The sequence below is a fragment of the Amycolatopsis rifamycinica genome (genome assembly GCF_000695625.1).
GTDB lineage: Bacteria > Actinomycetota > Actinomycetes > Mycobacteriales > Pseudonocardiaceae > Amycolatopsis > Amycolatopsis rifamycinica.
Genome location: NZ_JMQI01000019.1, coordinates 1 through 56,342, shown reverse-complemented (window position 1 = coordinate 56,342; position 56,342 = coordinate 1). Strand labels below are relative to the sequence as shown.

At 72.0% G+C, this 56,342-nt stretch carries 54 protein-coding genes and 1 tRNA gene (1 of these 55 running past the window's edge); 27 read left to right on the top strand and 28 right to left on the bottom strand.

Going from position 1 to position 56,342, the window contains the following annotated elements:
- The 6 genes in view from larE to DV20_RS09265 are tightly spaced (each overlapping or abutting the next) and all read right to left on the bottom strand, a layout consistent with a single transcriptional unit that may run on beyond the window.
- A protein-coding gene (gene larE / locus DV20_RS09290) for an ATP-dependent sacrificial sulfur transferase LarE (RefSeq protein WP_051735866.1) crosses the window boundary here: on the bottom strand, window positions 1-618 show its 5' portion. It extends 192 nt beyond the left edge of the window; the window shows 618 of its 810 coding nt (coding positions 1-618); the start codon lies at window positions 616-618; the stop codon falls past the left edge of the window.
- The gene (larC, locus tag DV20_RS09285) at window positions 618-1,751 is read right to left on the bottom strand and encodes a nickel pincer cofactor biosynthesis protein LarC (RefSeq protein WP_043778398.1); all 1,134 of its coding nucleotides are present in this window, start codon (window positions 1,749-1,751) and stop codon (window positions 618-620) included. The genes larE and larC overlap by 1 nt, the downstream gene beginning before the upstream one ends.
- Window positions 1,748-2,419, bottom strand: a complete 672-nt coding sequence (larB, locus tag DV20_RS09280; RefSeq protein WP_043778396.1) for a nickel pincer cofactor biosynthesis protein LarB — start codon at window positions 2,417-2,419, stop codon at window positions 1,748-1,750. Before larB ends, larC begins: the two co-directional genes overlap by 4 nt.
- Window positions 2,416-3,696 (bottom strand): nickel-dependent lactate racemase, encoded by a 1,281-nt coding sequence (gene larA, locus DV20_RS09275; RefSeq protein ID WP_043778394.1) that lies wholly within the window; start codon window positions 3,694-3,696, stop codon window positions 2,416-2,418. Before larA ends, larB begins: the two co-directional genes overlap by 4 nt.
- Window positions 3,693-4,535 carry an amidohydrolase family protein gene (locus DV20_RS09270; protein ID WP_043778392.1) on the bottom strand — a complete coding sequence of 281 codons (843 nt, stop codon included), beginning with the start codon at window positions 4,533-4,535 and terminating at the stop codon, window positions 3,693-3,695. Before DV20_RS09270 ends, larA begins: the two co-directional genes overlap by 4 nt.
- Complete coding sequence (locus DV20_RS09265; RefSeq protein ID WP_043778390.1) at window positions 4,532-5,383, bottom strand: fumarylacetoacetate hydrolase family protein; 852 nt, start codon at window positions 5,381-5,383, stop codon at window positions 4,532-4,534. Before DV20_RS09265 ends, DV20_RS09270 begins: the two co-directional genes overlap by 4 nt.
- A gap of 182 nt (window positions 5,384-5,565) precedes the next feature.
- On the opposite strand from DV20_RS09265, the gene DV20_RS09260 reads away from it, so the two are divergent.
- From DV20_RS09260 to DV20_RS09235, 6 genes are read left to right on the top strand one after another with little or no spacing between them, the layout of a single operon-like run.
- A complete protein-coding gene (locus tag DV20_RS09260) occupies window positions 5,566-6,888 on the top strand; it encodes an enolase C-terminal domain-like protein (protein WP_043778389.1) in 1,323 nt (440 codons plus the stop codon).
- Window positions 6,885-7,658, top strand: coding sequence for an SDR family NAD(P)-dependent oxidoreductase (locus DV20_RS09255; protein ID WP_043778388.1), 774 nt, complete (start codon window positions 6,885-6,887; stop codon window positions 7,656-7,658). The genes DV20_RS09260 and DV20_RS09255 overlap by 4 nt, the downstream gene beginning before the upstream one ends.
- Window positions 7,655-8,719: a sugar ABC transporter substrate-binding protein gene (locus tag DV20_RS09250; RefSeq protein WP_043778386.1), complete on the top strand. Its 1,065-nt coding sequence runs from the start codon at window positions 7,655-7,657 to the stop codon at window positions 8,717-8,719. Before DV20_RS09255 ends, DV20_RS09250 begins: the two co-directional genes overlap by 4 nt.
- A gap of 22 nt (window positions 8,720-8,741) precedes the next feature.
- A complete protein-coding gene (locus tag DV20_RS09245; RefSeq protein WP_043778385.1) occupies window positions 8,742-10,241 on the top strand; it encodes a sugar ABC transporter ATP-binding protein in 1,500 nt (499 codons plus the stop codon).
- A complete protein-coding gene (locus DV20_RS09240) occupies window positions 10,234-11,253 on the top strand; it encodes an ABC transporter permease (protein WP_043778383.1) in 1,020 nt (339 codons plus the stop codon). Before DV20_RS09245 ends, DV20_RS09240 begins: the two co-directional genes overlap by 8 nt.
- Window positions 11,253-12,116 (top strand): aldo/keto reductase, encoded by an 864-nt coding sequence (locus DV20_RS09235; protein WP_043778382.1) that lies wholly within the window; start codon window positions 11,253-11,255, stop codon window positions 12,114-12,116. The genes DV20_RS09240 and DV20_RS09235 overlap by 1 nt, the downstream gene beginning before the upstream one ends.
- 11 nt (window positions 12,117-12,127) lie before the next feature.
- On the opposite strand, the gene DV20_RS09230 is transcribed toward DV20_RS09235, so the two are convergent.
- The 4 genes from DV20_RS09230 to DV20_RS09215 form a co-directional block, all read right to left on the bottom strand.
- Complete coding sequence (locus tag DV20_RS09230; RefSeq protein ID WP_043778380.1) at window positions 12,128-12,841, bottom strand: FadR/GntR family transcriptional regulator; 714 nt, start codon at window positions 12,839-12,841, stop codon at window positions 12,128-12,130.
- 261 nt (window positions 12,842-13,102) lie between these two features.
- Entirely contained in the window at window positions 13,103-14,086 is a 984-nt protein-coding gene (locus DV20_RS09225) for a hypothetical protein (RefSeq protein ID WP_043778379.1), read from the bottom strand.
- A 90-nt stretch (window positions 14,087-14,176) separates the two neighbouring features.
- On the bottom strand, window positions 14,177-15,796 hold the full coding sequence (locus DV20_RS09220; protein ID WP_043778378.1) for a thiamine pyrophosphate-binding protein: 1,620 nt from the start codon (window positions 15,794-15,796) through the stop codon (window positions 14,177-14,179).
- The gene (locus DV20_RS09215) at window positions 15,793-16,566 is read right to left on the bottom strand and encodes a cyclase family protein (protein WP_043778376.1); all 774 of its coding nucleotides are present in this window, start codon (window positions 16,564-16,566) and stop codon (window positions 15,793-15,795) included. Before DV20_RS09215 ends, DV20_RS09220 begins: the two co-directional genes overlap by 4 nt.
- A 109-nt stretch (window positions 16,567-16,675) precedes the next feature.
- Between DV20_RS09215 and DV20_RS09210 the strand changes: the two genes are divergently transcribed.
- From DV20_RS09210 to DV20_RS09170, 9 genes are all read left to right on the top strand, one after another.
- Window positions 16,676-17,071 (top strand): GntR family transcriptional regulator, encoded by a 396-nt coding sequence (locus DV20_RS09210; RefSeq protein ID WP_043778375.1) that lies wholly within the window; start codon window positions 16,676-16,678, stop codon window positions 17,069-17,071.
- Window positions 17,072-17,081: 10 nt separating this feature from the next.
- Window positions 17,082-17,966 carry an ABC transporter ATP-binding protein gene (locus DV20_RS09205; protein ID WP_043778373.1) on the top strand — a complete coding sequence of 295 codons (885 nt, stop codon included), beginning with the start codon at window positions 17,082-17,084 and terminating at the stop codon, window positions 17,964-17,966.
- Window positions 17,963-18,934 (top strand): ABC transporter permease, encoded by a 972-nt coding sequence (locus DV20_RS09200; RefSeq protein WP_043778370.1) that lies wholly within the window; start codon window positions 17,963-17,965, stop codon window positions 18,932-18,934. The genes DV20_RS09205 and DV20_RS09200 overlap by 4 nt, the downstream gene beginning before the upstream one ends.
- Window positions 18,935-19,381: 447 nt before the next feature.
- Entirely contained in the window at window positions 19,382-20,935 is a 1,554-nt protein-coding gene (locus DV20_RS09195) for a trypsin-like peptidase domain-containing protein (RefSeq protein ID WP_235190756.1), read from the top strand.
- The gene (locus tag DV20_RS09190; RefSeq protein ID WP_043778368.1) at window positions 20,932-23,115 is read left to right on the top strand and encodes a serine/threonine-protein kinase; all 2,184 of its coding nucleotides are present in this window, start codon (window positions 20,932-20,934) and stop codon (window positions 23,113-23,115) included. Before DV20_RS09195 ends, DV20_RS09190 begins: the two co-directional genes overlap by 4 nt.
- 4 nt (window positions 23,116-23,119) lie before the next feature.
- Window positions 23,120-24,547: a VWA domain-containing protein gene (locus DV20_RS09185; RefSeq protein WP_043778365.1), complete on the top strand. Its 1,428-nt coding sequence runs from the start codon at window positions 23,120-23,122 to the stop codon at window positions 24,545-24,547.
- Window positions 24,544-25,659: a hypothetical protein gene (locus DV20_RS09180; protein ID WP_043778363.1), complete on the top strand. Its 1,116-nt coding sequence runs from the start codon at window positions 24,544-24,546 to the stop codon at window positions 25,657-25,659. The genes DV20_RS09185 and DV20_RS09180 overlap by 4 nt, the downstream gene beginning before the upstream one ends.
- A complete protein-coding gene (locus DV20_RS09175) occupies window positions 25,659-26,963 on the top strand; it encodes an ABC transporter substrate-binding protein (protein ID WP_043778360.1) in 1,305 nt (434 codons plus the stop codon). The genes DV20_RS09180 and DV20_RS09175 overlap by 1 nt, the downstream gene beginning before the upstream one ends.
- 18 nt (window positions 26,964-26,981) lie before the next feature.
- Complete coding sequence (locus tag DV20_RS09170; protein ID WP_043778359.1) at window positions 26,982-27,332, top strand: CU044_2847 family protein; 351 nt, start codon at window positions 26,982-26,984, stop codon at window positions 27,330-27,332.
- A 63-nt stretch (window positions 27,333-27,395) separates the two neighbouring features.
- On the opposite strand, the gene DV20_RS09165 is transcribed toward DV20_RS09170, so the two are convergent.
- The gene (locus tag DV20_RS09165; protein WP_043778357.1) at window positions 27,396-28,250 is read right to left on the bottom strand and encodes an SAM-dependent methyltransferase; all 855 of its coding nucleotides are present in this window, start codon (window positions 28,248-28,250) and stop codon (window positions 27,396-27,398) included.
- Window positions 28,251-28,334: 84 nt separating this feature from the next.
- On the bottom strand, window positions 28,335-28,526 hold the full coding sequence (locus tag DV20_RS09160) for a hypothetical protein (protein WP_043778354.1): 192 nt from the start codon (window positions 28,524-28,526) through the stop codon (window positions 28,335-28,337).
- A 209-nt stretch (window positions 28,527-28,735) separates the two neighbouring features.
- On the opposite strand from DV20_RS09160, the gene DV20_RS09155 reads away from it, so the two are divergent.
- A complete protein-coding gene (locus tag DV20_RS09155; protein WP_043778353.1) occupies window positions 28,736-29,470 on the top strand; it encodes a sugar phosphate isomerase/epimerase family protein in 735 nt (244 codons plus the stop codon).
- Window positions 29,467-30,576, top strand: coding sequence for a Gfo/Idh/MocA family protein (locus DV20_RS09150; RefSeq protein ID WP_043778352.1), 1,110 nt, complete (start codon window positions 29,467-29,469; stop codon window positions 30,574-30,576). Before DV20_RS09155 ends, DV20_RS09150 begins: the two co-directional genes overlap by 4 nt.
- A 29-nt stretch (window positions 30,577-30,605) precedes the next feature.
- Here the strand turns inward: DV20_RS09150 and DV20_RS09145 are convergent, their stop codons facing one another.
- On the bottom strand, window positions 30,606-31,376 hold the full coding sequence (locus DV20_RS09145; protein ID WP_051735865.1) for an aminoglycoside phosphotransferase family protein: 771 nt from the start codon (window positions 31,374-31,376) through the stop codon (window positions 30,606-30,608).
- 54 nt (window positions 31,377-31,430) lie between these two features.
- Window positions 31,431-32,018 carry a TetR/AcrR family transcriptional regulator gene (locus DV20_RS09140; protein WP_043778351.1) on the bottom strand — a complete coding sequence of 196 codons (588 nt, stop codon included), beginning with the start codon at window positions 32,016-32,018 and terminating at the stop codon, window positions 31,431-31,433.
- A 123-nt stretch (window positions 32,019-32,141) separates the two neighbouring features.
- Here DV20_RS09140 and DV20_RS09135 point away from each other — a divergent pair, with 123 nt between their 5' ends.
- Window positions 32,142-32,918, top strand: a complete 777-nt coding sequence (locus tag DV20_RS09135; RefSeq protein ID WP_043778349.1) for a DeoR/GlpR family DNA-binding transcription regulator — start codon at window positions 32,142-32,144, stop codon at window positions 32,916-32,918.
- Window positions 32,915-34,114, top strand: a complete 1,200-nt coding sequence (locus DV20_RS09130) for an MFS transporter (protein ID WP_043778348.1) — start codon at window positions 32,915-32,917, stop codon at window positions 34,112-34,114. Before DV20_RS09135 ends, DV20_RS09130 begins: the two co-directional genes overlap by 4 nt.
- A gap of 82 nt (window positions 34,115-34,196) precedes the next feature.
- Here DV20_RS09130 and DV20_RS09125 read toward each other — a convergent pair whose 3' ends face one another.
- Window positions 34,197-35,195 (bottom strand): cation diffusion facilitator family transporter, encoded by a 999-nt coding sequence (locus DV20_RS09125; protein ID WP_043778346.1) that lies wholly within the window; start codon window positions 35,193-35,195, stop codon window positions 34,197-34,199.
- A 55-nt stretch (window positions 35,196-35,250) separates the two neighbouring features.
- Here DV20_RS09125 and DV20_RS09120 point away from each other — a divergent pair, with 55 nt between their 5' ends.
- Window positions 35,251-35,613, top strand: a complete 363-nt coding sequence (locus tag DV20_RS09120; RefSeq protein WP_043778500.1) for an ArsR/SmtB family transcription factor — start codon at window positions 35,251-35,253, stop codon at window positions 35,611-35,613.
- A 334-nt stretch (window positions 35,614-35,947) separates the two neighbouring features.
- Complete coding sequence (locus DV20_RS09115) at window positions 35,948-36,394, top strand: nitroreductase family deazaflavin-dependent oxidoreductase (protein ID WP_235190755.1); 447 nt, start codon at window positions 35,948-35,950, stop codon at window positions 36,392-36,394.
- 104 nt (window positions 36,395-36,498) lie between these two features.
- Here the strand turns inward: DV20_RS09115 and DV20_RS09110 are convergent, their stop codons facing one another.
- On the bottom strand, window positions 36,499-36,930 hold the full coding sequence (locus DV20_RS09110; RefSeq protein WP_043778344.1) for an Hsp20/alpha crystallin family protein: 432 nt from the start codon (window positions 36,928-36,930) through the stop codon (window positions 36,499-36,501).
- A gap of 107 nt (window positions 36,931-37,037) precedes the next feature.
- On the opposite strand from DV20_RS09110, the gene DV20_RS09105 reads away from it, so the two are divergent.
- Entirely contained in the window at window positions 37,038-37,646 is a 609-nt protein-coding gene (locus tag DV20_RS09105; RefSeq protein WP_043778342.1) for a DUF3156 family protein, read from the top strand.
- Window positions 37,647-37,704: 58 nt separating this feature from the next.
- Window positions 37,705-37,878 carry a hypothetical protein gene (locus DV20_RS45770; protein WP_167344367.1) on the top strand — a complete coding sequence of 58 codons (174 nt, stop codon included), beginning with the start codon at window positions 37,705-37,707 and terminating at the stop codon, window positions 37,876-37,878.
- A 60-nt stretch (window positions 37,879-37,938) separates the two neighbouring features.
- On the opposite strand, the gene DV20_RS09100 is transcribed toward DV20_RS45770, so the two are convergent.
- The 6 genes from DV20_RS09100 to mdlC are packed head-to-tail and all read right to left on the bottom strand — an operon-like array spanning window position 37,939 to window position 44,483.
- Window positions 37,939-38,760 carry a class I SAM-dependent methyltransferase gene (locus tag DV20_RS09100; protein WP_043778341.1) on the bottom strand — a complete coding sequence of 274 codons (822 nt, stop codon included), beginning with the start codon at window positions 38,758-38,760 and terminating at the stop codon, window positions 37,939-37,941.
- 7 nt (window positions 38,761-38,767) lie between these two features.
- A complete protein-coding gene (locus DV20_RS09095) occupies window positions 38,768-39,220 on the bottom strand; it encodes a GbsR/MarR family transcriptional regulator (RefSeq protein ID WP_043778340.1) in 453 nt (150 codons plus the stop codon).
- A 26-nt stretch (window positions 39,221-39,246) separates the two neighbouring features.
- Window positions 39,247-40,227 (bottom strand): alpha/beta hydrolase, encoded by a 981-nt coding sequence (locus tag DV20_RS09090; protein WP_235190754.1) that lies wholly within the window; start codon window positions 40,225-40,227, stop codon window positions 39,247-39,249.
- Between the two features lie 25 nt (window positions 40,228-40,252).
- Entirely contained in the window at window positions 40,253-41,473 is a 1,221-nt protein-coding gene (locus DV20_RS09085; protein WP_043778337.1) for an MFS transporter, read from the bottom strand.
- 11 nt (window positions 41,474-41,484) lie between these two features.
- The gene (locus tag DV20_RS09080) at window positions 41,485-42,912 is read right to left on the bottom strand and encodes a benzaldehyde dehydrogenase (protein ID WP_043778335.1); all 1,428 of its coding nucleotides are present in this window, start codon (window positions 42,910-42,912) and stop codon (window positions 41,485-41,487) included.
- Window positions 42,913-42,914: 2 nt separating this feature from the next.
- Window positions 42,915-44,483 carry a benzoylformate decarboxylase gene (gene mdlC, locus DV20_RS09075; protein ID WP_043778334.1) on the bottom strand — a complete coding sequence of 523 codons (1,569 nt, stop codon included), beginning with the start codon at window positions 44,481-44,483 and terminating at the stop codon, window positions 42,915-42,917.
- Between the two features lie 70 nt (window positions 44,484-44,553).
- On the opposite strand from mdlC, the gene DV20_RS09070 reads away from it, so the two are divergent.
- Entirely contained in the window at window positions 44,554-45,447 is an 894-nt protein-coding gene (locus tag DV20_RS09070; protein WP_235190753.1) for a LysR family transcriptional regulator, read from the top strand.
- On the opposite strand, the gene DV20_RS46435 is transcribed toward DV20_RS09070, so the two are convergent.
- Complete coding sequence (locus DV20_RS46435) at window positions 45,444-46,181, bottom strand: cellulose-binding domain-containing protein (RefSeq protein ID WP_235190752.1); 738 nt, start codon at window positions 46,179-46,181, stop codon at window positions 45,444-45,446. The genes DV20_RS09070 and DV20_RS46435 overlap by 4 nt on opposite strands.
- A 354-nt stretch (window positions 46,182-46,535) precedes the next feature.
- Here DV20_RS46435 and DV20_RS09060 point away from each other — a divergent pair.
- Window positions 46,536-46,619: transfer RNA gene (locus tag DV20_RS09060), tRNA-Leu, on the top strand.
- 55 nt (window positions 46,620-46,674) lie between these two features.
- On the opposite strand, the gene DV20_RS43775 is transcribed toward DV20_RS09060, so the two are convergent.
- Entirely contained in the window at window positions 46,675-48,072 is a 1,398-nt protein-coding gene (locus DV20_RS43775) for a recombinase family protein (protein WP_235190751.1), read from the bottom strand.
- A gap of 451 nt (window positions 48,073-48,523) precedes the next feature.
- Between DV20_RS43775 and DV20_RS46105 the strand changes: the two genes are divergently transcribed.
- Complete coding sequence (locus DV20_RS46105) at window positions 48,524-49,297, top strand: Ltp family lipoprotein (RefSeq protein WP_200876381.1); 774 nt, start codon at window positions 48,524-48,526, stop codon at window positions 49,295-49,297.
- 297 nt (window positions 49,298-49,594) lie between these two features.
- On the opposite strand, the gene DV20_RS09040 is transcribed toward DV20_RS46105, so the two are convergent.
- Window positions 49,595-49,828 (bottom strand): hypothetical protein, encoded by a 234-nt coding sequence (locus DV20_RS09040; protein WP_043778332.1) that lies wholly within the window; start codon window positions 49,826-49,828, stop codon window positions 49,595-49,597.
- A gap of 191 nt (window positions 49,829-50,019) precedes the next feature.
- Between DV20_RS09040 and DV20_RS09035 the strand changes: the two genes are divergently transcribed.
- On the top strand, window positions 50,020-51,420 hold the full coding sequence (locus tag DV20_RS09035; protein ID WP_051735862.1) for a hypothetical protein: 1,401 nt from the start codon (window positions 50,020-50,022) through the stop codon (window positions 51,418-51,420).
- A 377-nt stretch (window positions 51,421-51,797) separates the two neighbouring features.
- Here the strand turns inward: DV20_RS09035 and DV20_RS44785 are convergent, their stop codons facing one another.
- The 3 genes from DV20_RS44785 to DV20_RS46095 form a co-directional block, all read right to left on the bottom strand.
- Window positions 51,798-55,229 carry a hypothetical protein gene (locus DV20_RS44785; RefSeq protein ID WP_152603662.1) on the bottom strand — a complete coding sequence of 1,144 codons (3,432 nt, stop codon included), beginning with the start codon at window positions 55,227-55,229 and terminating at the stop codon, window positions 51,798-51,800.
- 325 nt (window positions 55,230-55,554) lie between these two features.
- The gene (locus tag DV20_RS46100) at window positions 55,555-55,998 is read right to left on the bottom strand and encodes an IS5 family transposase (RefSeq protein WP_235190760.1); all 444 of its coding nucleotides are present in this window, start codon (window positions 55,996-55,998) and stop codon (window positions 55,555-55,557) included.
- Window positions 55,999-56,006: 8 nt separating this feature from the next.
- A partial coding sequence (locus tag DV20_RS46095) for an IS5 family transposase (protein WP_043778328.1) occupies window positions 56,007-56,342 on the bottom strand: 336 nt, incomplete at its 5' end.

Below are 56,342 nucleotides of genomic sequence, written 5' to 3'. Positions count from 1 at the left end.
ACGGTCGTCCAGGTACGCGCGCACCGCCGATTCGGCCTGTTCCACCCGCGCCAGCGTGGCCGTCGTGATCGGGACGCCGTAGCGGACCCGGCTCGCCAGGCAGGGCGCCGCCGGCTTGTCCGCCCAGTCCAGGCCCCAGTGCCGGGCGATGGCGCGCACGTCCTCTTTGGACAGCCGGAGGGTCCGCAGCGGGGTGTGCACGCCGAGTTCGTCGCCCGCGCGGATGCCCGGCCGGAACGGGTCGACGGCGTCGTCGGCGTTCGTGCCGGTGGCCAGCGCCGGGAACCCGTGATCGACGGCCACTTCGGCGATCGCCGTGAGCACGGTGGTCTTGCAGAAGTAGCACCGCTGACGCCCGTTGGCCGTGTACCCCGGCTCGGCCAGTTCGCCGGTCGGCGGGGTGAGGTGGCGGACGCCGAGGTCGGCCGCGATCTCCCGCGCGGCGGCCAGTTCCACCGCGGCCAGGCTGGCGGAGTTCGCCGTCACGGCGAGCACGTCCGCCGGGCCGAGGGCGCGGACGGCGGCCGCGAGCACCAGCGCCGAGTCGGCACCGCCGGAGAACGCCACCGCGAGCCGGCCGATCCCGGCGAGGTGCGCGACGAGCCGGGTGCCGTTCATCAGCGGCCCGCGGCGATCGTCGCGACGACCCGCGCCGGCAGCCCGAGTTCGCGCGCGGCGGCCACGACGTCGTCGTGCTCGGGTTTCGCCCCGTGCGGTCCGCGCTTGCGCCGCACCGGCATCCCGAGGACGTCGACCGTTTCGGTTTCCCGGGCGAGCGCGGTGCGGCGGACCGGGTACTCGCGCAGCCCGAGGCTGCCGGTTTCGGCGAGGACCAGGTCCCCGAGCCGGGCGGCGTGCTCCGGCTCGGCGAGCACGTGCAGGACGTGGGCCGGCCGGCCCTTCTTCATCGTCACCGGGCTGATCCACGCGTCGAGCGCGCCGGCGGACAGGAGTTCGCCGACGACGTGCCCGAGCACCTCGCCGGTGACGTCGTCGAGGTTCGTCTCGAGCACCACCAGCGTGCGAGCGCCGGCGTCCCCCGGCTCGCCGAGGTACACGACCGCGACGTTCGGCCGGTCCGGCAGGGGCCGGGTGCCCGCGCCGTAGCCGGTGGCCAGCAGGCGGAACTCCGGCGGCGGCTCGAACCGGGCACTGACGGCCTTCAGCAGCGCGGCCGCGGTCGGCGTGACGGTCTCGCCGTCGAGGTCGCTCCCCACCGTCCGCGCGCCCGCCAGCAGCGCCGCGGTCGCGGGGGCGGGGCAGGGGAGGACGCCGTGCGCGGTGCGGACGGTGCCGGTGCCGAGGGGGAGCGCGCCACAGTACACAGTGGACACGTCAAGGGCGTGCAGCGCGGCGCAGACGCCGATGACGTCGACGAGCGTGTCGTGCCCGCCGAGTTCGTGGAGGTGGACGCGCTCAGGCGGTTCCCCGTGCAGCCTGCCTTCGGCTTCGGCGATCGCGCGGAGGGCGGCAACGGCTCGTTCCGCGACCGGCGCGGGCTCGACGCGCCCGGCCATGGCGATCAGTTCGGCCGCGGAACGGCTGGTCGCGTCGTCGGTGACGGCCACGAGCGCGCGAGCCGCCGTCAGCCCGTGGGTGAGCAGGGACTCCACGCGCAGGTCCCAGCCCGTCAGCCCGCTGGAGGCGACGGCGGCCCGGATGCGGTCCGCCGGCGCGCCGGCGTCGACGAGGGCGGCCAGCAGCATGTCCCCGGCCAGTCCGGTGAACGGGGAAACGACGCAGATCCTCACCGTGGCCTCCGCAGCACTTGGGCGAGCCGGAAGGCGGCCATCGCCGCGCCGAACCCGGAGTCGATGTTGACGACGGTGATCCCGGCCGCGCAGGAGGCGTGCATGGCCAGCAGCGCGGTGACGCCTTCGAAGCTCGCGCCGTACCCGGTGGAGGTGGGGACCGCGATCACCGGGCAGGCGACCAGCCCGCCCACGGCCGAAGCCAGCGCGCCTTCCATGCCCGCCACGACGATGACCACGTCGGCTTCGCGCAGCCGGTCCCGCTCGGCCAGCAGGCGGTGGAGGCCGGCGACCCCGACGTCGGTGACGGCCCGCACCGAGAGGCCGACGGCCGCGGCGACTTCCGCGGCTTCCTCGGCGACCGGGCCGTCGGACGTGCCGGCCGCGGCCACCGCGACCGTGAAGGCGGTCACCGGGGCCGGGCGCCAGACCAGCAGCCGCGCGCCGGCCGCGTACCGGCCACGGGGGACCTCGGCCAGCACGGCCCGAGCCGGCTCGGCGTCGACCCGCGTGACCAGGACCGGCCCGGTGTTGTGGGCGAGCAGCGTCCGGACGATGGCCGCGATCTGCGAAGGGGTTTTCCCCGGCCCGTAAACGACTTCCGGGAGTCCCTGCCGGTGTTCGCGGTCCAGGTCGACGCGCGCGAAGCCGAGGTCGGCGCTGCTCATGGCCGCACGTACGGGATCGTCAGCGGGCCGTCCGGCAGCACGCAGGCCCGCGCGCCCGGCCCGGCCCGGTCGAGGGCCTCGGCCACCGTGGCCGCGATGTCGGTCGTCCGGGTCAGGTGGGCCGTCGCGAGGTCGGCCTCGGTCAGGGAGCCGGTGTGCACGACGACCCGGCAGTCGTCCTGGATCTTCGCCTGGATCTGGACCTGCCACTGGTCGGGCACGGTCACGGGACGGGCCGCGATCTCGGCGAGCAGGGCCGCGGGCGAACTCGCCGAAGCGAGGACTTCGCGGTAGGAGCCGTGGTCGGGGAACCCGTCCCGGCACTCCGCGGCGCAGACGATCGTCCCGCCCGGCTTGGTGATCCGGTGCGCCGCCGACATCCCTTTGACGGACTGGTAGAGGTTCTGGTCGAGCGGATAGCCGGAGTTGGTCGTCACCACGACGTCGAACGGCGCCGGCACCGGCCGCATGGCGACGTCGCGGGCGGCGCGCGCCGCGGCCGCGTGCATGGCGAGCAGGTCGCCGCCGAAGGCGCCGATGACCGCCTTGTCGCGGTTGAGGATGACGTCGAGGGCGAAGGTGACGCCGGTGGCCGCGGCGATCGCGCGGACGTCGTCGTGCACGGGGTTGCCTTCGGTGATCCCCCAGGTGGCGTCGGGGTGCCCGATCCGGCGGGCGTCGTGCAGCACCAGCACGGTCTCCAGGGCCGCCAGCCCGGGCGCGACGAGCTTGGGGCCGCCCGAAAACCCCGCGAAGAAGTGCGGTTCGACGAACCCGGTGGTGATCCGCACGTCGGCGGCGACCCACTCGCTGTTCAGCCACACCGGGACGTCGTCGCCGTGGCGCCCCAGCCAGGTCAGGCTCGCGCGGTCGCGGGCGTCGTGGTTGACGATCCGGACGGTGTCCACGACGTCGTCCCCGAACATGGCGCGCAGTTCGGCGTCGGTGTTGCCGCGGTGGGTGCCGGTGGCGACCAGGATGACGACGTCGTCGAGGCGGACGACGCCGTCGAGTTCGGCGAGGATGGCCGGGATCATCAGTTCGCGTGGCTGCGGCCGCGTCCCGTCGCACGCCGAGATGGCGACGGTCTGTCCCGGCCGCACCCGCGCGCGCAGCGGCGGCCCGGCCACCGGTTCCCGCAACGCCCGGCGCAGCAGCACGTCCGCGGGTTCGGTGACCGGGTGGTGCACGGGCGTCACGACGGTGGTGACCGCCGGATCGATGACCAGGTCCAGGCCGGTTTCGCCGTACGCGAGCCGGACGGTCCGGGCGGTCATGGCGCCAGCCCGTAGACGCGGGTCGCCGTTCCGCCCCGGACGGCGTCGCGTTCGGACGGCGTCAGGTCTTCCAGAAGGCGGTCGGCGGCGTCCATGACTTCCGCGTACGTGCCGGCGAGCAGGCACACCGGCCAGTCGGACCCGAGCATCAGCCGGTCCGGGCCGAACGCGGTGAGCGCGGTTTCCGCGTACGGCCGCAGATCCTCGACCCGCCAGGGCCGGCCGGCTTCCGTCACCAGACCGGACAGCTTGGCGACGACGTTGGGCTCGCGGGCCAGGAGGGCCAGCTCCGTCGCCCACGGCTGGAGCTCCCCGGCGGCGATCGGCGGTTTCGCGAGGTGGTCGAGCACGAAGGTGAGCTCCGGCAGCGCGCGGACCGCCGCGGTGGCCGCGGGGAGCTGATGGGGCCGCACGAGCAGGTCGTACACCAGCCCGGCGTCACGCACCGCCGCGAGCCCGGCCAGGACGTCTTCGCGTTCCAGCCAGCGCGGGTCGGGCTCGGCCTGGACGAGGTGGCGGACGCCGGCCAGCAGTTCGCCGCCCGGTGCCGACCGCAGCCGGTCGATGTCCCGCGCCGGCGAACCGGTCAGGTCGATCCAGCCGACCACGCCGGCGATGAGCGGCTCGGCGGCCGCGATCGCGAGGAACTCCACCGACTCGTCGAACTCCGGCAGGACCTGGACGAGCACGGTGGCGTCCATCCCCAGGGCGGCCACGCGCAGGTCGTCCGGGGTGAAGTCCCGGCGGATGGCCGCGGTGTCCTCGCCGTCCAGCCACGCGTGGCGGCGGGCGGAGGTGCGCCACAGGTGGTGGTGCGCGTCGACGCGCCGGCCGGTCACGCGCGGCCGATCCGGTGGTGCTGGCGGCCGAGGCCGTCGATGGCCACGGTCACTTCGTCCCCTTCGGACAGGTAGGGGAAGTCGTTGGCGCCGAACGCCACGCCCGCCGGCGTCCCGGTGTTCACGACGTCGCCCGGCTCGAGCACCATGAACTGGCTGAGGTACCAGATGATGTGCCGGACGCCGAAGAGCATGTTCTTCGTGGTGCCGTCCTGGCGCGGCTGCCCGTTGACGGCGAGGCGCAGGCCGAGGTCCTGGGGGTCGCCGGCCTCGTCCGGGGTGACCAGCCACGGGCCGAGCGGGTTGAACGTCTCGCAGGATTTGCCCTTGGTCCACTGGCCGCCGCGTTCGTGCTGGAAGTCGCGTTCGCTGACGTCGTTCGAGACGGCGTAGCCGGCGATGACCGCGTCGGCGTCCTCCGGCGTGGCCAGGTACCGCGCCCGCCCGCCGAGCACGACGGCGAGTTCGACCTCGTAGTCGGTGCGGGTGCTGGTCCGCGGGATGAGCACGGTGTCGTCCGGGCCGACGATCGTGTTGGCAGCCTTGAGGAACACCACCGGTTCCGTGGGCGGTGCCGCGCCGGTCTCCGCGGCGTGGTCGGAGTAGTTCAGCCCGATGCAGACGAGCAGCCCGGGCCGGGCCACCGGGGCGCCGACGCGCAGGCCGGCCGGGTCGAGGACCGGGAGGGTCCCGTCGCGCAGCGCCGTCCGGGTCCGCGCCACGCCGCCGGTGGCGAGGAAGGCGCCGTCGATGTCCGGGGTCAGCGCCCGCAGATCCCGCGCCGCACCGGTTTCGTCGAGGACGACGGGGATCTCGCGGCCGGCGTCGCCGAGGCGTTGGAAGCGCATGCGGCGGACCGTAGCAGACATATGATGTCTCGTTCAAAGGTCAGAGCGGTCATCATATGTCTTAGTGCTCTAAGTAGTCGATCGTGACTGAACGTCCAAGTTATGGCCGTGTTACGGATCGAGTCTGGACAATCCATGGGTCGGCGCGTAGCCATACATATGTTGTCTGCCCCGAAGGAGAGGTGGCCCCGTTGGCCGAAGTGATCAGCGCCATCGACGCCGTGGACGTGCGCTTCCCGACTTCGCTGAGCCTGGACGGGTCGGACGCGATGAACCCCGAACCCGACTACTCGGCGGCCTACGTGACCATCCGCACGAGTGCCGGCGAGGAGGGCTACGGCCTCGCGTTCACCGTGGGCCGCGGCAACGACGTCGAGGTGGCCGCCGTCCGGGCGCTCGTGCCCCTGGTGGTCGGGATGCCGGTCGCCGAGGCGCTCGCCGACCTCGGCGCGTTCTCCCGCCGGCTGACCGGGGACAGCCAGCTTCGGTGGCTGGGCCCGGACAAGGGCGCGATCCACATGGCCGCGGCCGCGATCGTCAACGCGGCGTGGGACCTGCGGGCCCGCCGCGAAGGCAAGCCGGTCTGGCGGCTGCTCGCCGAGATGCCGCCGGAAGAGCTGGTGGACCTGGTCGACTTCCGGTACCTGCGTGACGCCCTGACCCGCGACGAAGCCCTGGACATCCTGCGCCGCGCCGAACCGGGCCGCGCGGGCCGCCAGGCCGAACTCCTGGAGTCCGGTTTTCCCGCCTACACCACGACTCCCGGCTGGCTCGGCTACTCGCCGGAGAAACTCGCGGCCCTCTCGGCGGAAGCGGTCGCCGACGGCTTCACCCAGATCAAGCTCAAGGTCGGCGCCGACCTCGACGAGGACATCCGCCGGCTGCGGCTCGCGCGGGAGGTCGTCGGGCCGGACATCCGGATCGCCATCGACGCCAACCAGGCCTGGGGCGTCGGGCAGGCCATCGAATGGCTGCGCCCCCTCGCCGAGTTCGACCCGTACTGGATCGAGGAGCCGACCTCGCCCGACGACGTCCTCGGCCACGCGGCGATCCGCCGGGCGGTCGCGCCGATCAAGGTGGCGACCGGCGAGCACACCCACAACGCGGTGATGTTCAAGCAGCTGCTGCAGGCCGAGGCGATCGACATCCTCCAGCTCGACGCGAGCCGGGTCGCCGGGGTGACCGAGAACATCGCGATCCTGTTGCTGGCCGCGAAGTTCGGCGTCCCGGTGTGCCCGCACGCCGGCGGCGTCGGGCTGTGCGAGATGGTGCAGCACCTGGCGATGTTCGACTTCGTCGCGGTGAGCGGCACCCGGACCGACCGCGTCATCGAGTACGTGGACCACCTGCACGAGCACTTCGTCGACCCGGTCCGCATCGAGCGGGGCCGTTACCTGGCCCCGCGGGAGCCCGGCCTCGGCGCACGCCTGCACGCGGAATCCGTGGCGCAGTACCGGTTCCCCGACGGCCCGGTCTGGCAGCGGGACGCGGTGGTGGTCGCGTGAGCGGCGGGGAGTTCGACGGCGTCCGGGCGATCGTCACCGGCGGGGCGTCCGGGATCGGGCTCGCCACCGCGCGGATGCTGGCCCGGCGGGGCGCGCGGGTCGTCTGCCTCGACCTGAACGAAAAGGTCGAAGAGCCACTGACCGGCGTGCGGGCCGACGTCTCGGACGACGGCTCGGTCCGCACCGCGGTCGCGGCCGCGGCCGAGCACCTCGGCGGCGTGGACGTCCTGGTGAACAACGCCGGGATCGGGGCACAGGGAACCGTCGAGGACAACGACGACGCCGAGTGGCACCGCGTCTTCGACGTCAACGTCGTGGGCATGGTGCGGGTGACCCGCGCCGCCCTGCCGCACCTGCGGGAGTCGGCCGCGGCGGCGATCGTGAACACCTGCTCGATCGCGGCCACCGCCGGGCTGCCGCAGCGAGCGCTCTACAGCGCCACGAAAGGCGCGGTGCTCGCGCTCACCCGCGCGATGGCCGCCGACCACCTGGCCGAAGGCATCCGCGTGTGCTGCGTGAACCCCGGCACCGCGCACACCCCGTGGATCGACCGGCTGCTGGCCACGGCCGGCGATCCCGAGGCCGAGCTGGCCGCGCTCGCCGCACGTCAGCCCACCGGCCGGCTCGTCACCGCCGACGAGGTCGCCGCGGCCATCTGCTACCTGGCCGGCCCGGACTCCGGCGCCACCACCGGCACCGATCTCGCCGTGGACGGCGGGATGTCCGGCCTCCGTCTCCGCCCGAAACCTGTCAACGAGGAGAGGTCATGAAGTTCCAGCACCTGCGCGCCGCCGCCGTCGTCACCGCCGGCGTCCTGACCGCGGCCGCACTGGCCGGCTGCAGCGGCGGCGGCTCGACCGCCGCTTCGGGGGGAACCGTCGTGGGGGTCGACTACCCACGCTCGGACACCGACTTCTGGAACGCCTACATCAAGTACGTGCCCCAGTTCGCCGGCCAGTTCGGCCTCGACCTCAAGACCACCAACTCGCAGAACGACGTCGCCAACCTGACGGCCAACGTGCAGACGATGATCAGCCAGGGCGTCAAGGGCGTGGTCATGGCACCGCAGGACACCGCGGCGATCATCCCGACCCTGCAGCAGCTCGCGACCAAGAAGATCCCGGTCGTCTCCGTGGACACCCGGCCCGACCAGGGCAACGTCTACATGGTCGTGCGGGCCGACAACCGCGCCTACGGCGAGAAGGCCTGCCAGTTCCTCGGCGCCAAGCTCGGCGGCAAGGGCAAGGTCGTCATGCTGCAGGGCGATCTGGCGTCCATCAACGGCCGGGACCGCACCGAAGCCTTCAACGACTGCATGAAGAAGGACTTCCCCGGCATCACGGTGTTCGGCGAGGCCACCAACTGGGACGCCAACACCGCGGCCCAGAAGCTCCAGACGCGGCTGACGGCGAACCCGGACATCAAGGGCGTCTACATGCAGTCCAGCTTCGCCCTCTCCGGCACGCTGCAGCTGCTCAAGCAGCGTGGCCTGGCCGTCCCGGCGAGCGACCCGAAGCACGTGTTCATCGTGTCCAACGACGGCATCCCCGAGGAACTCGCCAAGATCCGGGCCGGCGAGATGGACGCGACGGTCTCCCAGCCCGCGGACCTGTTCGCCAAGTACGCCCTGCAGTACGTCAAGGACGCGATCGCCGGCAAGACGCCGTCGCCGGGCAAGACCGACCACGACAGCACCATCATCGGAGTCCGCGACGGCCTGATGGAAGACCAGCTGGCCGCGCCGCTGGTCACCGCGGACGGCGCCACGTTCGGCCCGGTGAGCAGCGTCAAGGTCGACGACCAGTCCCTGTGGGGCAACAGCAAGAGCTGAAGCGCTGCGGAGAGGAACGAACATGAACACCGTGCCGGTCGTCGAGGCCCGTCAGGTGGTCAAGCGCTACGGCGCCACGGTCGCGCTGGACGAAGCCGACCTGACCGTCCTACCCGGACAGACGCACGCACTGGTCGGCCGCAACGGGGCCGGCAAGTCGACCCTGGTGTCGGTCCTCACCGGACTGACCGAGCCCGACGCCGGTACCGTGCGGCTGAACGGGGAACCGGCTCCGGCCCTGTCCGACCGGGACGCCTGGCGGTCGCGGGTGGCGTGCGTGTACCAGCGGTCGACGATCATCCCCGAGCTGTCGGTGGCGGAGAACCTGTTCCTCAACCGGCAGGAGACCCGCGGCGGCTTCGTCCGCTGGGCCGCGCTGCGCCGTTCGGCGGGCGAACTCCTGGAACGCTGGTCGGTGGACGTCGACGTGCACCGCCCGGCCCGGGAGCTGAGCGTCGAGCAGCGGCAGTTCGTCGAGATCGCGCGGGCCCTGTCGTTCGGCGCCCGGTTCGTCATCCTCGACGAGCCGACCACGCAGCTCGACGGCGCCGCCATCACCCGGCTGTTCGGGCACATCGCCGACCTGCAGCGCCAGGGCGTCACCTTCCTGTTCATCAGCCACCACCTGCAGGAGGTGTACGAAATCTGCGACACGGTGACGGTGTACCGGGACGCCCGGCACGTCCTCACCGCGCCGGTCGCCGAGCTGCCGAAGGCCGACCTCGTCGCGGCGATGACCGGCGAGAACGCGGTCACCACGCAGGAACGGGCGTCGTCGGTCCGCCGCGGCGCCGAACCCGTGCTCCGGGTCGACGACCTGAGCCTCGCCCCGTACTTCGAGGACGTGACGTTCGACGTCGCGCCGGGGGAGATCGTCGGGCTGGCCGGGTCGGGCGGGAGCGGCAAGACCGAGCTCGCCGAGGCACTGGCCGGGCTGCGCAAACCCACCTCCGGCACGGTCTTCGTCGGGGACCGCCGTCCCCGGCCCGGTGACGTCCCGGCCGCGCTGGCCGCGGGCGTCGGGTTCGTCCCGGAAGACCGGCACCACCAGGGTTTCGTGCCGGAGATGTCCATCGCCGACAACACGACGATGAGCGTCATGGACCGGCTCGGCCCCGGCATCTTCGTCCGGTCCGGTCTGCGTGACCGGCTCGCCGGGAACCTGATCACGCGGCTGGCGGTCAAGACCCCCGGCCCCGAGCTGGCGGTGTCCGCGCTGTCCGGCGGCAACCAGCAGAAGGTCGTGATGGCCCGTGCCCTGGCGGGCGACCCCCGCCTGCTCGTGCTGATCACCCCGACGGCCGGCGTCGACGTGCGCTCCAAGGAGTTCCTCCTCGGCAAGGTCGCGGAGGCCGCCGCGGCGGGTACCGCGGTGCTGATCGCTTCCGACGAGGTGGACGACCTGCGTCTGTGCGACCGGCTGCTGGTCGTGGTGCACGGCCGGATCGCCACCGAAATCCCCGCAGGCTGGCAGGACCGCGAGGTCGTGGCCGCCATGGAAGGAGTCGACCTCGATGCCTGACAGCCCCGCCGCGGTGGGCGTTCCGCCGCGGACCGGACCCGGCGCCCCGCCCCGGCGCATCGCACTGGCCCGGCTGCGCGACTTCGCGCTGGTACCCGGGATCATCGCGATCGCCGTCGTCGGCCAGCTGGTGAACCCGGTGTTCCTCCAGTACGACAACGTGATCAACATCCTGCAGACGATGTCGGAGATCGCGCTGCTGGTGCTCGCCCAGACGATGGTCCTGGTCGTCGGCAAGATGGACCTCTCGCTGGAATCGACGTTCGGCCTGGCGCCCGGCGTGGCGGCCTGGCTGACGATCGGCGGCGGCCACTCGCTCGGGCTGCTGCCGTCGTGGTCCGCCGTGCTCGTGGTGCTCGTGGTCGGCGTGGTGGTGGGGGCGCTCAACGCCCTGCTGATCGTCCGGTTCGGGCTGAGCGGGTTCGTCGTCACCCTCGGCATGCTGATCGTGCTGCGCGGCCTGCTCACCGGGATCTCCGGCGGCCAGACCTTCTTCGGCCTGCCCGATTCGCTGCTCTACCTCGGCACGACGTTGTGGGCCGGGATCCCGGCGTCGATCTGGATCTGCGTGCTGCTGTTCGCCGGCGGGATCGTCCTGCTCGGCTACACCCGGTTCGGCCGCAGCCTGTACGCGATCGGCGGCAACGAGGACGCGGCGAAGGCCGCGGGCATCCGCACCGACCGCATCGTGTGGATCGTCCTCATCGGAGCGAGCGTGCTGGCCGCGCTCGGCGGGCTGCTGCTGTCGGGACGGCTCGCCTCGGTGGCCGCGGCGCAGGGCAACGGCTACATCTTCACGGTGTTCGCCGCCGCCGTGATCGGCGGGGTGAGCCTGAACGGCGGCCGGGGCACGCTCTTCGGCGCGTTCACCGGCATCCTGCTGCTGTACATGATCCAGAACGTGCTGACCCTGGCCGGGGTGCCCGCCCAGTGGATCGGCGCGCTCAACGGCGCGATCATCCTCATCGCGCTGGTGATGTCCCGCATCACCAGCGGCAAGCGGCAGACCTGATGGCGGACCTCGGCCTGGGCACCGCGGGCCTGGGCGACGTCTTCGGGGAGATCGACGACGAGGCCGCCGCGGACGTGGTCGCCGCGGCGGCCGCGGCCGGCGTCCGGTACTTCGACACCGCCCCCTACTACGGGTTCGGGCTGGCCGAGCGCCGGCTCGGCCGGGCGCTTCCCGCGGGTTCGTTCGTGGTGTCGACGAAAGCGGGCCGGACGCTCACCGACGGCGGCTGCTTCTTCGACTTCTCCGCCGCCGCTGTCCGCCGGGGCATCGAAGGCAGTCTCGACCGACTGGGCCTCGACCGCGTCGACATCGTCTACCTGCACGACCCCGACGACCACGAAGAGCAAGCCGCCTCCGAGGCGTGGCCGGAACTGTGCCGGCTGCGCGACGAAGGCGTGGTCTCCGCGATCGGCGTCGGGATGAACCAGTGGCAGATGCCCGCTCGGTTCGTCGAGCGGCTCGACGTCGACATCGTCCTGCTCGCCGGCCGGTACACGCTGCTCGACCGCGGCGGCGAGCGGCTGCTCGACCTGTGCGGCGAGCGCGGGGTCGACGTCGTGCTCGGCGGGGTGTTCAACTCGGGGCTGCTCATCGACCCCCGCCCGGGCGCCTGGTTCGACTACGCCCCGGCGCCGGCGGAACTGCTGGCCCGCGCGCGGCGCATGCAGGAGATCGCCGTGTCGGCGGGGTACGAGCTGGCCGCGTGCGCGCTGGCGTTCGCCGCCGCGCACCCCGCCGTCACTTCCGTCCTGGTCGGGGCCACGAGCGCCGCCCAGGTACGGGCGAACGTCAGTGCCTTCCGCCGGGAGGTACCGCCGGATCTGGTGTCGCGACTGGTTGCCGCGGGTACGCCGACGCCGTGACCGGGCTCCGGTCACGGCGATCGGCCGTCGAGCTCCCGTACCTCGGCCAGGTGCGCGCGCAGCCAGCGTTCGGAGGTGTCGACGTGCATCAGCGCGGCCGCGGTGGCCACCGCGGGGTCGCGGTCGGCGAGCGCGTCGTAGATCGCCTTGTGCTGCGACAGCGTCACGTGCGTCGCGCCGCGTTCGACGGTGCCGCGCCAGACCCGCGCGCGCAGCGTCCGGGACGAAATCCCGTCCAGCAGCGCGGTGAGGGTCTCGTTGCCCGTCGCGGTGACGACCGCCCGGTGGAAGGCGGCGTCGAGCACGGTGAGGCGTTCGACGTCCTCGACCGCGTCGTGCATCGCGTCGAGCAGCTCGCCGACGGTCCGCAGCTGCGCGTCGGTGATCCGGGTGGCGGCCAGGCCGGTCGCCGCGGGCTCGAGGAGCCGGCGCACCTCGGTGAGCTCGAGGACGCTGCCGCCTTGCATGAGCGCCACGGCGTTGCCGAGGCCTTCCAGGAGCAGGCTCGGCGCGAGGCTGGTGACGTACGTGCCGTCGCCGCGGCGGACTTCGAGCACCCGGGCCAGTGCGAGCGCCTTCACGGCTTCCCGGGTCGGGCTGCGGGAGATGCCCAGCTCGGTGGCCAGTTCGTGTTCGGGGGGCAGCTTGGAGCCCGCCGGGAACCGGCCGGACCGGACGAATTCCCGGATCCGGTCGATCGCTTCGTCGGTCAACGACTTCGCCATGGCTCTCCTCGCGCAGCTCACCATCACTTTAGCAGTCATATGATGTATGGCCGTCAAGGAGGCGCTCATCGCGGCTGATTTTGGCTGATTCACCAGTTTCGACCGGGGCAGAGCTCCGAGACATGTGATGTCTTGCGTCGTGTGCTTACGCACACGGACTCGATTCGCTCGAGTTGCCCGGCCGGCGCGCCGGCACGGCGTGGAGCGCGTGGGTCCTGGACCTCGCCGCCCCGGCCGGGAACCCGTGACGGCGGGGCCCGCTCAGCCGCGCAGCAGGACCCCCGACGTGCGTTCCCGCTCGAAGAACGTCTCCGGCCACTCGATCGAGTCCGGCGGTGCGTCGATCGCCGCGGCCCGCCGGCGCAGTTCGGTCAGGTACGCGGTGTCCAGGACCGCCCGGGCCGACAACGGCTCGCGCAGCAGGAGATCCGCCGGGCCTTCGTACAGGTAGGCGTCCACACCCGGGTAGCCGCGCGTGCCCGGCGGATAGTCCCGGTCGAGCGGGAAGTACGTCGTCTCCAGCGATCCCAGCCACGAACCCGGCAACGGCACCACGGCCGGCCACGCGCCCAGCCGTCGCTCCAGCCGCGCGTTGTCCGTGGTGAACCCGCGGTGGTCGGCGAGCACGTACGCCGCTCCGGGGTACTTCCGCTCGAGCTGGGCCACCGCGCCGCTGCCTCCGTCGTGCGTCAGGTGGCCCAAGCCCAAGAGCATCAGCGCCTTGCGGTTCTTCCGGAGCACCTGGCTCTCCACCACCGACACGATCGAGGCGTCCCGGTCCAGGAACGGCTCCAGGTCCGCCGGTGCGTGCACGCGGCTCCAGTCGACCGGCGGATCGGTGGCCAGGACCCGGATCTTCCGCGCGGCGGGCAGTGTCGTGTTGACCTGCCGCACGAGGGCGAAGAGCTGCTCGTAGAAGGTCGAGAACCCGCAGCTCGGCTGCGTCGTGTCCCGCCACACCCTGCTGATGTCCGGCACGTCGGCCCCGGCGGTGTAGGCGTCCAGCAGCGGCTGGAGACGCGCGTTGCCGCACTCCACCGCGATGTCGTTCGCCCGGGCCGGGAACCGGGGGTCGCGGATCAGGTCGAACACGAACGGGCCCACGTCCGGGCTGGACTTGGCCACGATCGCGTGGTGGTCGAACGCGGCGAGCACCGCGGTCGCCGGGTCGGGACGCTGCTGCGCCGCGTCCGCCGGCGGGGCGAGCAGCGTGATGGCCGCGAGAGCGGCCAGGAAGAGTCGCACGAGAGCTCCTCGGATAGTTCCCCCACTGTCCTACGACTGTAAGACAACTCGGTCAGCATCGCGGTGGTCCAAGACCGTGTCAAGGCCGGGTCAGTGGCGGAACGCCTCGGCCAGCCACCACGAGCCGCCGTCGTCGGCGATCTTGGCGTCGATCACCAGCGGGGCCGTGCGGGGACCCGCCAGCCACTCGCGCACCGGTTCCAGGTCCGCGGCCGTGCGCACGGTGAGGCCCGCGCAGCCGAAGCCGCGGGCGATCGCGGCGAGGTCGGAGTCGGGGAAGCGGACCGTCGTCAGGTCGGCGTCCCCGAAGTGGTGGACTTCGGCGCCGTAGGCCGCGTCGTTGTACACGACCACCACCAGCGGCAGGCCCAGCCGGACGGCGGTGTCCAGTTCGGACAGTGCCATGTGGAACCCGCCGTCGCCGGTGCCCAGCACCGGCAGCCGGTCCGGCCGGGCGAGCGCCGCGCCGATCGCGGTGCCCAGGCCCAGGCCGATGCTCTGGAACGCCTGCGTGAAGCAGAACCCGTGCTCGTCGGGCACCGACAGGTACGCGCTCGGGTAGCCCATGAAGTTGCCCGAGTCGATCGAGACGATCCGCTCGGCCGGCAGCAGCTCGTCCAGCAGCCTGCTCAGCGTCCGCGGGTCGATCCGGCCGTCACCGGAGAGGTCTTCGTGTTCGACGTCGTTCCAGCGGCCCGCCGCGATCCGGGCCGCCACCTCGCCGGTGCGGTAACCCTCACGCGCGGGCGCCACCGCGAGCACGTCGGCGGCGGTGGCCCCGACGTCACCGACGACACCGAGGCCGACCGGGCGGTGCGCGCCGAGCGCGGCCTGCTCGACGTCGACCTGGACCAGCTTCGCGTGCGGGCTGAGCAGCTTCCCGTGCCGGGTCGTCCACGTGTTCAGCGCGCAGCCCCAGCCGACGACCAGGTCGGCGCCCACGATCAGTTCGGCCGCCACCGGCGACGCGAAGCCGCCCGAAATCCCCAGCGCGAACGGGTCGTCGTGGAACAGCCCGTGCGCCACGGCGGACGTCGCCAGCAACGCGCCGCACCGCGAAGCCAGCTCCCGCAACGGCTCGCGGCTCCCGCGGGCGCCGCGGCCGGCGATGAACACCGGCCGCTCGGCGGCCGCCAGGAGGTTCGCCACCGCGGCCACCGCGGCGGCGTCCGGTCGCACGGGAGCCGGGCCCGGGATGTCCGGCAGCTCGGCCGGCGAAGGCGCCGGCTCGGCCTGGACGTCGAGCGGCAGGTTCAGCACCACCGTCCGGCGCTGCTGCCGCGCGGTCCGGAACGCCCGCACCGTGTCGGCCACCGCGCTCCCGGCCGAGTGCACCCGCTCGGGCACCGCGCCGACCGCCGCGGCCAGGCCGTCCTGGTCGATCCGGAAGTTCGACCGCACCGACGCGCCCGCGGAGTCGGCGGTGAGCACCAGCATCGGCGTCCGGCTCTTGGCGGCCTCGGTGATCCCGGTGACGGCGTTGGTCAGCCCGCACCCCTGGTGCAGCGACAGCACCGACACCTGCCCGCTCATCCGGGCGTACGCGTCGGCCATGCTCGCCGCGCCGCCTTCGTGGCGGGCGGCGACGAACCGGACGCCGCCCGCCCGCAGCGCGTTCGTCACCGCGAAGTTGCCGCTGCCCACCACGCCGAACGCCGTGCCCGCGCCGAGGCCGGCCAGGGTCCGGCCGACGAGTTCGGCGACGTTCACCGCTCCACCAGGGCGAGCACGCGGGCGGGGCTGCCCGAGCCGCCGACGATCGGCAGCGGCGAGACCAGCAGCAGCACGCCGGTCGGCGGCAGCGACGCGAGGTTCCGCAGCTGTGTCAGGCCGTGTTTCCCGGCGCCCAGCAGCAGCTCGTGGCAGGGGAACATCGGATCGAGGCCGGGTGCCTGTCCCGCGTCGGTGCCGACGGTCTCGACGCCGAGGCCGGTGATCGGCGTTTCTTCGGCCAGCCACCGCGCGCACTCGGGGGAGACGCCGGGGGTGTGCGAGCCGGTTTCGTCGGCGTTGAGGAAGTCCTCCTGGTCGCCGCTGCGCGCGTCCCAGCCGGTGCGGTAGAGCAGCCAGCCACCGTCCGGCAGCGGCCCGTGCTCGGCGGTCCAGGCGCGGACTTCGTCGACCGAGAGCAGGAAGTCCGCGTCCTCGGCCGCCCGCGCCGAGAAGTCGAGCACGACCGCGGGCGCCACCAGGGTCTTCAACGGCACCCGCGAGACGTCGTGACCGTCCTTTCCGGACAGCCAGTGCACCGGGACGTCCAGGTGCGTACCGGTGTGCTCCCCGGTGTGGATGTCGTTCCAGTACCACCGCGGGCCGCGCTCGTCGTAGCGGCTGATCTCCTCCAGCCGGAACGGGATGGTGTTGGCGAACGGCTCCGGCAGCCGCAGGACCGGCGTGCTCGAGCTCAGGGGAGCGGTCAGGTCGACGATCTCGACCGTCCCGCCCGCGATCGCCTGGCCGAGCTCGTCCAACAACGACATGCGTGCCTCCCGGTGCCGGTGGGTGTCCCGATCGGGAACTCTATGCCTTGACAGCCGGGCGCCGTCAGGTGTTGTATTAATGTCGTAAGACAATAGGAGGGTAGGCAGGGTGATCGAGTTCGTGCTCGACGGCCGTTCCCGGGTCGCCACGTACATGCAGCTCGTCGTCCAGGTGAAGCAGGCGCTGCGCGTCGGCCTGCTGCGGCCGGGCGACCAGCTGCCGAAGGTGCGGGACGTGGCCGAGGCGCTGGCGATCAACCCGAACACCGTGCTCAAGGCCTATCGCGAACTGGTGCTGGAAGGGCTGGCCGAAGGCCGGCCGGGGGTGGGCACGTTCGTCACCGGCAGCCTGGCCGGCCCCTCGCTGGGGCACCAGGGGCAGCTGCGCGACGAGCTGGTGGCCTGGCTGGAGCGCGCCGAATCCGCGGGGATGTCGCCCGACGACATCGCCGCGCTCATCGAAACCACGATCCGCGGCACCCGGGTGCCGCGCGACCTGTCGTAGGGAGTCCGGAATGGAACTGGCGGTGGAAGCCGCGGCGCTGGGCAAGCGCTACGGCCGCACCTGGGCGTTGCGCGACTGCGCGCTGGAGGTGCCTGCCGGGCGGATCGCCGCGCTGGTCGGCCCGAACGGCGCGGGCAAGACGACGCTGCTGCACCTGGTCGTCGGCCTGCTGGAACCCGACGCGGGCGAGGTGCGCGTCTTCGGCCGCGAGCCGCGGTCCGCGCTGCCGGACATCGGGTTCGTCGCGCAGGACACCCCGCTCTACCGCGACTTCACCGCGGCGGAGCTGGTCACCATGGGCGGCAAGCTGAACCGCCGCCGCTGGGACGCCGCCCTGGCCCGCGACCGGCTCGCCGTGCTCGGTATCCCGCCGGACAAGCCGGTGGGGAAGCTGTCCGGCGGCCAGCGCGCCCAGGTCGCCCTGGCCCTGGCCCTGGCGAAACGGCCGCGGCTGCTGCTGCTCGACGAACCCATCGCCAGTCTCGACCCGCTCGCCCGCCGGGAGTTCATGCAGACGCTGATGGGTGCGGTGGCCGAGAGCGGGACGACCGTGCTGCTGTCCTCGCACCTGCTCGCCGACCTCGAACGCAGCTGCGACCACCTCGTCGTCCTGCAGCGGTCCCACGTCCGGCTGGCGGGTTCGGTCGACGAGCTGCTCGCCGGCCACTGCACGCTCACCGGCCCGCGGGCGGGCAGCGAATCCATCGCCGGGGTGGCGGAGGTGGTCCGCGCGAGCCACACCGAACGCCAGTCGACGCTGCTCGTCCGCCGCGGCGCCGGCCCGATCGATCCCTTGTGGACGGAACACGCGGTGACCCTGGAGGACGTGGTGCTGGGATACCTCGCCGACGCGGAAATCCGGGTCCCCGCGTCCGCGTGGGAGGTGCCGGCATGATGTGGCTGATCTGGCGCCAGCACCGCAGGCAGGCGCTGTTCACCCTCGCCGCGCTGGCCGCGCTCGCCGCGGTGATGGTGCCGACGGGACTGGCGATGCACGCGAAGTTCGACAGCCTCGGCCTCGGCGCCTGCCGGTCCGCGCTCGGCGACGCGTCGATGATCACGCAGACCGACGCGGTCGCGCGGTGCGAAAGCCTCGGCCACCAGTTCCAGCAGGAGTTCGGCGGCATGGTGTTCGTCGCCGTCCTGTTCGTGGTCCTGCCGGCGCTGGTCGGCGTGTTCTTCGGCGCGCCGCTGGTGGCCCGCGAGGTCGAGCAGGGCACCCACCGTCTCGTGTGGACGCAGGGGGTGACCCGCCTGCGGTGGGCGCTGGCCGGGTTCGGCCTGGTCGGCGCGATGACCACGGTGCTGTCCGTCGGCTACGCGCTGGGCGTGTCGTGGTGGTTCCGGCCGCTGGTGAGCGCGAGCACCGGCCGGCTGGGCTACCTCGCGTTCGACGTGCAGGGGATCGTTCCGATCGCGTACACGCTGTTCGCGCTGGCGCTGGGCGTCTTCGCCGGGACCCACTGGCGGAAGGTCCTGCCGGCCATGGCCACCGCCGTGGCCGGGTTCGCGGTGGTCCGCGTCGCGATCGAGGTCCTCGCCCGGCCGCGGTACCTGCCCGCGCGGAGCCTCACGTTCTCCCCGGCCGGCGGGCAGACGCCGAACCCGGCGTCGGGGAACTGGGTGATGGACGTCGGTGTCCGCAACGCGGCCGGGGACTTGGTCCGGCCGGACGCGCAGATCGGCCCGTGCCCGCCCGGCGGCTGCGCCGACGCCCAAGCCGGCCCGGGGGCGGTCAACTGGCTGCAGTACCAGCCGGGGGACCGGTTCTGGCTCTTCCAGGGCATCGAAACCGGGATCTTCGTGGTGCTGACGGCGGCGCTGGTGTTCTTCGCCCTCCGCCGGCTGCGCGCGATCGCCTGACACCGCCCGCCGGGTGCGCGCGGTGGCCTGATACGGCTCGTCGGCTGGGCGCGGTGGCCTGACACGGCTCGTCGGCGGCGCGCGGTGGCCTGACACCGCTCGTCTGGTGCGCGCGATCGCTTGATACCGCTCGCCGGCTGAGCGCGGTGGCCTGGTACTGCTCGCCGGCTGCGCGCGATGGCCTGACACCGCTCGTCGGGTGCGCGCGATCGCTTGATGCCGCTCGCCGGCTGGGCGCGGTGGCCTGACAGGGCTCGTCGGCTGGGCGCGATGGCCTGACACCGCCCGTCGGCTGCGCGCGATCGCCTGACACCGCCCGCCGGAAGCCGCCGCGGTTTCGTGAATTCCCCACGGTGGCGCGGAGTTCGGCGGCCGATCGGGTGATCTGGCGGGGTAAGCGGGCGATCCCGCCCCAAGCACCGGTGCGGGGTCGTAAGGTCGCACCCGGTGAGGGAGCACGACGGTTCTGCCGAGGGGCACGAGGGGCGCGCGGGGGACCCGGAACCGTGGCGGGTATGCCTGTTGGACTCGTCGGGCCGGGCACTGGGCGCCGGGATGCTGCTGGGCGAATCCACGGTGCTCACCTGCGCGCACGTGGTGCGGGCCGCGGGGGAGGAAGCGCTTTCGGGGGCGCACGTGCTGGTCCGGTTCGTCGGACTGGACGGCATGCCCGAGACGCTCGCCGCCGTGCGGCCCGGGTGCTGGGTGCCGCCCTCGGAGGACGGCCGGGGCGACATCGCCCTCCTCGACCTCGCCGAAGCGTTCCCGCACGTGCCCGGCGCACCCTTGGTGCGCTTGGGCGCGGTACGCCACCGGGTGGTCTACACCTACGGCTTCCCGCCGCCGCACCGCTACGGCGTCTGGGTGAACAACGCCGAGCTGGCCGGCCCGGCCGGGGCCGCCGGGGAATGGATCCAGCTCAACTCGCCGCTGCCCGGCGAGCGGGTGCGGCGCGGGTTCAGCGGCGCCGGCGTGATCGACAAGGCGACCGGTGCGGTCCTCGGCATGGTGGTCACCGAGTACACCGACGAACGCGCGGGCCTGGCCTACCTGATCCCGGTCGAGGTGATCGTCCGGCACGTGCCGGACGTCGCGCGGTGGGTGGGCGAGCCGCCGCGGCCCGCGGCCGGGCCGCTGATCGTCGTCTTCGGCGACCGCGGTTCGGCCGTCCGGGAGGACTTCCTGGCGCAGGTGCGGCGCGAGCGCCGCGGGGTCCGTCCGCCGGCGGGGGGCCGGGCCCCCGCCGACCGGCTCGACGCGATCGTGGACGCGACCGGCAAGACGGCGGGCGAGGTGGCCGAACACGTCAGCGCCGGCATCAGCACCGGGGAGGTCCTCACCGTGCTCGAGACCCATCCCGAGGACGTCGCGGTGGCGGTCACCGGTGTCGAAGACGCCCGCGCGCCGGAGGAAGTGCTCACCACCGTGGTGCGGCCGCTGGTGGACCGGGGCGCCACCGTGCTGGTCCAGTTCAGCGGACCCGACTCGCCGGGGGTGCGCCTGGCCCGGCGCTGGGAGACCGAGCGCAACGCCCGGCGCCTGGACCGGCTGGCGCTGCTGGTCGACATGGTGGAGCACGAGGAGGACCGCACCCGCGAGCGGGTCGCCCGGCTCGGCTCGCGGACGGCGGTGCCCGGCGGTTCCGCGGATCTGCGCCTGCGGCTGGCCGCGCTGCGCTCGGCGGGCGAGCGGATCGAACCGGGCCGGGTGCGGCGGGCACTGGCGGCGACCGAACGGGACGCGGAAGCGGCCCGGTGGGAGCTGGTCCGGTTGTGCGCCGAGCTCGACGCCGTGGCCGCCCGGCACGACGAACTGCACGGGCGGCTGCGCGGCTACAACGCCAAAGCCACCGACGCGGGCCTGATGGAGGACGAGGAACTGGCCGAGCTTTACCGGCCGGCCATGGCGGCGCTGACCACACGCCCGGACGAGTCGGAGGTCGCGGCCGGGCTGGTCGAGCGGTACGTGCGGGCGGTCCGCCGCCGGCTGGAGGGCGCGTGACCACGGAAACGGCGTGGTGCCACGGCCGTCCGGTCGGGCCGATCGGGTTCTGCGAGGTGTGCGGCCGCCGCCGGGTGCCCGCCGAGCCGCCGGCCGCGTCCGGGCCGGCCCCCGAGAGCACCCGGCGCAGCGTCGAGCTCTGGAGCGGGGAGGCGGACTTCCAGTCGCTGCCCGCGATCGAGGTGCCGGACCCGGAGAAGCTCGTCCTCGCCGACACCGACTACCCCGAGCAGCACCGGTTCTGCGGCCACTGCGGGGAACCCGTCGGCCGCGCCTACGCCGGCGAACCGGCGTTCGCCGAGGGGTTCTGCGAAAACTGCGGCGAGCGCTTCTCCTTCCTGCCCAAGCTGAACCGCGGCGAGCGGCTCGGCGACCGCTACGAAGTCCTCGGCTGCTTCGCCCGGGGCGGGCTCGGCTGGGTGTACCTGGCCGCCGACACCGCGCTCGCCGGCCAGCACGTCGCGATCAAGGGCGTGATCAACAGCGGCAGCGCCGTGCTGCGCGCGATGGCGCGGGTCGAGCGCGACGTGCTGGTCCGGCTCAACCACCCGAACATCGTGCGCGTCAACGACTTCGTCGAGCACCCGGCGCCCGGCGGCGAACCGGACACCTACCTGGTGATGGAGTACGTCGGCGGGCGGTCGCTGCGTGACCTGCTGAAGCAGGGGCCGCCCCCGCGGGTGGAGCACGTGATCGTCTACGGCCGCGCCATCCTCGGCGCGCTGGACTACCTCCACGGCGAAGGCCTGCTCTACTGCGACATGAAGCCGGAGAACGTGATCCACGGCGACAAGCGGGTCACGGTCATCGACCTCGGCGCGGCGCGCCCGATCGGCGAGGGCACCGGGCCGAGCGTCGGCACCGAAGGGTTCCAGGCGCCGGCGCACGAGCTGGCCCGGCACGGCCTGACCGTGCGGTCGGACCTGTACACCGTGGGCCGGACGCTGCAGGTGCTGCTCGAAGCCGCGGCCGAAGACGCCGACCCGGACCGCGTCGCCGGCGGCCTCGACTCACTGCGGCGGGTGCTCGAACGGGCCGTCGCGCCGTTCGAGCGGCGGTTCGCCACGGCGGCCGAAATGGCCGAGCAGCTCGACGGCGTGCGCCGGGAGATCCTTTCGCTGCGCGACGAACGGCCGCGGCCGGTGCCGTCGGCGCTGTTCGAAGACACCGCGGAACTGCTCGACGACGGCCTCGGCGCGGTGCCCGGCCTCGACCACTGGGTGGGCGGCGGACGCGCCGACGGCCCGCTGGACCTCGGCCTGCCGGGTGCCGCCGACGGGGCCGGCCGGCTGCCGATCCCGCGGGTCGCCCCCGAGGACGTCGCGGCCGGGTTCATCGCCGCCGCGGGCGCGCCCGGGCCGCACCGCTGGCTGGACAAGCTCGCGATGTTCGACGAGCGCTCGGTGGAGATCGCGTTCGCCAGGACGCGGGCGCTGGTCGCACTGGGGGACTCGGATGCCGCGGCCGCGGCACTGGTGAACGCCGAAGAGCTGCTCGGGACCGAGGCCGCGCGCGACTGGCGGGCGGCCTGGCACCACGGGTTGCTGGCGCTGGCCCGCGACGACGCCGAACAGGCGGCGGCCGCGTTCGACCGGGTGCACCGCAGCTGGCCCGGTGAGATCGCGCCGAAGCTGGCGCTGGGGTTCTGCGCCGAACTGCGCGGGCAGATCGAACCGGCGGAGCGCTGCTACCGCTCGGTGTGGCACCGCGACCACACCCAGGTCAGCGCCGCCTTCGGGCTGGCCCGCTGCTACCTGCGGGCCCACGGCCGCGACGCCGCGATCGCCCTGCTCGACGCCGTGCCGCCGATCTCGCGCCACTACGACGCCGCGCGGATCGCGGCCGTGCGGATCCGCGCCGGCCGGCTGCCGTCCGGGCCACCGGACCGCGACGACTTCGCCGACGCGGCGCGGCGGCTGCCCGAGCTCTACCTCGACCGCGAGGCCCAGGACCGGCTGGAGGCACTGGTCCGCGAGGCGGCGCTGGCCGGCCTGCCCGAGCTCGACACCGGCCGAGCCTGGAACGGCGGCGCGCTCCTCGGCGAGCACGTCACCGAACGCGGCCTGCGGTCGCTGCTGGAGCAGTCCCTGCGCCGGCTCGCCGAGCGGGCGGCGGACCGGAATTCCCACGGCGTGCTGGTCGACCTCGCGAACTCCGTCCGGCCGAAGACGAGAAGGTGATCGGATGCCCGAGCGGGACCGCCCGTCGTTCACCCTCCAGCTGAGCCAGAACAAGTACCTGGCGCCCGCCGACGACCGGATGGACGTCGTCGTCACCGTGCGGGTGGGCGACGCCGGTGCCGCCGCGACCGGGCCGCCGCCGACCGCCGAGCTGCTGCTGGTGGACTGCTCCAGCTCGATGGACTGGCCGCCGACGAAGATCGAGGCCGCGCGGCACGCCTGCCGGGCGGCCATCGGCTCGCTGCGGGACGGCGTGCTGTTCGGCGTGGTCGAGTGCACCGGGCGCGCCCGGCTGGTGTACCCGCCCGCGCCGCCGCTGGCGGTGGCCGGCGAGCGGACCCGCCACGAGGCGAAGGCCGCGGCCGCCGAGCTGATCGCCGGGGGCGGCACCGCGATGAGCACGTGGCTGGACCTGGCCCGGGACCTGTTCGACAAGACCCCGGCCACCATCCGGCACGCCGTCCTGCTCACCGACGGCAAGAACGAGTCCGACCGCGCGGGCGCGCTGGAGGCCGCGCTCGGCCGCTGCCGCGGCCGGTTCGCCTGTGACGCCCGGGGCATCGGTGACGACTGGGAACCCCGGGACCTGCAGCGCATCGCGTCGGTCCTGCGCGGCAGCGCGGACGCCGTGCTGGAGGACGCCGAGCTCGCCGGGGACTTCCGGCGCCTGGTCGAGCAGGCGATGGGCCGGACCGTGCCGGACCTGCGGCTGCGGATGACCACGATGCCCTACAGCCGGCTTCGGTTCGTCAAGCAGGTCTTCCCGGCCGAGGTCGACCTCACCGCGCAGTGCCGGACGGAGGGCCGGGTGTTCGAGCTGCCCACCGGGGCGTGGGGCGACGAACTGCGCGAGTACCACCTCTGCCTCGACGTCGGGACGGGGGAGCTGACCCGGTACGAGGACCGGTTGCTGGGTACCGTCGGCCTCTTCGCCGGCGCCGACGAGGCCGTCGCCGAACAGCAGGCCGTCGTCGGCTACCTGACCGAGGACCTGGCGCTGTCCAGCGTGCCGGACGACAACGTCGCCCGCGTCACGGGGCAGGCCGAGCTCGGCCGCGCCGTCCGGGCGGGCTGGGACGCCTTCGAGCGCGAAGACCGGGTGACGGCGGCGCGCGAGTGGGGTACCGCGGTCCGGCTGGCGACCGAGCTGGGCAACGCGGAGATCCTCAAGCGCCTGGGCCGGTTGATCGACGTGCGCGACGACGGCACCGTCGTGGTCAAGGACGGCGTGCGCCCGCGCGACGGCTTCTCCCTGGTGCTCGGTTCGACCCTCTCCACCTACACCGGCGGGGCGGAACCCGTCGCCGTCGCCGCCCCGCCCGAAGCCGGCGGCGCCCCGCGCGAGTGCGTCCACTGTGGACACAAGGCGCGGCCGACGGCGAAGCGGTGCGGGCACTGTGGTGAACTGTTCGAAGCCGGAGCGCCTTCGTGACCGCGACCAGCACGACCCGGCAGACCCTGTGGTGGCTGCGGCTGGGCCTGGTGGCCGGCAGCGTGCTGGTGCTGGGCGCGGCCCTGGCGACCTTCCTCGGCCTGCGGGCCAGCATCGCCGAGGTGCGCGAGCGGACCGCGCCCGCGGTGCTCGAGGTGTCGCTGGCCAAGGGGGCGATCGTGGCCGCGCACGGCGCCGCGGTGGCCGCGTTCCACGGCGGCCAGGCGAGACTGACCGGCCCCAGCGAGCAGTACGAGGACGAAATCGCCTTGGCCAGCCAGCAGCTCGCCCAGGTCGCGGAGCACAACGCGGCCGGCGAAGCGGGCAGCCGGACGCTCCGGCTGATCGAAGGGCTGTTGCCGGCCTACAACGGCTTCATCGGCCAGGCCGATGTCCACTTCCGGCAGGACGGGGGCGGCCCGCTCGCGGCGAGCAACCTGCTGTCGGCGTCGGATCTGCTGACCGCACCGCAGAACGGCATCCTCGCGCAGCTCGACCGGCTCGAAGCCGCCCAGCGGGCCGCGCTCGACGGCCAGCTCGGCGCCGACTGGCTGGACCCGGCGATCACGCTGCTCTGGGCACTGCCGCTGGTCGTCCTGCTCGGCACGCTGGCGTGGACCCAGCGGTTCCTCGCCCGGCGGTTCCGGCGCACGGTGAACACCGCGCTGCTGGCCGCCACGGCGGCGTGCGTGCTGCTGGGCACGGGAACGGCACTGCTGCTGGGAATCCAGTCGGACGCGCGGCGAAGCGGCGCCGCGCTGGAGCGGACCGTGGACGCGCGGTCCACGGCCACCACGGCCGCCGCCACCCAAGCCCAGTCGATGCTCGCCCGGGTGCTGGTGGAACAGTGCGGACCGGGCGGAGCGGCCGCGTGCGGCGACACCGTGGCCGCGTTCGCCGCCGCGGCGACCGCCCCGCCCGCCGGTGCGGCCGCGCCGTCGGCCGAGGCCGACGAGGCGGTGCTGCTGGGGCCGGGGCTCACCGAACCGGGCTGGACCGAGGTGCTCGGCTACGGGATTCCCGTGCTGGCCGCGGGAATCGGCGTCCTGGCGGTGGGCGGCCTGCAACCCCGCCTCGACGAATACCGGTTCCGCGCGAGGAGAGAGCCGTGATGAAGCGCTGCTCCGGCTTGGCGATGGCCGTCGTCCTGCTGCTGTCCGGGTGTTCCGCCGGGAGCGGCACGGAGGAGGTCACGGTGCTGGGGCCGTTCACCGGCGACGAGCAGGCGGCGTTCCAGCGGGTGCTCGACGGGTTCACCCGGGAATCCGGGATTCCCGTGCGCTACCAGGGCACCCGTGCGCAGGACCAGGTGCTGCGCGGCGACCTGCAGCAGGGCACCCCGCCCCACGTGGCGGTGCTGTCGAAACCGGCGGAACTAGCGGGGTACGCGCGTTCGGGTCACCTGAAGCCCCTGGATGCCGTCCTCGGCGCGGAAGCCACCGCGGCCTACAGTTCGCAGTGGCTGAAGCTGCAGCAGCTCGGCGGCAAGGCGGTGTACGCGGTCGCGGTGAAGGCCGACCTGAAGAGCATCGTCTGGTACACCCCGAAAACCTTCACCGGACCCGTGCCCGAGACCTGGGACGAGCTCGTGGCGGTGTCCCGGCGGATGGCCGCGGCCGGGCAGCCGCCGTGGTGCCTCGGCATGGGCGCCCCGCCGAACTCCGGGTTCCCCGGGACGGACTGGCTGGAGGACATCCTGCTGCACCGCGCCGGGCCGCGGGTCTACAGCGACTGGGCGGCCGGCCGGCTGGCCTGGACCGACCCGGCGGTGGTGGACGCGTGGCAGAGCTGGGGCACGCTGGTCCTGGCGCCGGGCACGGTCCGCGGCGGCAGAACGGCGGCGCTGCTCACTTCGTTCGCCGACGCCGGCCGGGCCATGTTCGCCGACCCGCCCGGCTGCGCGCTGGAGCACCTCGCCTCGTTCGCGATCGGCGGGTACAGCGCGGTCCCGCGGCCCGGCGGGCCGCCCGTCCCCGACCGGGACTTCCGGTTCTTCCCGTTCCCGGGCTCCGGCGGCGCCGGGCCGTCCGAGGTCTCGGCCGACCTCGCCGGGATGTTCCGCGACACCCCCGCCGCGCGCCGGCTCATGGCCTACCTCGCCGGGGAGGAGGGACAGCGGATCTGGCCGTCCGGCGGGACCGCGTTCTCGGTGCACCAGGGCCTCGTCGGGCAGAACGTCTACGGCAGCGACGTGGCACGGCGGATCGCGACGACCCTCGCCGGCGGCGGCGAACTTTGCTTCGACGCGTCGGACCTGATGCCCTCGGCGATGACCAGCGCGTTCTACCAGGCGGTGCTGGAGTACCTGGCCCGCCCCGACCGGCTGCCCACCCTGCTCGGGCAGCTGGAACAGGTGCGCAAGGGCATCGGCCCGGAACAGCGGCTCGACCTGCCGTGCTCAGGAGCAGGCTCTTAGTGGAGAGAAGGAGATCCGGTGCAGGAGTTCGTGCGGTTCCCGCTGGCCGACGGCGGTTCGGTGGTCGTCGAGGTCGAAGGGGAACCCGGCCTGGAGCAGGCCGCGGCGCCCTCGGGCGTGCTGCGCAAGGCGACCACGACGTTCGAGCACGCGCTGAGCGAAGTCCGCGCGGCCGCGTCCGCCGCACTGGCCCAGTTCCGCGACCTGGGCCCGGACGAGGTGGAACTCAAGTTCGGCGTCAAACTCGACGCCCAGGCCGGCGCGGTGATCGCGCGCACCGGGCTGCAGGGCCAGTTCGAGGTCAAGCTGAAGTGGCTGCGCGAGGGGGTGCCGCCGGCCGAAGAAGCCGCCGAGGAACCGGAGGCGTGAGGCTGCCTGGACCCGCGAGGCCGGCGGGCGCGGCGACCCGTTCGATGAGCCGCCGCCGTCCGGTTACCGCTTGTAGCCGACGACCCCGGCGACGCACCTGGCCGAGTCGCTGAGCGGCGTCAGCCGGGGGCCGTCCGGCCACCACTCGTCGCAGACCGCCATGCCCGGCTTCGACGTCGCGTTCGGCTGGAGCAGTTCGAGGCCGTCCAGCATCGCTTCGATCTCCGCGCGGGTGCGGAAGCGGCCGGCGCCGAGCGGGCCGGAGACCAGGATCTGCTCGATGCGCTTGGCGATTTCGGTCAGCTCCGGCACTTCCGGGTCGTAGAAGTGCGAAAGCACCACGTACGAGCCCGACGGCAGCGCGTCGATGTACTCGCGCATGATGTCGAAGACGCCGTCGCCCTCGTAGTGGTGCATCGTGCCGACCTGCAGCAGCGCGACCGGCTCGGTGAAGTCGACGTGCCGCAGCACTCCTTCGTGGCCCAGGACTTCCCGCGGCTTGAAGATGTCGGCCTCGACCATGTGCGTGAAGTCGTTTTCGACCAGCAGGGCGCGGCCGTGGGCGAGGACCACCGGGTCGTTGTCGATGTAGACGACCGTGTTGTCCTTGTCGATGCGCTGCACGATCTGGTGGGTGTTCTCGGCCGTCGGCAGCCCGGACCCGCAGTCGAGGTACTGGTGGATCTTCGTCTGGCCGGCCAGCATCCGCAGTGCCCGGTTGTGGAACCCGCGGTTGCCGCGGGCGATGTCCACCGCTTCCGGGACCGCCGTGCGGATCTTCTCCATCACCACGCGGTCGACTTCGTAGAAGTTGTGGCCGCCGAGGAACCCGTCGTAGATCCGCGCGATGCTCGGCCGGGCGGGGTCCACCCCCACCGGCGTCTGGCTCGGGGACAGCGCTGACGGCGTGCCGGACATGGCGACCTCGCAGGACTTCGGCGTGCGGCGTGGGCCACCCAGCGTAGTAGGTCGCGTCCGCGCGGTGAAGGCGAGGTCCGCCGGCTAGCCGCTGGGCCGGAGCCGCTGGCCGGGGATGTCGGCGGCGCGCTGGGCGCGTTCCCGGCGCAGCCGCTCGAGGTGCTGTTCGATCCGCCGGTCGAGGTCGCGGGCGGCCTCGGACAGGTCCGTCAGGTCGCGACGGGACCACGGGCGCCCGGCGGCCTCCGTGTCCCTTTCGTCCCCTGCCCTGTCCACTACCGGCACCTCCCGGATCGGCCCTGGCTGCCTGCTCTTGGCGTTACTGCCCCATCGGCGGCCGGCCAAAACGCCGTGCGGCGTGAGCCGTGGCACGCGCGCGGCCGTCCGGTGGACCGGTCGGAAAATCCCTGGGCACAATTTTGACCAGGTGGTAGAAATTGAGGAGCCGTGGCGGACGGCCGCCACCGGAGCTGGAGGAACTGGGGATGAGCGTGCCTTCCGTACAGCTGTATTCGGTCCGCGACGCCTTCGCGGCCGATCCCGCCGACACCCTGCGGCGGCTCGCCGCGATCGGCTTCACGCAGGTCGAGCCGTACGGCGTCGTCGAGAACGCCGAAGCACTGCGGGCCGGGCTCCCCGCCAACGGCCTGACCGCCCCGACCGCCCACGCCCAGCTGCTCGGCGCCGACCAGCACGCCGTCTTCGCCGCCGCGGCCGAGCTGGGCATCGGCCTGGTGATCGACCCGTTCGTGCCGGCCGAGCGCTGGCAGGACCCGGCCGGCATCGCGGCCACCGCGGAGGCGCTCAACGCCGCCGCGAAACTCGCGGCCGAGCACGGTGTCCGCGCCGGCTACCACAACCACTGGTGGGAGCTGGCATCCCGAATCGACGGCCGCAGCGCCCTCGAAGTGTTCGCCGAGCAGCTCGACCCGGCGGTCGCCCTCGAGATCGACACCTACTGGGCCACCGCGGGCGGCGAAGACGCGCCCGCGCTGCTGCGCCGGCTCGGCGACCGCGTGCGGGCCATCCACGTCAAGGACGGCGGCCTGGCCACCGACGCCACCGGCCAGGTCCCGGCCGGCCAGGGGCGGGTGCCGGTCGCCGACGTGCTCGCCGCGGCACCGGACGCCCTGCGCGTGGTCGAGTTCGACGCCTTCGACGGCGACCTCTTCGAAGCCCTCGCCGCCAGCCACGCCTACCTGACCGGGGCGGGCCGGTGACCGGCGGGCCGGTCGGCGTCGGGATCATCGGCACCGGCGTCATCAGCGGCACCTACCTCGAAAACCTCACCGCCTTCCCGGACGTCCGCGTGGTGCGGGTCGCCGACCTCGACACCGGGCGCGCGGCGGCGCGCGCCGCCGAGTACGGCGTGCCGCGGGCGGGCACGGTGGCCGAGCTGCTGGCCGACCCGGACGTCGAGCTGGTGGTCAACCTGACCGTCCCGGCCGCACACGCCGACGTCGGGCTCGCCGCGTTGGAAGCGGGCAAGCACGTGTGGACGGAGAAGCCGCTGGCCCTGGACCGCCAGACCGGCCGCAAGCTCCTCGACCGCGCCCGGGAGAAGGGGCTCCGCGTGGCGAGCGCGCCGGACACCGTGCTCGGCGCCGCGCTGCAGACCGCGCGCCGCACCGTCGAGGCGGGCCGGATCGGCCGTCCCCTCACCGCGCTGGCCCTGTTCCAGGTGCCGGGCCCGGAGCGGTGGCACCCGGCACCGGAGTTCTACTTCCAGCCCGGCGGCGGGCCGCTGCTCGACATGGGCCCGTACTACCTCACGGCGCTGGTGCACCTGCTCGGCCCGGTCCGGCGTGTCACCGGGGCCGGCGGGCGGGCACGCGACACGCGGGTCGTCGGGTCCGGGCCGCGGGCAGGCACGGAGTTCCCGGTGTCGGTGGCGACCACGGTCACCGCGCTCGTCGAGTTCGAGCACGCCTCGGCCCAGCTGGTCCTGAGCTTCGACTCGGCGCTCGAGCGGGGCGGGCTGGTCGAGCTGACCGGCACCCTCGGCACCGCCGTGCTGCCGGACCCCAACCGGTTCGACCGGCCGACCCGGCTGCTCCTGCTCGACCGGGACGAGCCGGAAGAGCTGGCGCCCCGGGGACACGCGGCTTCGCGCGGCACCGGCGCGCTCGAACTGGCGCGGGCCATCCGGGCCGGGGTGCCGGAACGCGCGTCGGGCGAGCTGGCCTACCACGTGCTCGACGCGATGCTGGCCATCGACGAGTCCATGACGCGCGGGCAGAGCGTGGAGGTCACCAGCAGCGTCGACGTCCCGCCGCTGCTGCCGCCGGAGTGGGACCCGTACGCGAAGACTCTGGGGGAAACCTGAGCCGGCCGCGACGCGACCGTGCCCGCCGCCTACTCGAAGAGATGCCGGTGGGCCCGGCTCCAGGCCACCCGGTCCGCCAACTCCTCGAGGAAGCCGCCGGCGACCCAGTCGACCTGGGGCTGGATTCCCGCGGCGGCCAGCTTCCGGACCTGGTCGATGCCGTCCCGCTGGGTTTCGATCACGGCATCGACCAGGCCCGCCGTGGACGTCAGGCCGTAGCCGCTCGCGAACAGCTCCAGGCGGTGCCGCCGATCGGGAGACCGGGGATGACGCAGCCACCGCAGGCACTCGGCGTCGTCCCGGAAGGGGGCGACGTACTCCAGGGCGTAGGCGACGTCGTGGATCCGGGTGCCGGGACGGGCGTAGTCCCAGTCGAGGATGCCCACCGGCTGCCCGCCTCGCCAGACGACGTTCCAGGGACCGAAGTCGCCGTGGCAGATGACCTCGTGGCCGCTCGTGCCGCGTTCGCCGGTGAACCAGGCGAGCCCGTCGGGCGACCGGAAGCCGGCCACCGCGTCGTGGTAGTCCCGCAGCAGCCGCGCGAACCTCGTCAGGCCGGCGTCGCCGGTCACCTCGGCCCAGCCCTCGGGGCCCGATGTGCCCTCCAGGTAGGTCAGCACCTCGTTGCCGTCCGCGTCGAGGCCCAGCACGCGCGGTGCGTACGGGAAGCCGACGGCCTCCAGATGCCGCAGCAGAGCGTGGACCGCCGGCGACCACGGGTACGTGGGCCTGCGGACGGTGTCGCCGATGCGCACCACCCGCCGGTGCGGCTGGTCCTGCAGCAGGTCGTCCCCGGTCACGCGAGCGAACCCTACCCGCGGCCGCCGTCTTTCCCGCCGCCGTTTTCCCGCCCTTCAGAGCGGGACGGTGAGCAGGTTCTGCAGGTGGCAGCGCAGCGAGCCGACCAGGTCGACGTCGCCCGGCACGGTCAGCCACTGCACCTGCAGGCCGTCCATCAGCGCGATGAACGTCAGCGCCGCCATCCCGGGCTCGACGCCCTCCCGCAGCTCGCCGCGGGCGGCGAGGGCTTCGAACGACTCGCGGACGCCGTCCCGCGCGGCCCGGTAGTGGCGGACGAAGTACTCGTGCGCCGGGTGGTCCGGGGCGACCGCTTCCGCGGCGAGGCGCGAGTAGAGGTCGACGATCCCGGGGTGGCGGACGTTGTGCTCGGCGAGCGCGACGAAGTGGCGCAGGACTTCGAGCCCGGGTGGCGCGGCGAGCTGCTCGCGCTCGGTGTCCTCGGCGTCCCGGCGTTCCAGCACGGCGGCGAGCAGGGCTTCCTTGGTGGGGAAGTAGTAGAGGAGGCCGGCGTGCGAGATCCCGACGCGCTTGGCGATCTCCCGCAGCGACGAGCCGTGGTAGCCGAGCTCGCCGTACGCCGAGGCCGCCGCCGTGATGATGTCTTCGCGGCGGATCCGGCCCTTCAGGTAGCCCCCGGTCACGGGGTCGCGGTGGTCTCGGCGGCGTGCACGGCACCATCATGCCGCAGCGGTAGCTCGCACAAGGCACGTGAGCGAACGAACAAACGGGTTGTGCGATCTCGGCCGGCTTGCGAGCATCACGGCGTGAAGAGCGCGGAACGGCAACGGGTGATCGTGGAGCGGCTGCGCGACACCGACCAGGTGGGCGTCGCCGAGCTGGCCGAAGCGACCGGCGCGTCGGAGATGACCGTCCGCCGCGACCTCGACCAGCTGGCCGCCCGGGGCGTGCTGCGCCGGGTGCACGGCGGCGCGGTCCCGGCGTCCCCGTCGGGGATCGAGCCGCCGTTCGCGGCCCGTGCGACCTCCGCGATCGAGGCCAAGCGCGCCATCGCCGCCGCGGCGGCCGAGCTGATCCGCGACGGCGAGACGATCGTCCTCGACAGCGGGACGACGGCCCTGGAACTGGCCCGGCTGCTGCGCGGCCGGGCGATCACGGTGATGCCGCTGTCGCTGCACGCGGCCCGCGAGCTGGCCGAGGCCCCCGGCATCCGCCTCCTGCTCCCCGGCGGCGAACCGCGGCCGGGGGAGCAGGCCCTGGTCGGCCCGCTGACGCTGGCGTCCCTGCGCGCCCTGCGCTTCGACGTCGCCGTGCTGAGCCCCTGCGCGTTCGACCTCGAGGCCGGCTTCACGGCGTTCGACCTGGCCGACGCCGAGGTCAAGCGGACGGCGCTCGAGGTCGCGGCCCGCACGATCGTGCTCGCCGACGGCGCCAAGTGGGGCCGGTCCGCGCTCGCCTGTGTTTGTCCCGCCGATCGCGCGGATGTGGTGATCACCGATCCCGGTGCGCCCGAGGGCCCGCGCGCGGCGCTGGCCGAGCGTGGCGTGCTGGTGCACGTCGCCGTTCCTTTGGAGAGCCGATGACGACCGTCCCGACCCGCCCGCGTGCCGCCCGGTTCGCGACCTTCATGTTCTTCGGCCTCAACGGGTTCGCCATGGGCATGTGGGTGGTGCACATCCCGAACGTCGAGCGCGCGACGGGCATTTCGCACAGCACGCTGGGCGCGCTGCTGCTGGTGCTCGGCGGCGCGGCGTTCGCCGGCATGCAGCTGGCCGGTCCGCTGGTCGACCGGTTCGGGCACCGGCGCCTCGTGCCGGCCGCCGGCGTGCTGCTCGGCCTCGCGGTGTGCGGGCCCGGGTTCGCGGATTCGTGGTGGACCCTCGGGCTGGCGCTGGTCTTCTTCGGCTTCGGCAACGGCGCCATCGACGTCGGGATGAACTCCCACGCGGTCGTGGTCGAGCGGGCCTACCCGCGCCCGATCATGGCGGCGTTCCACGCGATGTGGTCGATCGGCGGCGCGATCGCCGCGGTCATCGGCGCGGCCACGCTCGGCGCGGGCGTCGCCACCGGCGTGACGCTCACCGGCACGGGCCTGGTCTGCGTAGTGCTTTCCGTGCTGTCGGCGCGGTTCCTGATGGAGCCGGCCGACGCGCCGTCCGCCGGGGCCGCGGACACCGCCGAAGCGGCGCCGGCCGGGCGCCGCCGGACCCCGGGCCGCACGGTCTGGCTGCTCGGCCTGCTGGCGCTGGCCCTCATGCTGTCGGAGGGTGTCGCGAACGACTGGGCCGCGCTGCACATGGAAAAGGTCCTCGGCACCTCGGCGTCCACGGCGGCGCTGGCGTACGGCGCGTTCGCGGTGGCGATGACGACCGGCCGCTTCCTGACCGACCGCGTCGCGGCCTGGTCCGGCCCGGCGGCGATCGTCCGCTACGGAGCGATCCTGGCCGCGATCGGCCTGACGACGGCCGCGGCGGCCCCGTGGGTCCCGCTGTCCCTGGTGGGCTGGGCGCTGTTCGGCCTGGGCCTCTCGGGCGGCGTCCCGCAGCTGTTCACGGCGGCGGGCAATCTGGACACGCGGGCCTCGGGAGCGTTGATGGCCCGGGTGGTCGGCCTCGGGTACGTCGGGCTCCTGGCCGGCCCGGCGCTGATCGGCGGCCTGACGCGGTGGATGCCGCTGAACGTCACGTTCGCGGTGCCGGTGGTGCTGTGCGTGCTGGCGGCGGTGTTCGCCGGGATCCTCAGCCCGAAGCCGGAACCGGCGGAGCAGCCCGTCGGCTGAGCGGGCGGCCCGCTGCGACCGTGCGCGCCGGCCTCCCCGGCCAGGTGCGGCCGGGGTGTGGATCGAACGCGCTCGGCCGCGCCTAGCGATGGTGGGCGACGGTTTCGTGCGCCCGCTCCGCGCCGGTGGCCGGTTCGGTGTGGATCACCACCGCGGTCAGGCGCGGGATCGTGTGCAGCAACCGGTGTTCCACCTCGTGGGCCAGCGCGTGGGCGGCCTCGACGGTCAGGTCCGCCGCCACCGTCACCGCCAGCTCCGCCCGCAGGTGGTGCCCGATCCAGCGCATCCGCAGGTCCCGGGCCCCCAGTACGCCGTCGACCGCCAGGGCGGTTCGTTCGGCCAGGTCGACCGACGCCGGGTCGACGGCGTCCAGCAGCCGCCGGAAGACCTCCTTCGCGGCGTCTCGCAGGACGAACAGGATCGCGACGGTGATGACCAGGCCGATGATCGGGTCCGCCGCGGGGAAGCCGAACGCGACGCCCGCCGCGCCGGCGACGACCGCGAGCGACGTGAAGCCGTCCGTGCGGGCGTGCAGCCCGTCGGCGACGAGCGCGGCCGAGCCGATCTCGCGGCCGATCTTGATCCGGTAGCGCGCCACGAGTTCGTTGCCCACGAAGCCGATCACGCCGGCCAGGGCGACCACCCACGGGTGCGCGACCGGCCGCGGGTCGAGCAGCCGCGCCACCGATTCGTAGCCGGCGATCGCCGCCGAAGCCGCGACGACGAGCACGACCACCACGCCCGCCAGGTCTTCGGCGCGGCCGAGACCGTAGGTGTAGCGGCGGGTCGCGGCACGGCGGCCGAGCAGGAACGCGACGCCGAGCGGGACGGCGGTCAGCGCGTCGGCGAAGTTGTGGATGGTGTCGCCCAGCAGCGCCACCGAGCCGGTGATCAGCACGAGCACCAGCTGCGCGACGGCGGTCAGCGACAGCGCGGCGAACGACCACACGAGCGCGCGCACCCCGCGCCGGCTGGTTTCGAGGGCGTGGTCCACGCGGTCGGCGCTGTCGTGGCTGTGCGGCCGCCACCGCGAGTGGCGGTGCCCGTGGCCGTGCCCGTGTGGGTGTCCGTGACCGGTCATGAGAGCCAGTTTATCTGCGCAAGCACGCAGATACGCAAGTAGTAAGGTTGTGACCATGCACGCGTCGCTGCCGGAGTTCGACATGCCCACCGAAGAGCAGGTCCACCTGGCCGCGGAGTCGTTCCGCCTGCTGGCCGACCCGACCCGCATCAAGGTGTTGTGGGCCCTGCTGCAGGGCGAGTCCTCGGTGGCCTGCCTGGCCGAACTGGCCGGCGCGGCCCCGACGGCGGTCAGCCAGCACCTGGCGAAGCTGCGTCTGGCGGGCCTGGTGAAAGGCCGCCGCGAAGGGACCTTCGTGTACTACTCGGCGGCGGACAACCACGTCCGCGGCCTGCTGGCCCAGGCCCTGCACCACGCGGACCACGTGGACCGCGACATCCCTGCGGGCGACCACGCCCACCACCCGCGGTCCGGCTGACCCCGCGGAATCCTCGGAGCGGTCCGGGGCCGGGTTTCCGCGGGCCGCCGCAGCGGGTAGCCCCGAGGTGATCGCCGCCCGGATCGCGGGTGGCGCAGCGTGGCGGAGGGAAGACGATGTCGACCGCACCCCCGGTGCCACCCGGCCCGATCCAGCCCGACCCCATCGTCCCGGAGCCGGGGCCGCCGGGTCCGGGACCGGCCCGGCCGCTGCCGGACCCCGGTGTTCCCGTGCCGGACCCGTTGCCGCCGGACCCGAAGCCCGGCCCCGAACGCGAGTAAATTATGGAAATCAGATCATACGAGTTTCATATGATTTCGTGTACCGTCGGGGCATGACAACAGCACAGAGCTACCGCCGGATGGTCAACACCGGCAACAAGATCGTGGTCGGCCTGCAGCGGCTCGGCGTCGCCTTCGGCCCGATGCAGCTGCTCACCGTGCCCGGACGCCGCACCGGTGTCCCGCGCACGTTCCCGATCGCCGTCAACCCGATCGACGGGCACCACTACATCGTCCAGGCCTACCCGAAGGCGGCCTGGGTGGCGAACGTGCGAGCCGCCGGCGAGGTGACGCTCACCCGCGGCCGCCGCTCGTCGGCCGCGCGGCTGACCGAACTGCCGGTGGCGCAGCGGCGTCAGGTGCTGCGCCGGCTGGTCGAGACCAGCCCGGCGAGCGTGGGGAAGCGGTTCGTGACGACCGGCCTGGCGGAGGGGGCGACGCCGGACGCCGTCGCGGCGGCCGCGGACCGCATCGCGGTCTTCCGCGTCGAGCGGTCCTGAGTCAGCGGCGGTCCCGCTCCAGCGCCCCTCCGTCGCCACCCCGCGCCATGGGAGCGACGCACGGACGGGGGTCGGACGTGCGCCCGGCCCGCCCCCGCCGGGAGTCAAGCCTCGATCTGGTCGCGGTCGCCGGTGCCGTCGATCTCGATGCGCCGCGGCTTCGCCTTTTCCACGATCGGGATGCGGACGGTCAGCACCCCGGCGTCGTAGTTCGCGGTGATGTGCTCGGTGTCCAGGGTGTCGCCGAGGAAGAGCTGGCGGGAGAACACGCCCAGCCGCCGTTCGGAGACGTGCATCCGGACGTCGTCCCCGGTCGGCAGGGGCCGTCGTTCGGCCTTGACCGTGAGGACGTTGCGCTCGACGTCCAGCTCGATCGCGCCGGGGTCGACGCCGGGGAGGTCGAAGCACACCACGAACTCGTCGCCGGCGCGGTAGGCGTCCATCGGGATCGCGGCCGGCTTCGACCAGGTGCCGGCGCCGAAGACCTGCTGGGCGAACCGGTCGAGGTCGCGGAACGGGTCGGTGCGCATCAACATCGGGATCCACCTCCTGGAAACTTGACAGCTCTGGTGTCAACACGCGGGTCTGTTCTAGCATGTCGTCAAAACGATGACAAGACATGGGTCGTCGAAAGGATGACGTGATGGACGGGATCGATCCCACCGGCGCGCTGCGCCGGATCCAGGAGGTGGTGGCCGCCGCCCGGGCCGGGGCCGCGGAGCAGGATCAGGTGCTGGCCGCGTTGTCCGGCCTGCGGCGGCTGCGGGAGGAGCTCGCGAGCTGGGAACCGGAGCTGATCACCGCGGCCAGGGCGGCCGGCACCAGCTGGGTGGCGCTCGCGCCCGCGCTGGGGGTCGCCAGCCGCCAGGCCGCCGAACGGCGCTACCTGCGGCTGCAGCCCTCGCACACCGGCGAGAAGACGGGCGAAGCCCGGGTCGACGCGGAACGCGACCGGCGCGCGGGCGACCGGGCCGTCGCCGACTGGGCCCGCCGCAACTCCGCGATCCTGCGCCAGCTCGCCGGCCGCGTCAGCGCGCTCGACGGGCTCGGCCCGGCCGCGCAGGAGAGCGCCGACCGCCTCGGCGCGGCCCTCGGCGACGACGACCCGGCGACGCTGCTCCCGCCGCTGGCCGCCGCCCGGCCGCACCTGACCGGCGCGCACGCCGGGCTGGCCGAGCAGCTCGGCGAGATCTCGGCCCGCACGGACCAGCTGCGCCGCGACGCCGCCGGCAACCGCCGCTCACGCGACTGACCGGGTTCGCCCGGAGACCGCGTGTCTGAGATCGCCGAGGACCGGGTAGTCACCAGGCATGGACGACACCCCTGACCGGACGGAAACCCGGGCCGAGCTGCTGCCCGAAGAGCAGGCGGTGGACAGCGCCGACCCCGAGGGCCAGGCCCGCGAGGTCCTGCGCGACTCCGACCGCCGCACCGAGCATCCGGAAGCGACGCTGGGGCGCCGCAAGCCCGAAGACACGGTCTGACCGCAGCACCCCAGACGCCGCAGCACCCCAGACGCCGCAGCATCCAGGACACCACGCCGGTCAGAACCGGTAGTGGAGAACGCGGGTGCCTTGGCGGGACATCGCCGTGCTGTGGGCCAGGAGGCGGGTCAGCGCTCGGACGGGTTGCGGGAACGCGGCCACTTCCGGGGCGCGGGTGAGCAGCTGCTCCGCGACGAGCGTGAGGCCGGCGTTCCAGTGTTCCGGCTCGTGCGGGTCGTCGAAGCCCTGGGCGGCGTCGATGCCGAGCGCCTTGATCGAAGGGTGGTACTTCATCGCCCAGGCGGCGAACCGCGTGTAGCCGTTCAGCACGAGTTCGCCCGTCGGGAACCGCGTGGTCAGCCGGCGGATCGTCGTCGGGAACGAGCCTCCGGGCAAGAAGGGCAGCAGACCTTCGGCCACGATCACGGCGGGCCGGTCGCCGGGCAGGGCCTGGGACCAGCCGGGCTCGGTGACGTCCGCGGCGATCAGGTGCGTCCGGTCCGGGAGGTACCGCCGTCGCAGGTCGGTGACCTCGGGCAGGTCGACGTCGTACCAGCCGACGCCGTCGGGCGGGTCGCAGCGGGCCGACCGGGTGTCGAGGCCACAGCCCAGGTCGACGACGACCGCGTCGGGGTGCGTGGCCGTGAACCGGCGGACGACGTCGTCGATCTTCGCGGCGCGCAGCGCGGTGCCGGCGATGAGGCTCGGCTTGACCTTCAGCTTGGCGAAGTCGTAGCCGGTGTCCCCGGCGATCCGGTCCGCGACCGCCGCGGCCAGGGTGTCGCCGAGGATCGAAGCCGGCGCTTTGCTGTCGAGGGCTCGCGCGTACAGGGTGAGCAGCGCGGTCTCCTGGACCGGGTCCAGGCGAAGCGGGGATGGCATGGGGTTCCTAGTGTTCCGGGGGATTGCGGGCGGCGATGTCCCGCAACCAGGTCAGGGATTCCTGGGCCGCCTTGATGCGTTCGGTGCGGGGTCCTTCGCGGCCGGTGATGGCGAAGCCCTCCTCGGCGATGTCGCCGAACGCGCTGAGGCTGTCGAGTTTGCGCTGGACGACCTTGTGCCAGGCGTCGTCCTCGATGCGGTAGTAGGCGACGCGGTCGCCGGGGCGGCGGACTTTGCGCACCAGCCCGATGGTGGTGAGCAGCCGCATGTTGGACGTCAGGGACGCCCGGCTGGCCTGGATCGTGTCGGCGATCCCGCCCGCGGACTGCTCGGGCGGGTCGCAGATCATGAGCCAGCCGAGGACGCGCCCGGTGATCGGGGGCAGCCCCCATTCCTCCACGCAGAAGGTGGCCACCCGCTCCACCCACCGCATGAGCTGGTCCTGCTGTTCGTCACCCATGGCGCCGCGCTCCCTGTGTCCGCTGGTCACCGTTTCATAGCGGCGACGGACTCGCGGGTCGGCGCCGGGGTGGCGATCGGCAGCCGGGTCCGGCGCAGGTAGCGGTCGAACCACTCGACGGCCAGCGCCATCGCCTCCTCCAGCCCGGGGCCGGTGTAGAGGCCGAGCACGTCGTAGGGCAGCACCGCCAGCCGCTTGGGCTCCCCGGCCCTGGCGAAGGCGGTCTGGGCTTCCTCGAGCATGTGGTACGGGTCGTGGCCGCCGTTGGCGATCATCAGCAGCGGAGTCGGCGCGAGCCGGTCGATGAGGTTCTCCGGGGCGAAGGTGAGCAGGTGCTCGGTGGAGTCGAGGGTCTTTTCGTTGCGGTAGGTGGGATACAACTCGACCGACAGGTCCTGGGCGCCTTTGGCGTTCTCGTGATCGAGGTCCAGGTGCGGCACCCGAGCGCTCTCGCCGGTCTCGTAGCGGCGTTGCCAGTCCTCGCCGAGCCGCTCACGCAGGGCGTGCAGCCCGTTGCGGCCGAGCAGTCGTTCCAGGTACCGCCACCCGTTCCAGACGCTCGGGCTCTGCACCACGACGCACTTGGCGCGCCGGTCGAGCACGGCCGCCTGGACGGCGACGGAGCCGCCGACGCTGACGCCCCACAGGCCGATGCGGTCCGCCCGGACCTCCGGTCGCGTCTGGAGGTAGGAGATCGCGCTGCGGAAGTCTTCGACCTGCCGCTCCGGGTAGTCCAGCCCGCGCGGCTCACCCTCGCTCGACCCGACGGTGCGGTAGTCGATGGCCAGCACGACGAAGCCGGCCGCCACGAAGTACGGCGCGAAGTAGGCCAGCGCCTCCTTCACCATGACGCCGCTGTGCCCGAGCACCAGCGCGGGGGCGGGCGAGTCCGCGGACACCTCGTCGGGCACGTAGAGGTCGCCCGCGCAGCGAGTGCCCAGGCTGAGGAACGTCACGGGTTCCGGGCGCGCGGTCACGACCGGCAAGTTGCTATAGATTTCAGTCACGACTGAAATCTATAGCAACTTCGCGCTACCGTCCAGACGCCCCCACCGGCGCCGGCTGGTCCTCGGCCCGCGTCTCACCGCGCAACAGCAGCACCGCGACCAGCCCCAGCGCGGCCACGACGGCGAAGAAGTAGAAGCCCCACGGGTAGGCGACCCCGGCGGTGACCAGCGCCCCGGTGACGAACGGGCCCAGGATCGAGCCCAGCCGCCCGACCGCCGACGTCAGCCCGAGGGCGGTGCCGCGGGCCGACGCCGGGAACGCGTGCGCGACGTAGCCGTAGATCAGCACCTGCGCCGAGAACACGAACACACCGGTCAGCAGCACGACCGCGTTGAGCACGACTGCGTTGCCGATGCGGAGGCTCAGCGCCGCCAGCAGAACCGCCCCGGCGCCGAACCAGATCCGGGCGATCGGGCGGATGCCGAACCGGTCGGCGATCGTGCCGGCCAGCACCAGCCCGAGCACCGCGCCGATGTTGAGCACCAGCAGCAGCGTGATCGACGTCGAGATCGGGTAACCCGCCGTCCGCATCAGCTGCGGCAGCCAGGTGTTGAGCCCGTAGACCAGCAGCAGCCCCATGAACGAACCCGTCCACACGGCGATGCTGATCCGCCGGAACCGCCCGCCGAGCAGGTCCTTGAACCCCACGCGCGCGGTCGTCTCGCGGGCCGCGAGGTAGGCCGCGGACTCCGGCAGCTTCCACCACATCAGCGGCACGACGAGCAGGCCGGCGATCCCGCCGCCGTAGAACAGCAGGTGCCAGTCCTCCTTGGCCGACAGCGCGAGGACCGACGTCAGCACCGCGCCGACGTGGTAGCCGGTCATGGTGAACGTGCTCGCGCTGGCCCGCCGCCGGGCGGGCAGGTTCTCCGACATCACCGTCAGCGCCACCGGCATGCACGCGCCGAGGCCGAGCCCGGCGGCGAACCGGAACACCCCGAACGTCGCGACGTTCGGCGCGAGCGGCGTCAGCAGGGTGAACAGCGAGAACAGCAGGACCGAGCCGATGAGCAGCACGCGGCGGCCGAACCGGTCGGTGAGGGGGCCGAGGCCGGCGGCGCCGACGGCCACGCCGATCAGCGACACCGTGGCGACCGCGGTCGCGCCGGCCGCGGTGAAGCCGAGGTGACCGCTCTTGAGCAGGGTCGGGATGGTCGCGCCGAGCGCGACCAGGTCGTAGCCCTCGAGCAGGACGGTCAGCCAGCAGAGGACCGCCGTCCACGTGCCACGAGACGTCGTTGTCATCGTCGTCCTCCTCAGAACGGGTAGGGCGCGATGTCCGCGCGGACGGTCAGCCACTGGGTCTCGGTGAAGGCCTCGATGTTGGCCTTCGCCCCGCCGAAGCGGGAGCCGTTGCCGGAGTCGCCGACGCCGCCGAAGGGCGCGGTCGGCTCGTCGCCGACGGTCTGCTCGTTGATGTGCACCTTGCCCGAGCGGACCTCCTCGGCCAGCTTCATCGCCGTGCCGACGTCACCGAGGATGCCGACCGACAGGCCGTACTCGGAGTCGTTGACCAGCCGCACGGCCTCGTCGAGGTCGCGGTAGGCGCGCACCGGCGCGACCGGGCCGAAGATCTCCTCCCGCCACGCCGGGCTCGCGTCGTCGAGTCCGAACAGGACGGTCGGCGGGTAGAACGGCGCGTCCGGCTTCCCGCCGGCCAGGACGCGCGCTCCGGCCGCCACGCTGCGGTCGACGACGTCGGTGACGTGCGCGAGCTGGCGGTCGTCGATGATCGGGCCGAGCGCGACGTCGCTCTCGGCCGGGTTCCCCACCGGGAGCCGCCGCGCCTTCTCCGCGAGCGCCTCGAGGTACTCGTCCACTTGGGACTCGTGCACCAGGTGGCGGCCGGTCGTCATGCAGATCTGGCCCTGGTGCAGGAACGAGCCGAACGCGCCGGCGGAGGCGGCCTTGGCGACGTCGGCGCCGGGCAGCACGACGAGCGCGTTGTTGCCGCCGAGTTCCAGGTGCACCCGCTTGAGCGAGCGCGCGGCGGCTTCGCCGACCTTCCGCCCGGCCGCGGTCGAGCCGGTGAAGGACACCACCGACACCTCCGGGGCGTCGACCACCGCGGCGCCGACGCCCGCGTCCCCGGGCAGCAGGTGCAGCAGCCCCTCGGGCAGCCCGGCCTCCTCGAAGACGCGCAGGATGCTCACCCCGCCGGACACCGCGGTCCGCAGGTCGGGCTTGAGCAGCACGGCGTTGCCGAGCGCGAGCGCCGGGGCGACCGAGCGGATGGCCAGGATCAGCGGGAAGTTGAACGGCGAAATCACCGAAACCACGCCGGCCGGCACCCGCCGGGCCAGCGACCAGCGGGGCTCGCCGGTGCTGAGCACCTCACCGAGCGGATGGGTGGGCAGGGCCGCGGCCTCGAAGCAGATCCCGGCCGCCATCTCGGTTTCGATCGCGGCCTTGGGCCGCGTCGAGCCGGCTTCGCGGACGATCCAGTCCTGCACCTCGGCGGCGTGCGCCTCCCACAGCTCGCCGGCGCGGCGCAGCACGGCGGCGCGTTCGGCGGGCTTGCGCCGGGCCCAGTCGCGCTGGGCCTTCGCGGCGGTGGCGGCGGCTTCCGCGACGTCGGACGGCGTCGCGACGCCCACCTGGCCCAGCACGGTCCCGGTGGCCGGTTCGACGACCGGGTGGGTCCCGCCGCTTCCGCGGACGAAGGCGTCATCGAGCAAGGTCATGATCACTCCGGTGTGGTCGGTTCGGTGTCGACCTGGATCAGCCGCGGGCCGTCCGGGGTCGCCTTGAGCTGGGCGCGCAAGTCCTCTTCGCCGGTGACGGTCGTGGCTTCGACGCCGTAGCCGGCCGCGATGGCGGTGAAATCGAGCCCGGGGATCTCCGTGCCGGGCACGTCCGGCGTGCCGAGCAGCTCGCCGAACCACCGCAGGGCGCCGTAGACGCCGTTGCGCAGGATCACGAAGGTCACCGGCACGCGGTAGTGCGCGGCCGTCCACAACGCCGTGATGCCGTAGTTGGCCGAGCCGTCGCCGATGACGCCGACGACCGGGCGGTCCGGGTCGCCCATGGCGACGCCGACGGCGGCGGGCAGGCCGAAGCCGAGCCCGCCGGCGGCGGGGAAGAAGTACGAGCCCGCGCGGCGCAGGTCCATCTGCCGCCACCAGGCCGAGTTCGTCGACGTCGACTCGACGACGTAGCGCGTGCCGGCGGCCTGGGTGTCGCGCAGGGCGGCGAACACCTGCTCCGGGTGCAGCGCTGTCGCGCCGATCCTGGGCTCCGGGGTCGCCGAGTAGCCGGCTGGTGTTGCGCGGGCGGGCACCTTGGCCAGCAGTGCCTCGATCACCGGCGCCGGATCGGCCACCAGCGCCTCGCCCATCGGCGCGCGGGCCGCGGCGCCGAAGTCGTCGGTCACCTGGATCAGCCGGGTGCCCTCGGGCAGGTACGCGCCGGGAACGTGCTGGTGGTAGCGGAAAACCGGCGCGCCGAGCACGAGCACGAGGTCGTGCCCGGTCAGCGCGGCCGACACCGGGGCGATCCCGGCGGGCAGGACGCCGCGGAAGAGCCGGTGCCGGTTCGGGAAGGGCAGCCGGTGCGGCGACGGCGCCACCCAGACCGGCAGGTCGAGGTGCTCGGCCACGGCGACGGCCCGGTCGAACAGGCCGGTCGCGTCGATGTCGCCGCCCAGGACGAGCGCCGGGTTCTTCGCCGCGGCGACGCTCGCCGCCAGCGCGTCGAGCTGCGCTTCGCTCGGGGCCAGGCCCTTCTGGACTCCCCGGTCGAGCGTCGCCGTCTCGTCCAGCTCGGCGGCCCAGTCGTCGTAGGGCACCGAGAGGTAGCTCGGGCGCCGGTGCAGCTCGGCCTCGAACACCGCCTGCGCGAGCGACCGCGGGACGTCCGCGGCGCAGCTCGGCTCGCCCGACCAGGCGACCAGGGGCCGCATGAGCTGCGTCGCGTCGACGTTGGCGAGCATCGCCTCCGGCCCGATCGCCGTCCGGACCTGCTGGCCGGCGGTGAGCACCAGGGGAGAGCGTGAGTAGACGGCGTTGGTGAGGGCGCCCATCGCGTTGCCGGAGCCGGCGGCGGCGTGCAGGTTGACCAGCACGGGGCGGCCGGTCGCCTGGGCGTAGCCGTCGGCCATCCCGACGACGGCGCCTTCGTGCAGGCCGAGGACGTAACGGAAGTGGGCGGGCAGCTCGGCGAGGAACGGGAGTTCGTTGGAACCGGGGTTGCCGAAGATCGTGGTCAGGCCACGGCGGTCCAGGAACTCGTGGGCGAGGCGGCGGACAGTGGGCATGGGCGGACCCTATGGAGCGCGGCGGCCGTGTTCCAATAAATGTTGTCTCGATGGTTCATAGACGGGATCGATGATGCGGGATTTCGACCTGAACCTGGTGCGCACGTTCGTGCTGCTCTACGAGACCCGCAGCGTGACGGCCACGGCGGAGTCCCTGCACGTCACGCAGCCGACGATCAGCTACAGCCTGCAGAAGCTGCGGCGCCGGTTCGGCGACGAGCTGTTCCGCCGCACCGGCGGTGGCCTGGTCCCCACGACGACCGCCCGCGCGCTCTACGAGCCGCTGCACAGCGCGCTGTCGGAGATCGAGACGGCGGTCAGCGGCGCGAAATCGTTCGAGCCGTCGACGGCCCGCGCGGCGTTCACGCTGTGCCTGTCCGACCTGGGGGAGATCTCGCTGCTGCCGCGCCTGATGGCGGCGCTGCCCGCGCGCGCCCCCGGCGTGACGCTGACCGTCCGGCCGCTGGACGTCGAGCGCGCGGCCGACCAGCTCGGCCGCGGCGAGATCGACGCGTTCATCGCGTCCCCGTTGATCAGTTCCCAGCGCGTCGCCCGCATCCCGCTGTTTTCCGAGGGCTACCTGGGCATGGTGGCCCTGGACCACCCCCGGCTGGGGGCGGAGGTGTCGTTCGGCGAGCTGGCGGCGGAACGCCACGTGACGGTGTTCGGCCCGACCGGCCACAACGGCCCCCGCCGCGCACTGGAGGCGTCCGGCCTGCTCGACCGCGTGGTGCTCGAGGTGACCCGCTTCGCACCGCTGCCGTACCTGGTCCAGGACGGCGAGCTGGTGGCGATGGTCCCGCGGCTGGTGGCGGAGGTGTTCGCGGCCGAGCACCGCGTCCGGCTGTTCGAGCTGCCGCTCGAGGTGGAGCCGGCCCAGGTGTCGGTGTACACGCGGCACACGCACGCCCGCAGCCCGGCGCAGCACTGGCTGGTGGGCTTCATGCGGGAGGTGCTGGGTTAGTTCGCGGTGCAGCGGGCGCCGTTGAGGGTGAAGCCCACAGGCGCCGGGTTCACGCGGTCGAAGGAAGCGTTGAAGCCGATGTCGACGGTCGCCCCGGGGGCGAGGGTCAGGTTGTAGGAAACCGCTTTCATGAGCACCCGCGAGCCGCTCTGGGAGTAGTCGCCGTTCCAGCTGTGCGTGACCCGCTGCCCGGCGGTGAAGGTCCAGGTGGAGGTCCACGGGTTGAGCGTCTGGTTACCGGTGTTGGTGACGGAGACGTTGGCGGTGAAACCATTGGGCCACTGGTCGGTGACGGCGTACCGGACGCGGCAGGAGGCCACCGGAGCGGGCGGCGGAGGAGCCGCCGCCGTCGGGCTGCCGGAGGTGGTCGTGGGCGCCGTCGTCGAAGTGGGAGAAGCGGAGGTCGAGGTCTGCCGGAGCACGGTGGGCACCGGCGTCGGCGTCGCCGTGGTGAAGACGGTCCGCGGAGTGGTGGTGGCGGGAGCGAGCGGATCGGGCGCCATGGAGGCCAGCCGCCCGGGCGAGCTCTCGGAGGTGACCCCGATGATGACCAGGCTCCCGACGACGACAACACCCCCGCAGAGGGCGGAGACCCACCGAATCCGCCGCCCAGCCCGCTGCTGCCCGGCGGCGGCCTCCCGCGCCCGCTGTTCGAGCCGTTCCCGGTACCCCTCCCCGGTGTCATCCTCCCGGGCCCGGGTCAGCGGAACGTAGGCCCCGAGCGACCGGGGCATGGCCCCGGTCTCCCGCAGAAGCTCATCAACGGAGATCTCATCATCAGGCCGCCCAACGCGCGCCATACGGCAACCTCCAGTCCGCGAGGGCGCTCGAGCGCGCTGGCTTGCCCGGCGAATCCTAGGAACCGAAGACGGTCTTGTAAACCGTATCCCCGCGGCGGCGTTTCGCTGGTAGATGACCGGATCCGGGCACAGAAGGGCGGAATCTTTCGGTGCGGCCACCGGGAGGTCGGGCCGGCTGGATCGATGCAGGTCCGGCGAAACTTTCGATCATGCCAGAGGTGGGCGCGGGGTGGATCCGGACCCCCCTGAAGGAGGGGTGGGGGCGGCCGTATACTCTTTCTTCAGCAGGTCCGAGTGGCGGAATGGCAGACGCGCTAGCTTGAGGTGCTAGTGCCCTTAACGGGCGTGGGGGTTCAAGTCCCCCCTCGGACACAGTATTACCCCACAGGTCGCGAAACGCGATCTTGAAACTGGGGTTGATCGTAGCTCAGCTCGAATCAATCTTCTCCAGTCGCCATCCGGCGATGTCGTAGACGACGAACCGTCCTGAATCGCGCAACGCCACCGCGACGTGACTGCTTCGTGTCCGAGCAGACTCCAGCTCGGTGTGGCCGTCGTTGCCCTCGCCTCTGAGCCGGATATGGATCTCGTCGACGAGGTGGTCCTCGCGGACGTAGAGCGTCTTCGGCCGCAGCTGGCCTGCGCGTTGGGTGCTGGTGTGGCCGTGGCGGCAGCGGTAGGTCGGTCGCCCGTGGTTCCAGTGCGAGTCCAGCCGCCGGTCGCAGACACCGCAGTGAATCAAGCCTGCCAGCGCGAACCGGCGAGGCCGACCATCGCTAGCAGGGCGAGCGGCCCGGATCTGCTGTGCGGCGACGAAGTCCTGCTCCGTGATGAGCGCCGGATGCGCAACCTTCGCCGACAGGGCTGGCGTTGACGCTGGGCCGCAGGTCTCGGTGGTGCGGCGATTCCACGTTTGCCGACCGGTGTAGCGCGGATTCGCGAGGATGACCGCAACAGTGCGCAAAGTCCAGGCGCCGCTGGTCCGGTGCCGGTTGCGGTCCGGGTCTGCCCTGGACGGGCAGGGGACACCGCGCTCGTTGAGGTGTCGTGCGATGCTGGCGACGCTGTGCCCGGCGAGCCGCTGGCGGAACATCCAGGCGACGTGCGCTGCGGTTCGGGGGTCGGGTGCGAGGCGCTGGAGGCGTCGGCCCCAGCGGGCGTCTGCTGGGTTGGGGTGGGGGCCGGCGTCGACGAGTTGGTAGCCGTAGGGTGGTCGGCCGCCGAGGTAGCGGCCTTGCTGGGTGGCCTGGTTGTGCATCGCCGCCAGCACCCGGTGGCGGGCGCGGAGGACCTCGCGCTGCGACTGGGTGGCCAGCAGTGACAGCAGCGCCCGGTGATCGCGGTTGCCGAGATCGACCGGACCGCTGGTTTCGGGCAGCCACAGCTGGATGCCGTGCCGGGTGCACCAGGCGTAGAGGGTGGCGAACTGGGTGCCGGTGAAGGCGCGCTCGTACTCGCCGACCACGATCGCATCGATCACGGACTCCGGGCTCGAGGCCGCGGCCATGAGCTGGGCAGCCTGCGGTCGCTGTCGCCAGGGGATGCGGCGTGAGGTGCCGGCGTCGAAGTAGACGGCGACGACCTCGCCGTGGCCCACGACCAACTCATCGGCCATGTCGCGCTGCCAGCCCTGCGACGACAGCCGGTCTTGATGGCGGGTGGTCGAGGTGCGGCCGTAGAACGCGAACCGCAAGCCACTGCCATGGTCGGGGCGGGCGGTGGTGGTAGTTGCAGGCTTCTTGCCGTTCAACCACTGCGCCAGCAGATCGGCCGTGCCGGCAGGTGATGCGGCTGCGTGATGCGGAGGCGGGTGCGGTGGGATCACGCTGAACGGATGTCACGGCCGTTGGGTCATGACGGCGCGCTCTCAGCGGTTCATCCGATCAGCGCAGTCAACGCGTCATCTAGCCCGCGGCGCTCCCGACGCACGCGTTTTCCGCAGCTCGGTTGGTGAGGGTGGGTCGTCGTCTCGGAGGCTCGCCGCCGGCCAGTGACAGTGAGCGCTCATGTCGTAACTCAGCTCGAGGTGACGTCCCACGTCTCCTCTTGCTCTGACGAGTGAACTTGAAGTTTCAATTTATTACCCTGGGTAACGGCGGTGAGCGAGTCGCTCACTGCGGTCACCAGCGGAAATGATCGTGAACATCGTCGGCTGAGTCCTTTTCGTGACCGGGAGCGGCTTTCGGGCACTGTTACGCGCGGGATGCGGATGTCGACGGATGCCACAGAGCGTGACGCGTTCCGTTGCGTCGCCGCTGGACTGAAAGAGGCAACCCGTGTCTTACGCCCCCATGCCGTCGGTGCCGATGCCGGTGGCGAACCAGCCCAAGAACGGCCTCGGCACGGCCGGGTTCGTGCTCGGCCTGATCGGGTTGATCTTCGCGTTCATCCCGATCATCGGGATCGTCGCGTGGCCGCTGACGATCCTCGGGCTGATCTTCGGCATCGTCGGGACGCTGCGCGCCAACCGGGGCCAGGCGAGCAACAAGGGGCTGGCCATCACCGCCGTCGTGCTGTCGGCGATCGGGCTGGTCATCTGCGTGCTCTGGACCGCGGCCTTCGGCAAGGCGGTCAACGACGCCGCCAACGGGATGCCCGCCGCTGCCCCGACCAGCTCGGTCGCCGCGCCCGACCACATTCAGACCACCAGCCCCAACCTGAACGAAGCCGCCGCTTCGGCCGCGGCCACTGCTCCGGTCGAGCCGCCGGCACCCACCACGAGCGAAGCACCCGAGTTCCCGCCGCAGGTCGAGCAGGCCCGCGCCTCCGCCCAGAACTACCTGAGCTTCACCGCGTTCTCGCGCAACGGCCTGATCCGGCAGCTGTCCTCGTCGGCCGGCGACGGGTTCCCGAAGGATGTGGCGACCCAGGCCGTCGACAGCCTGTCGGTGGACTGGAACGCGCAGGCGGTCAAGTCGGCGGAGAACTATTTGAGCTTCACGTCGTTCTCGTGCTCGGGGTTGAAGCAGCAGCTGTCATCGTCGGCGGGTGAGGGCTTCACGAAGGCCCAGGCCGCCTATGGGGCTGGCCAGACTGCAGCCTGCAAGTAGATCCGCCGCAACCAACGGGGGTAACGGATGCCTTACCCATACGACCTGTCGCGGAATTGGTCGCCGATCGTCGTCGAGCACGGGAAGTCGAGCGTCTCGCGCCGGGAATCGGGTAAGGCGTTCCAGCAACGCGGCCGGTGTCTTCTATGGGGGCGCGTCGCGTTGACCGTCGCCTGATGCGTAGCCGGAAGTAGCGGGCGAGGTCCTCGCGGAGGCCTGAGGTAATGGCGACGATAAGTGGACCAGGTTGTCGTCCATGACCGCGTGGAAATCCGAAACGGGCAAGGAATCTGTGGTTCAGATGCTGCGGTGGGTCCTGACAGCCGCCCGGAGTTCGGCGAGCTTGGGTGCGAGCGCGGCGTCGACGGCGAGCGGATCGCGGGCGTTGAGTTCCTGCATGGCACGGCGTTCGGGCAGCTGGGTGTTGATGTCGATGCGGCGCTCTTCCAGTCCGGCCACGATTTCCGCGACTACCTCGTCGACGGGCCGCAGGCCGTAGCCCAGGTCAGCGCCGGCTCGGGTCGTGGCCATTTGCCGCGATTCGCTTGCTGCCTGACGAGGGGTTTGGGCGACTTGGTGTTCTGCGAAGCCGGAGCTGAGCCGCAGCCGTGCTCGCCACCTCGGCCAGCACTCGGTCCGTGACCAGGTGTCGTCGTTGCTCACTTCGGGTGATTTCCGCTGGACCGCGCCAGTCGCCCGTCCGGGCCTGATCGGATGACCGGATGCGGACTCTGGCCCAGCTCGTCACAGCGGCGGCAGTGGCAGTGGGCTATATCGCGGCGTGGCTCTCCATCGCGGCGGGCGCCGCACTGCATGATCGCGACGCCTTCCTCGACGCTCCCGCGCAGGTGGCGGCGTTCCGCGCGGCACTCGACCAACGGGCGGACACAACGCCGGTGAGCAACTGGTTCAACAAGCACGCCGCGCCCGACTCCGCCGCGCGCGCCTCGATTTCGCGCGCCTATGGGCATGCCACGACGGGAGACTTCGACGGTGCTCGTCGCGACATTCGCGATATCGACACCGAGGTGATGGCCGGTCAGAGAACGCTCGAGGAAAGGAGCGCGGAGTCCTGGGGTCGTGCTCTGCCGTGGCTGGTCACCGACGTGCCCTTGGCCGCGGCCGCGCTCGTCTTCCGGCTGCGCAGACGGACAGTCAACGCAAAGACTGTGGCTCTGATTAGGCAATACGCGCTCGCGAAGCGCTGGTGGCTGCGCCCGGTGTTCCTCCTCGTCTCCGGTCTGTGCTGGGCGTTGCTGCTCGGAGGCATACTGGCGATCTACCCCATCGCCCGAGGAGGTCGGATCGACTGGCTGGCGGCTGTCCTTCCGACGTTGCCCGCCGGTTACTACGGCCTGCGGTACGCCCGCCCGCGGACGGCGCGAAGCGCTGCGGCCGTTCTGCGTTCGGAAGACCGCGAACCCGTGCTATACCTGCGTGGCTTCGGTGATGATCCGGCGTCCGCGGTGGTCGACAGGCTGCCCTCGGAAACGTGGATGCAGAGCTTGCTCACCGTGCACACCCGCGAGGAACAGCTGATCGGTGCGCTGCGGGCCTTCGGGCCGGTGATCGCGGTGGGCCGGCCGGGCGAGCGGCTTCCCCGCCTCGGCGCGGCGCGGTTCTACCTGCCGGAGGACGACTGGCGAGCCGGTGTGCTCGAACTGATGACGGTGTCACAGCTGATCGTGCTGCGGCTCGGCGAGGGCCCGAGTGTGTGGTGGGAAGTCGAGCAGGCGATCGCGATGCGGCAGCCGCGCAAACTCGTGATCTTGTTGCCAGGGGGTCGATGGGACCTGGCTGCGCGGCTCGACAAGCTCCTCTGCAAGCCTTCCGGCTCGAAGCCGGAGCCGGGCAAGTGGACAGCGTCGGTGATCGTGTTCGACGACGACTGGACGCCGCACGTGCAGGCCGTGGGGCCGGCGCCTGGCGAGACGAACGTCCGAGGCACCCCGGCCTTCTACGTCGCGTGCGCTCTGCAGGCCGCGCTGGCCCGCATTGGCGTGCGGAAGCGGCTCCTGTACAGGATCGGCGGCAGTGCCCTCCCCGCGTACGGCAAGTTCCTGCTGTTTGTACTGGCAGCGGCCCTCGTCTTGGGGATTATGCGGACGATCTTTCCCGGCTGATACGGCTCTTCCGAGCCTCTTCCTAAGAGGCCACGCACGGTCGGCGCTCGGCTCGGCCCTGAGCGGCTCGACGGCGGAACCGCAAGGTGAGGTGACGACAGGCTGTGCGTAGCCGTCCGCCCAGAGAAGTATTTCGCATGTCCGATATCCCTGATTGCGACGTCGCGGTGGTCGGATGCGGGGTTCGACAGCTGCCGACCTCTCGGCCAAGAGCGGTCGAAGCGTGATGCTGCGGCGCCGGAAAATGTTCTCCCGTCAACACGTCGGCGAGTCGATGATCACTGGGTGATCCGTTCATGCGTGTTGCCTCGGTCTCCCGGCCGGAGTGTGTGCGGTGCTATGAACCCGGGGCGGCTTCCGCGTCCGGTCGGCCGACCTCACCTCTTCGAGGCTCGGATGAGAAGTACCTCGTTGTCAGCCATGGCTAGGACGTCGCCGGTCGATGTTACTGCGAGACTGTCCGCGTGCCTCGTCGACAGGCGATTGCGGACGACGGTGCCGTCGGGCCAGAACGTGCTGGTCTGTTCGATACCCTCGATGGCCAGCACCGAGCCGTTGGATGCGATGTGGGGGCTCTGGCTACGGGTGTAGATCACCTGCGCAGATCCGCCGACGGCGAAGACGGCGTGTCTGTCCCGTGAGTACGCCCAGGCTGTTCCCCGCACGGAGACAATCTGGGTCGCGTCTATCCGAGAACCCGTTTGCGTGACCTTGGTTAGCGTCCGGTCGACGCGCACGATTGACGAAGAGTCCAGTATACTGACCAGTACGCCGTCATCGCTACGGGCGGCTGCCCATGGAATACCGTCGAGCTTTCGGCTCGCGATCGGATCACCGGTGCGCCGGTCGAGTTCGCGAACTTCTCTCGCCGCGGGAAGCAGAAGGTAGACCGCGGCGTCAGTCGCGACGACCCCGCGAACTCCCGGTAGGTCGCGCCGAGTCCACGCAACTCGCTTATCCGCCGGGTCGATCGCCTGCAACGTCCCGGTGAAGCTGTTCGACGCGAACAACCATCCACCACCAGCGGTGAGGTTTCCGGCGGCTTCGATTTCACACACGAGGCTGGCCTTGCCGTCGTCGAAGTCTAAGGTGGCCAGTCGAGTGGCGTCGGCGATGCCGTATAGGTGAGCAGTGTCCGGGTCGGCGGCAACTGCTGTCCATGCCGAGCTTTCGGCGAGCGTAATGACGGCGCTGGTGTCCTTGACCTCGCCGGTGAGGAAGGCGAAGAGCAGCGTTACGATAGCCGACCCGTTGAGCAGTAAGAGCAGCCGCGTTCCTTTTCGTCGGAACAGCGATTTGAAGATGGGAGTTTTCCCTGGCGGGTAGACTTCGGCCGTCGGTGCGCCTGATCTGTCGTCAGCTGCCAGCGACGGTAAGTTCAGCAGGTCGACGCCGTCAGCGGCGAGCCGGGTCAGGTCGAGTGCGATGTCGTAGCCCATATCTTCCTGCGCACGGGCTCGAATAACCTGTGGCTGGGATCCCACCGCCGGAACCCGGATCGCCAACGCCCAGCCGCCAGTAGGGCGGATATCGAGATCGGCCCACGCGAGCTTTAAGGCCGCGGCGAGAACGGCCAGCCTCTTGATGTGCTCGCGCCTGCTGGTCGGTGGCAGGACGAAGACGGCCTTCGGCAGGAACCCCAGCTCAGCGATGCGCCGAATCTCCCAGTCAAGTGCCGTGGAACGACCCAGGGTCACGCAGATGATTGAGGCTTCGGCCATTAGCCCCTGGATCCGGTTCTGCCATTCGTCGTTGGTGAACTGGCGGCGGACCGCTCCCAGCGGTGGTGGAAGGCGCTCGCCGACCTGCCCCACAGCATATACCGGCCCGTGTGCTCCCAAGGAGGCCGCGATGACCTCCTCGAAGCGTTCCCACCTCCGTAGGCTGAGTCGGTCGGGAAGGGCACGGCGATGGCTGGAGCGCGATCGAAGCCGGCGGCCGTCGTCTGCGAACGAGCGCAGGAGTAGAATAGGCGGCCGAGGGTCTTCGCCTCGTCGTTTCCGGAGAGTTCGCATGGCGATTCTTCGTGCGAGCATTGTCGGCGCAATCGCGACGATGGCCGTCGGGATGGCCATGACCTCCAGGATGGTGTTGAACCGCAATTGCTGGTAGTCGGGCACGTCGTAGCCGGCTCCGGTGGTGGACAGAGTGTTGGCGAGCAAGATGAGCACTACGGAGAAACCGACCGCGGTTACCCCGAGAAGTATTCCGGTCAACCAGACCACACTTCTCCGGACCTGGAAGCCTCGTTGACTGCCGACTCTTCGCAAATGGAGAATCCTGGGGATCGCGCCGATGATGAAGACGATGCCGAGGGTCGATACGCTGGTGATGAGCATGCCTTGCTTGAAGGTCAGCCTCAGCATCCAGATGGCCGCGCACAACTGAGTAGCCGAAAGCGCCATTGCACTGGACAACTGTGCTCGGACTGCGGCGTCGATGTCCAGTCCTGGAAGACTTCGAGAACGGTATCGTCGATGGTTCACGAACGACCACAGGCGCTGCCACGTGGCGCGGTCGAAGAGCAGGGTGGGAAGCATCCAGAGGAATATCAAGCCCAGTACGGCGAGGAACGGACCGCGGTTGAGCAACGCGGTGGAAATCGGGGTGCTGATTCCATCTTTAACCGGGAATGCGGGCGAGGGTAACTTCTGTTGGATCGTGCGCCAAGTCGCCGCGGTACTGTCGGGCATGCGTGCGACGACACTGCCGTCGAGGCTGCGAAGAGCGATGAATATCAGAGCTTGCTTGTCGAACCCGGTCATGCAGTATAGGCCCGAGTTCTTATCATGGGCGACGTATCCAGCTTGGAGCACTGGCGGCCCGGGGGATGGTTGTGCAGTGGTCGCTGGATTGCAGCCGTGGGTTGCCGAGGTCAATGGGCTCTTTGTCTTGAGCTGTATCACCTGCACAGTGGCTTGAGTTCGTCCGTCGGTCGAGTCCCAACGGGTCTCCCAGGCGCTGTGGACGGCCTCGTTTCGTGTGTCGTGCCAGAGCGCTAGGTTCGAGTCGAACAGTTTCGTACCCAGAGGCAAGCCATTCTGCGTTCGGACGAACTCGACGCCGACCAGTCGCGACATCGCCGTGTCATCCGGCATCGCCGAAGAAACGGGTTGGGCGCGAAGCGGCGGTGCCAGGTCGTCCGGGACAGTGACACTCCAGACCGGACTGGTAAGCAGGCCTGCCACGGCTCCTCCGACGGCGGCGAGAAGAAGCAATCGGAGCAGCCAAACCGGTGCCCGCGTCGTAATCTTCGCGAAGGTCAGATCCACATCTGACTTAGTGATCTCCCGGCCAGCTCCTGGATCCCGCGGTGGCGCTATTTCTGACGCCGGTGTTGGCTGTTTGTGGGAGGAACCTCGGTCAGCTAGGAGGTTCTCGAGCCCTTCGAGGTCAGTCCCCAGAACGTCGTCTTGCATCGCCCTGAGCAGTTCATGGTGTTGCATGCCAAGACATGCTCGGGCTGCACCCGACGCGGGATCCCAAACCAGCGCGACGGCGAGGACTCCGGGCGGCATGGGAAGGAGATCGTAGGTCTCGGCAATGGTCCGTGCGCGAGCCAGCGCCTCGGCGCAGGTTCCGGTCAACGGCACCGCGGCCCACGTGTGTACGGAGGTGCTCGCAGGATCGGACGCTGGCTGGTCGGTCAGGAGAAGCCGGTGCCAGTCGCCAACGGTATCTGTTGCCGCGAGTGCCCACAGCAGTGTCTGCGTGTCCAGGCTCCTGCCGCCGGATCGGCGGGTCGCCGCCAGGCTGAGGGCTGCCGCGACAGTCTCGGTGACACGGAGTCCGGCTAAGACTTCGGTCAATGTTACTCCCTGCCAGCGCTTGCGACGTGTCGGTTCACCGGTTGAGGTCGTGATGCGGCTGCATTTGTTACGCGACGATCGGCCGGACGGCAGCTGTCAGGGCGAGCTCGTACGCGACATCGTCGAAGACATCGCCGTACACGGCTTGGCACGCGCCATCTTCGTCGAACCGGAATGCGATCGGATGTCGGATTCCGTCGTAGCCCGTCCACGGTTCGTGAAGGTCAAGAAGCTCGGCAAGCACCGACGCGCGTGCGAGGCTGTCACGAGACGGGGGGATGACGACGATTGTCTTCCTGAGCGCGCCTAGGTCGTGTCCTGTAAGTCATCGGAGCCAGAGGATGATGGCGGCGATGGTGAGTTCGGCCTGGTAGTAGGCGGCGCGTTTGGCGTAGCGGGTGGCCAGGTCACGAAATTGCTTGAGGCGGTTGAAGCAGCGTTCGACCACGTTGCGCTGCTTGTAGACCTCGGCATCGAAGGCAGGTGGTCGTCCGCCGCGGGAGCCCTTGGCTGCGCGGCGGGCGACCTGGTCGTCCCGTTCCGGGCTGACGAAGGTGATCCGCCGGTCTCGCATCGCCGCCCGGGTCGAGGGATGCGAATAGGCTTTGTCGGCGATCACGGTCTCCGGCCGGCAGCGTGGCCGGCCTGGTCCGATCCGGGCGACGCTGATGCCATCCAGCAGCGGCAGCAGCTGCGGGTTGTCTCCCGCTTGGCCTGGGGTGAGCAGGATCCGGACCGGCAGGCCTCGCCCTTCGACGGCAAGGTGGATCTTGGTGCTCAGTCCGCCGCGGGACCGGCCGAGTCCTTCCCCGTCGCAGGCGATGGCTTCGGTTCCGTCGCTGCATCCCCCTTTTTCCGGGCACCGGCAGCATGCTGGTGCGCCCGGACCACGCTCGAGTCGACCGAGGTGATCCATTCGAGTTCGCCGACGGCGTCGTCTTTGACGATCACCCGGTCGAGGATCTTCTCCCAGGTGCCGTCTTTGGTCCACAACCGCAGCCGTTCATGCGCGGTCTTCCACGGGCCATAGCGATCGGGCAGGTCACGCCAGGGGGCACCGGTGCGCAGCTTCCACAGGATCGCGTTGATCACCTGACGGTGATCCCGCCACCG

Excerpts from the sequence above, each read along its gene's own strand:
- larB (WP_043778396.1), bottom strand. The coding sequence starts at position 2,419 with ATGAGCAGCGCCGACCTCGGCTTCGCGCGCGTCGACCTGGACCGCGAA.
- larA (WP_043778394.1), bottom strand. The coding sequence starts at position 3,696 with ATGACCGCCCGGACCGTCCGGCTCGCGTACGGCGAAACCGGCCTGGAC.
- DV20_RS09265 (WP_043778390.1), bottom strand. The coding sequence starts at position 5,383 with ATGCGCTTCCAACGCCTCGGCGACGCCGGCCGCGAGATCCCCGTCGTC.
- DV20_RS09250 (WP_043778386.1), top strand. The coding sequence starts at position 7,655 with ATGAAGTTCCAGCACCTGCGCGCCGCCGCCGTCGTCACCGCCGGCGTC.
- DV20_RS09245 (WP_043778385.1), top strand. The coding sequence starts at position 8,742 with ATGAACACCGTGCCGGTCGTCGAGGCCCGTCAGGTGGTCAAGCGCTAC.
- DV20_RS09240 (WP_043778383.1), top strand. The coding sequence starts at position 10,234 with ATGCCTGACAGCCCCGCCGCGGTGGGCGTTCCGCCGCGGACCGGACCC.
- DV20_RS09235 (WP_043778382.1), top strand. The coding sequence starts at position 11,253 with ATGGCGGACCTCGGCCTGGGCACCGCGGGCCTGGGCGACGTCTTCGGG.
- DV20_RS09230 (WP_043778380.1), bottom strand. The coding sequence starts at position 12,841 with ATGGCGAAGTCGTTGACCGACGAAGCGATCGACCGGATCCGGGAATTC.
- DV20_RS09215 (WP_043778376.1), bottom strand. The coding sequence starts at position 16,566 with ATGTCGTTGTTGGACGAGCTCGGCCAGGCGATCGCGGGCGGGACGGTC.
- DV20_RS09205 (WP_043778373.1), top strand. The coding sequence starts at position 17,082 with ATGGAACTGGCGGTGGAAGCCGCGGCGCTGGGCAAGCGCTACGGCCGC.
- DV20_RS09200 (WP_043778370.1), top strand. The coding sequence starts at position 17,963 with ATGATGTGGCTGATCTGGCGCCAGCACCGCAGGCAGGCGCTGTTCACC.
- DV20_RS09185 (WP_043778365.1), top strand. The coding sequence starts at position 23,120 with ATGCCCGAGCGGGACCGCCCGTCGTTCACCCTCCAGCTGAGCCAGAAC.
- DV20_RS09175 (WP_043778360.1), top strand. The coding sequence starts at position 25,659 with ATGAAGCGCTGCTCCGGCTTGGCGATGGCCGTCGTCCTGCTGCTGTCC.
- DV20_RS09165 (WP_043778357.1), bottom strand. The coding sequence starts at position 28,250 with ATGTCCGGCACGCCGTCAGCGCTGTCCCCGAGCCAGACGCCGGTGGGG.
- DV20_RS09155 (WP_043778353.1), top strand. The coding sequence starts at position 28,736 with ATGAGCGTGCCTTCCGTACAGCTGTATTCGGTCCGCGACGCCTTCGCG.
- DV20_RS09130 (WP_043778348.1), top strand. The coding sequence starts at position 32,915 with ATGACGACCGTCCCGACCCGCCCGCGTGCCGCCCGGTTCGCGACCTTC.
- DV20_RS09125 (WP_043778346.1), bottom strand. The coding sequence starts at position 35,195 with ATGACCGGTCACGGACACCCACACGGGCACGGCCACGGGCACCGCCAC.
- DV20_RS09120 (WP_043778500.1), top strand. The coding sequence starts at position 35,251 with ATGCACGCGTCGCTGCCGGAGTTCGACATGCCCACCGAAGAGCAGGTC.
- DV20_RS09115 (WP_235190755.1), top strand. The coding sequence starts at position 35,948 with ATGACAACAGCACAGAGCTACCGCCGGATGGTCAACACCGGCAACAAG.
- DV20_RS09110 (WP_043778344.1), bottom strand. The coding sequence starts at position 36,930 with ATGTTGATGCGCACCGACCCGTTCCGCGACCTCGACCGGTTCGCCCAG.
- DV20_RS09105 (WP_043778342.1), top strand. The coding sequence starts at position 37,038 with ATGGACGGGATCGATCCCACCGGCGCGCTGCGCCGGATCCAGGAGGTG.
- DV20_RS45770 (WP_167344367.1), top strand. The coding sequence starts at position 37,705 with ATGGACGACACCCCTGACCGGACGGAAACCCGGGCCGAGCTGCTGCCC.
- DV20_RS09100 (WP_043778341.1), bottom strand. The coding sequence starts at position 38,760 with ATGCCATCCCCGCTTCGCCTGGACCCGGTCCAGGAGACCGCGCTGCTC.
- DV20_RS09095 (WP_043778340.1), bottom strand. The coding sequence starts at position 39,220 with ATGGGTGACGAACAGCAGGACCAGCTCATGCGGTGGGTGGAGCGGGTG.
- DV20_RS09085 (WP_043778337.1), bottom strand. The coding sequence starts at position 41,473 with ATGACAACGACGTCTCGTGGCACGTGGACGGCGGTCCTCTGCTGGCTG.
- DV20_RS09080 (WP_043778335.1), bottom strand. The coding sequence starts at position 42,912 with ATGACCTTGCTCGATGACGCCTTCGTCCGCGGAAGCGGCGGGACCCAC.
- mdlC (WP_043778334.1), bottom strand. The coding sequence starts at position 44,483 with ATGCCCACTGTCCGCCGCCTCGCCCACGAGTTCCTGGACCGCCGTGGC.
- DV20_RS09070 (WP_235190753.1), top strand. The coding sequence starts at position 44,554 with ATGATGCGGGATTTCGACCTGAACCTGGTGCGCACGTTCGTGCTGCTC.
- DV20_RS46435 (WP_235190752.1), bottom strand. The coding sequence starts at position 46,181 with ATGCCCCGGTCGCTCGGGGCCTACGTTCCGCTGACCCGGGCCCGGGAG.
- DV20_RS09040 (WP_043778332.1), bottom strand. The coding sequence starts at position 49,828 with ATGGCCACGACCCGAGCCGGCGCTGACCTGGGCTACGGCCTGCGGCCC.
- DV20_RS09035 (WP_051735862.1), top strand. The coding sequence starts at position 50,020 with ATGCGGACTCTGGCCCAGCTCGTCACAGCGGCGGCAGTGGCAGTGGGC.